The organism is Pseudomonas sp. JC1203, assembly GCF_056175065.1.
Genome location: NZ_JBWCAM010000012.1, coordinates 55821 through 112027, shown reverse-complemented (window position 1 = coordinate 112027; position 56207 = coordinate 55821). Strand labels below are relative to the sequence as shown.

Sequence of the window (56207 nt, the reverse complement as noted above, 5' to 3'; positions counted from 1 at the left end):
GCCTTCAAAGGGCATGCGGTCGGCGTTGGTGCTGCCGATGTTGATGATGCGCCCGCCGTCGCCCATGTGTTTGGCAGCAGCTTGGCTGGCGACGAACACGCTGCGCACGTTGACGGCGTAGGTGCGGTCGAAATCTTCCAGGCTGAAATCGGCCAATGGGCCGAGGGCCAGCACGCCTGCGTTGTTGACCAGGATGTCCAGGCGGCCGAAGGTTTGCACCGTCTGTTCAACGGCGCCGCGGATGGCTTCGGCGTCGCCACTGTCGGCCTTGATGGCCAGGGCCTTGCCGCCTTCGGCGGTGATGCTGTCGGCCAGTGCCTGGGCCGGGGCCTGGGAGCTGACGTAGGTGAAGGCCACTGCGGCGCCTTCGGCGGCCAGGCGCTTGACGATGGCGGCGCCGATGCCGCGGGAACCGCCTTGTACCAAGGCCACTTTGCCGCTGAATTTCGCTTGATTCGACATGAGGGTGCTCCAGTTGCCAAGGCGGGATGCCTTGGTTGATGGGTTCAGTATCGACTGCTGATTATGCTGCCGGTAGACCATGGTTGAGATAGGCTGTGTAAACCAACGGTATCGAATGGCGGCCATGGAAACCTTCAGCAGCATAGAGTGTTTTGTCCGCAGCGCCGAAGCCGGCAGTTTTGCCGAAGCGGCGCGGCGCCTGCACCTGACCCCGGCGGCAGTGGGCAAGAATGTCGCGCGGCTGGAAGCGCGCATGGGCGTGCGGCTGTTCCAGCGCAGCACCCGGCGCCTGACCCTGACCGAGGCGGGGCAGCGCTTCCTGGCGGAAGTGAGCGCCAGCTTCGGCGTGATTCAGAATGCCGTGGCCAACCTGGCCGGTGCCCAGGGGCAGCCGGCGGGCACCTTGCGGGTCAGCATGGGCACGGTGTTCGGGCGCCTGTACGTGGTGCCGTTGCTGGGTGAGTTCCTGCGCCGTTACCCGGACATTTCCCCCGACTGGCACTTCGACAACCGCCAGGTGGACCTGATTGGCCAGGGTTTCGATGCCGCCATCGGCGGCGGCTTCGAGCTGCCCCAGGGCGTGGTGGCGCGCAAGCTGGCGCCGGCCCATCGGGTGCTGGTGGCGTCAGCCGGCTATTTGGCGCAGCGCGGGCCGGTGCACACGCCCGAGGACCTGGAGCAGCAGGACGGTATCCTGATTCGTTCGCCGCAGACGGGGCGGGTGCGCAGTTGGCCGCTGACCGGGCGCCAGCAGGCCCAGGCCGAGCTGCGCCTGCCGGCGCGCATGACCCTCAGCGATTCCGACGCCGCCTGTGTGGCGGCGGGGCAGGACCTGGGCATTGCCCTGGTGAGCATGCCGTTCGCGGTGCCGTACCTGCAGGCGGGCACCTTGCAGCGGGTGCTGCCCGATTGGTACGTGGATGATGGGCATATATGGCTGTATTACGCCGAGCACAAACTGCTGCCGGGGAAGACGCGGGCGTTCATTGATTATCTGCTGGAGCAGTTTGCGGCTCAACGCCTGGCCGAGCGTTTCACCGCCTGACTGCCCGTAGCAGCTGCCGCAGGCTGCGTCCGCCCCAACCCGGTACACCTGGAAAAAACGCAGCGCCCGGGGACGCGGCCTGGTGGCCGCTGCTACGGGTCATGCGACGTGGATGACGGTGTAGGCCTGGCGCACGGCTGCCACGGTGATGTTGACCTCGTCATCCTCGCGCTTGCCCAGCAGGCTCTGCCCCAGCGGCGAGCGCGGGGTGATGACGGTGACCAGGTGGCCGGCCAGGGTAATCTTCAGGCCCGCCGCCTCAGGCCCCAGGAACAGCCATTGCAACTGGCCGTTCTCGGCTTCCAGGGTGACCAGCGCGCCCACTTCGATGCCGCGCTGCTCGTCGTATTCGCGTAGCGTCAGTTGCTGGTACAGCGCCTGCGCCTGGCGGATTTCCTCCATGCGCCGCGCCTGCCCGGTGGCCAGGTACGAGGCTTCCAGGCCCAGGGTGTCGTACTTGTTTTCAGCGACGTTTTCTTCGTGGGTAGCGGTTTCGTAGGCGGTCTGCGCGGCGCGCTGCAGCACGTCGAAGTCTTGCGCCAGGCGTTCGACGATCAGCTGCCGCAGGGCGTGCTTGTCCATTTCAGTTGCAGAACTTGAGTACATTGGTGCGGCTCTTGTCGGTCGGGGCGGTGCGGTCCTGCTGCAGCCAGAACTGGCACTTGGGGTCCTGGTTATGGTTCTGCGCGTCGCCCTGGCTTTGTTCCTGGCGGCGCAGGTTGTCCTTGTACTGGTCGAACATCGCCGAGCTGTCATCCGGGGCGCGCATGGCCGGCGGCGGTGGCGCCGGGGTGGTGATGGCCAGCGGTGCGTTGAAGAACAGCTTGTAGCCCAGCCAGGTGGTCAGGGCGATGGCCAGGAAGCCCAGCCAGATGCCCAGGGCAATACAGCCCACCAATTGCGCGGGGTTGAGGGTGACAAGCAACTGGCGGTGGTTGGGGCGGTAGGGCATGGCGGCCTCCTGGCGGCGCGGGCAGGTTTATGATTGTCTCACGAGCAATGACTTTGCCTCTACAATGCCCGATTTTGCCCGGAGGGCGTGATGGAAGCGAACATGAAAGCCTCCTGGGACATTTTCTGCTGTGTGGTCGACAACTTCGGCGACATCGGGGTGACCTGGCGCCTGGCGCGACAGTTGGCCGCCGAACATGACGTGGCCGTGCGCCTGTGGGTCGATGACCTGAAATCCTTCGAGCGCCTGTGGCCAGCGGTGCAGCCAAGCCTGGCCAGCCAGTGCCACGAAGGCGTGGAGATCTGCCAGTGGCCGCAGGAATGGCCGGCAGTGCAGGCTGCGGACGTGGTCATCGAAGCTTTCGGCTGCAAACTGCCCGCCGTCTACCGCGCGGCCATGGCGGCCAGGACCGCGCCCGCCCTGTGGCTGAATTTGGAATACCTCAGCGCCGAAGGCTGGGTGTCGGGTTGCCATGGCCTGCCGTCACCGCAGCCGGACCGCTTGCAGAAGTATTTCTTCTTTCCGGGTTTTGTCGAGAAAACCGGCGGGCTATTGCGGGAAAACACCCTGCTGGCGCGCCGCGATGCCTTCCAGGCCGACCCGCAGGCGCGGCGTGCATTTCTCGCCAGCCTGGGTGTCGACGTGGCGGCGGGCAGCCGCCTGCTGTCGTTGTTCGCCTACGAGAACGCCAGCCTGGCCGAATGGTTCGACGTGATGGCTGCCGATGCCACGCCCACCCACGTGCTGGTGCCCCAAGGCCGCGTGCTGGGTGATGTGCAGGCGTGGCTGGCGGTGGATGAGCTGGCGGTGGGCGCCGTTCATCGCCGGGGCGCGCTGACCGTGCAGGTGGTGCCGTTCGTCCGCCAGGACCAGTACGACTTGCTGTTGTGGTGCTGCGACTTCAATGCCGTGCGCGGCGAGGACTCGTTCGTGCGTGCGCAATGGGCGGGGCAGCCGCTGCTGTGGCACATCTATGAGCAGGAAGAATATGCCCATTGGGAAAAGCTGGAAGCCTTCCTGGCGCTTTACGTCGAGGCGCTGAGCCCGGCGGCGGGGCAGGCGCTGACTGACCTGTGGCGTGCCTGGAACCAGGGCCTGGCCATGGGCGACAGCTGGCGCCGGGTGCTGGAACACTGGCAGGAGCTGGCCGCCAATGCCCGCCAATGGGGCGAAAAACAGGCCGCTCAGCCTGATCTTGCGACGGCGCTGGTACAGTTTTACCGAAATTGGATATGATACGCGGCCTAGATTTTTGTAAATCCATCCAAATTCGGATATTCGCAATGAAAACTGGTAAAGAGCTTAAACCCGGTACCGTGATCCGTATCGACAACGACCCTTGGCTGGTTCAGAAAGCTGAATTCACCAAGTCGGGCCGTAACAGCGCGATCATGAAGACCAAGCTGAAGAACCTGCTGACCGGCTACAAGACTGAAACCGTCTACAGCGCCGACGACAAGCTGGACGACGTGATCCTGGATCGCAAGGAAGCCACCCTGTCCTTCATCAGCGGTGACTCCTACACGTTCATGGACACCACTGACTACACCATGTACGAGCTGAACGCCGAAGACATCGAATCGGTTCTGCCATTCGTTGAAGAAGGCATGACTGACGTCTGCGAAGCCGTGTTCTTCGAAGGCCGCCTGGTTTCCGTAGAGCTGCCGACCACCATCGTGCGTCAGGTTGACTACACCGAAGGTTCGGCTCGTGGCGACACTTCCGGCAAGGTCATGAAGCCTGCCAAACTGAAGAACGGCACCGAGCTGAGCGTTGCCGACTTCATCGAGATCGGCGACATGATCGAGATCGATACCCGCGAAGGCGGTTCGTACAAAGGTCGCGCCAAGTAATTCTGGCCCTTCCTGCGTAACAAAAAGCCCGACCATGAGTCGGGCTTTTTTGTGCCTGGGATTTGTGCCCCGTGGGCTTACACCGCTACGTGCAGGCGTACATCCACGTTGCCACGGGTGGCGTTCGAGTACGGGCACACCAGGTGGGCGGCGTCCACCAGCGCCTGGGCGTCGGCTTGTTCCAGGCCCGGCAGGCTGATGCGCAGGTCGATGTCCAGGCCGAAACCGCCAGGGATCTGGCCGATGCCCACTTCGGCGGTGATGCTGGTGTCGGCGGGCAGGGCACGCTTGGCCTGGCCGGCAACGAATTTCAGTGCGCCGATGAAGCAGGCCGAGTAACCGGCGGCGAACAGCTGTTCAGGGTTGGTGGCTTCGCCGCCGGCGCCGCCCAAAGCCTTGGGGGTGGCCAGTTTCACGTCGAGGATGTTGTCGCTGGAAACGGCACGGCCATCACGACCACCGGTTGCGGTTACGGTTGCGGTATAGAGCGTTTGCATGGTGACACCTCAAGGCTGAATGTTTGGGGGTGTTGTCTGGGTACGGGGTTAGATTAGTTCGCTAATAGTTTGCGCGCAAGATAAATAATTGAAGGGCACGACGAACGGCGTACCCGTGGGCGGGAATCAGAGGCTTTCGTGCAGGTTGCCGCGCAGCTCCAGCAGGTCGCCCTGCAGCTTTTTCAGGCGTTCCACGGTCTCGCCAGTGGCGGCCAGGATGCAGCCAGGGATGGTCTTGGCCTTCTCGCGCAGGGCGCGGCCCTGGTCGGTGAGTTGCACAATCACCACGCGCTCGTCTTCACGGCTGCGGGTGCGGCTCAGCAGGCCCTCGGCTTCCAGGCGCTTGAGCAGCGGGGTCAGCGAGCCGGGGTCGGTCAGCAGGCGGGTGCTGATTTCGCCCACGGTCAAACCGTCCTTTTCCCACAGCACCATCATGGTCAGGTACTGCGGGTAGGTCAGTTCCAAAGCCTGCAGCAGCGGTTTGTAGACCTTGGTCATCAGCAACGAAGTGGAATACAGGGCAAAGCACAATTGGCTGTCGAGCAGCAGATCGTCGCAATGGCCTTCGGCAGCGCTGGAAGTGGGGCGGTCGGCGTTCATGCTGATCCTTGATTCAATTGAAGCGGGCGAATTTAGCGTCGAGGTGTTTAACGCGCCAGCTAATTCATCATGGCCGTATGGGCGGCTTCTTGAAAGGTTTGAGCCACGGACCGCGCGCATAGTTCGTTAAATTACAACTTGAAGCCTTCGGCGATATGGTCGGCCAGGCATTCGGTGATCGCATTCTGCGTGCCCTCGTTGCGCAGCAGCATCACGCTGGCCATGGGCAACTGCGGCAGGCCCTCGGCTTCGCCCAGGATGCGCTGGTCGGGGGTGATCAGGCTTTGCAGTTGCGCGGTCACCGCCAGGCCTGCGCTGACCACCGCCATGATCGCCGCGAGGCTAGGGCTGGAATAGGCGATACGGTAGGGCTTCTGCCTTGCGTCCAGGGCGTTGCAGGCCCAGATGCGGCAGAAGCAGTCGTTGTTGAACATGGCCAGCGGGATGGGGTTCTGCTCCACGGGGTTGAAGCCGATGGCCTGGGCCCACACGAAGCGTTCGTGGCGCAGCATCTGGCCGATTTCGCTGCCCGGCTCGCGGGTGACGATGGTCAGGTCCAGGTCCTGGCGCTGCATCAGCTGTTTCGAGCTTTCGCAGTGCACCTCCACCTGCACCAGCGGGTAGGCCTGGGCGAACTGCGAGAGGATGCCCGGCAGGAAGCGCATGGCGTAGTCGTCCGGCGTGCCGATGCGCACGGTGCCGACCATGTGCGGCTCGCGCAGGGTGGTGAAGACCTCGCTGTGCAGCTTGAGGATGCGCCGCGCATAGCCCAGCAGAATCTGCCCTTCGGCGGTGAGGCGCACCTGGCGGCCGTCGCGCTCGAACAGCCGGCGTTGAAGGATGTCTTCCTCCAGGCGTTTCATCTGCATGCTCACCGCCGATTGGGTGCGGTTGACGCGCTCGCCGGCACGGGTAAAACCACCCTCGTCGGCGATGGCGACGAAGGTGCGCAGCACTTCCGAGTCGATGCTTTGGTACTGGGACATACATCAATCTCCGAGATGCGAGGCATAAGAAACATTCGTTGGATTGATCATAATCCCGGCGCGACACTGAGTCATCCCCAACTGGAGGGTCGGATGATGAAAGGTCAAAAGGGTTATGTGCTGGTCATGCGGGTGCCGTTCCACGGCGTCTCTATCCAAGGCCTGTGGCGGCGTGTGCAGCGTTGGCGCCAACTGGCGTGGGAACGCCATCAGCTGGCGGCCATGAGCGACGACATGTTGAAGGATATCGGCATGTCCCGGGCCGATGTCAGTCGCGAGACCGAGCGGCCGTTCTGGGATGATCCGCTGCAGAAATAAGCGGTGGCGAAGCGCCAGTGCCAGGGCTAGTGTAGGGCAGGTTCACAAGGAGTCGTGCATGCCCCAATCACTGAGCATCGCCCAGGCGCGGCGCCTGGTGCTGGCCGCCCAGGGCTTCGCCCCGCGGCCATTGCGCTCGGCACTGGCGCCCGGCCACGTGTTGAAAATGGTGCAGCGCCTGGGGGTGCTGCAGATCGATTCGGTGAACGCTGTGGTGCGTTCCCATTACCTGCCGTTGTTCTCGCGTTTGGGCGCCTACCCCCAGGGCATGCTCGATGACATGGCCTGGGGGCGCGGGCGCCAGCGCAAGCTGTTCGAGTATTGGGGCCATGAGGCCTCGCTGCTGCCCCTGGAGCTGTACCCGGCCATGGCCTGGCGCATGGCGCGGGCTGCGCAGGGCAAGGGTATCTACAAGCAGCTGGCGCGCTTTGGCGTGGAGCAGAAACCGGTGCTGGCGCGGGTGCTGGAGGCGGTGCGCGAGCAAGGTGCCCTGGGCGCCGGCAGCCTGTCCACGCGGCAGGAACGTGCCGGGCCGTGGTGGGACTGGAGCGCGGAAAAACATGCGCTGGAATGGCTGTTCGCTGCCGGGCAACTGACGGTGGCGGGGCGGCGTGGCTTCGAGCGTCTATATGATTTGCCCGAGCGCGTGTTGCCGGCGGCCGTGCTGGCCAGGCCGGTGCCCGACGTGGGCCAGGCCCAGCGGGCGTTGCTGCTGCATGCAGCTACCGCTTTGGGCGTGGCCACCGAGAAGGACCTGCGCGACTATTTTCGCCTCGACCCCGCCGACTCCCGTGCCCGCCTGGCCGAGCTGGTGGAAGACCGCCAACTGCAACGTTGCAGCGTGGAGGGCTGGTCGCAGCCAGCGTTCACCCCGCGTCAAATTCGTATCCCGCGGCAGGTCGCCGCCAGCGCCTTGCTGTCGCCCTTCGATTCGCTGGTGTGGGAGCGCGACCGCACCGAGCGGCTGTTCGATTTTCGCTACCGGCTGGAGATCTACACGCCTTCGCACAAGCGCGTGTACGGCTATTACGTGCTGCCGTTTCTGCACAACGAGCAGATTGTGGCGCGGGTGGATGTGCGCGCGGCACGCGCCACGGGTGAGCTGCGCGTGCTGGCGGTGCATGACGAGCAGGGGCGCCTGGACGCCGAAGGCCTGGCGGCCCTGGCTGGGCAGTTGCAGGCGATGGCAGGGTGGTTGGGCCTGGCGTCGGTCACCCTGGAGTGCCAGCGCCACGCCCCGTTCCTGTAGCCGTGGCCTAGCGGCGGACCTGCTTCAGCGTTTCGGCAATCATGAACGCCAATTCCAGCGACTGGTCGGCATTCATGCGCGGGTCGCAGTGGGTGTGGTAACGGTCTGACAGGCCGTCCTCGGTGATCGGCCGCGCGCCGCCGATGCATTCGGTGACGTTCTGCCCGGTCATCTCGATGTGAATGCCGCCGGCGTAGGTGCCCTCGGCCTCGTGCGCCTGGAAGAACTGCTTGACCTCGCTGAGGATCTGCGCGAAGTCGCGGGTCTTGTAGCCGCTGCTGGCCTTGATGGTGTTGCCGTGCATGGGGTCGGAACTCCACAGCACCTGGCGGCCCTCGGCCTTCACTGTGCGCAGCAGCTGTGGCAGGTGGTCGCCAACCTTGCCGGCGCCCATCCGCGCGATCAGGTTCAGGCGGCCGGGGTCGTTGTCGGGGTTGAGCGCGTCGATCAGGCGGATCAGGTCGTCGGGCTTCATGCTTGGCCCGACCTTGACACCGATGGGGTTGTTCACCCCGCGCAGGAACTCGACGTGGGCGCCGTCGAGCTGGCGCGTGCGGTCGCCGATCCACAGCATGTGCGCCGAGCAGTCGTAGTAGTCGTTGGTCAGGCTGTCGCGGCGCACGAAGGCTTCTTCGTAGTTGAGCAGCAGCGCCTCGTGGGCGGTGAAGAAGCTGGTCTCGCGCAGTTGCGGCGCGCTGTCCAGGCCGCAGGCGCGCATGAATGCCAGGGTTTCGTCGATGCGGTCGGCCAGCTGGTGGTACTTGTGCGCCAGCGCCGATTCGGCAATGAAGTCCAGGTTCCACTTGTGCACCTGGTGCAGGTCGGCGAAACCGCCCTGGGCGAACGCGCGCAGCAGGTTGAGGCTGGCGGTGGACTGGTGGTAGGCCTGCAGCAGGCGTTCCGGGTCGGGGGTGCGGCTTTTCTCGTCGAAGCCGATGCCGTTGACGATGTCGCCGCGGTAGGCGGGCAGGGTGACGCCGTCGATGGTTTCGTCATTGGCCGAGCGCGGCTTGGCGAACTGCCCGGCCATGCGCCCCACTTTCACCACCGGGCAGCCGGCGGCGAAGGTCATGACGATGGCCATCTGCAGCAGCACCTTGAAGGTATCGCGAATCTTCGCTGCCGAGAACTCGGCGAAGCTTTCCGCGCAGTCGCCGCCTTGCAGCAGGAATGCACGGCCCTGGGTGACCTCGGCGAATTGCCGGCGCAGCTCGCGGGCCTCGCCGGCGAACACCAGTGGCGGGTAGCTGGCCAGGGTTTGCTCCACGTGGGCCAGACGGCTGGCGTCGGGGTAGAAGGGTTGTTGCTGGATCGGCAAGGCGCGCCAGCTGTCGGGGCTCCAGGGAAGGCTCATGACAGGCTCTTATCTAATGTGTTGATAGGTGAATCGATGGTACCACCACCACGCCCTGTGGGAGCTGGCCCAATAAATGCGACAATCGCGTTTTTCCAGGCTTGATGAGCGCCCGTGGTGCAAGACAACGAACCCGAAGTAACCCGTGAGCGCGTCGAGCGTCTGCTGGCCGAAGTGCATGATCAGTTCGGCATGATCCGTGTGCTGGAAGTGGAGGATTACCGCTTCCTGGAGTTTGGCGATGCCATCGAGCAGAGCTGCGTGTTCACTGCCGACCCCAGCTGGCTGGAGTACGACTACACCCGCGCCATGCTGATTGGCGCGCTGTGCCACGAACAGCCCGAGAGCGCGCTGTTCCTGGGCCTGGGCGCCGGCACCCTGACCCAGGCGTGCCTGAAGTTCCTGCCGCTGGAAGACGTCGAGGCCATTGAGCTGCGCCCCGACGTGCCGCGCCTGGCCATCGAGTTTCTGGGCCTGGACGACGACCCGCGGCTGTACATCCGCACCGGCGATGCCATCGAGCTGCTGCCTACCGCAGAACCCGCCGACCTGATTTTCGTCGACCTGTACACCGACCATGGCCCCGGCGTGGGCCACCTGGCCTGGCGCTTCCTGGAGGACTGCCAGAAGCGCCTGAACCCGGGCGGCTGGCTGATCATCAACCAGTGGGCCGGCGATGACGGCAAGCCCTTGGGCGCGGCGTTGCTGCGCGGCCTGTACCACCGCCACTACTGGGAGCTGCCGGTGACCGAGGGCAACGTGATCCTGATCATTCCGGCCGAGCTGGACCAGGACCTCGACCTCGACGGCCTGAAGGCCCGCGCCGAAGCCCTGGCCCCGCGCCTGGGCTACTCGCTGCAGGCGCTGATCGCGCAATTGCGCCCGGCGTCCTGACTCACTGCCCGGTGAAGGTGCCCGGCCGGCGCTCGTGAAACGCCGCCAGGCCTTCGCGGGCGTCGTCGCTGCCCAACAGCAGGTGCGCCTGGGCGTGCAGGGTGGCGACGCTGGCCGCTTCGCCCTCCAGCACCGCCAGGCGCGCTGACGCCAGCGTGGCCGCCACGCCCAGCGGCGCCTGGGCGGCGATGCGCTCGGCGAGCTGCAGGGCGTTGGGCAGCAGGTCCTCGCTGGCCATTACTTCCTGCACCAGCCCCAGGCGCAGCGCCTCGTGGGCGTCGAACTCGTCGCCCGTCAGCAGCCAGCGCATGGCGTTGCCCCAGCCGGCTATCTGTTGCAGGCGCACGGTGGCGCCGCCGAAGGGAAACAGGCCGCGCTGTACTTCCATCTGCGCAAAACGCGTGTTGCTGGCGCACAGGTTGATGTCGGCCGCCAGCATCAGTTCTATGCCGATGGTCAGGCAGTAGCCCTGGGCGGCAACGATCAGCGGTTTGCTCAGCGTGGGGCCAAGGCCCACGCGCCAGGGGTCCAGGCCGCCTTCGGGCAGCTTCCAGCCCTGCACGAAGGCGGTGTTCACCGCCGCCAGGTCGAGGCCGGCGCTGAAGTGCTCGCCGTGGCCGTACAGCACGGCGGCGCGGGCGGCCGGCTCGCGCTCGTATTCGCCGTAGGCCAGGCTAAGCTGTTCCAGCAGGGGCAGGTCGAAGGCGTTGCGCTTGGCGGCGCGGTCCAGGCCGATCAGCATCACGGCACCGCGCAATTCGCGGCTGACGTTACCAGGGCAGGGTTGGCTCATATCGGCATCCTCGATGGCAAGGGGTGAAACGATTAAGCCAGGGCGCCGGGCGCGCGGGTCTCTAGCAAAATAGACGCGCGGTCGATGTTGCGCAAAGCCTGTGACAATAGTGGGTTCAGCCGTCTGATAACGATAAAAAACTCTCACGTACACGGCGTTTTCAGGTATAGTGCGCGCCGGTCTTTAATCAGGCCACGTTTAGGTAGCGCAATCCCCCGAAGACAACTTCGACTGCACGTCCGTACCGCGGACTCTCCCTAACGATTCTTTTTTTTCATTCAATCGTTTTCGCAAATCCCCGCCGACAAAGCTGCCAGGGTGACTCTCGAGTCTTACAAGGCATGCGCAGCTTTGGAGCATGGGTCTTTGCGGATGCACTTAGAGGCAGACCCATGACCCAGGAAACCGGCGGCTTCGCCGCTCTCGGACTTAACCCGAACATTGTTGCAGCCGTCATCGCGACTGGCTACGAAGAGCCGTCGGCTATTCAGCAGCAATCGATCCCAATCATCCTGGAAGGTCATGACATGATCGGCCAGGCGCAGACTGGTACCGGTAAAACCGCTGCCTTCGCACTGCCGATTCTGAATCGCATCGACCCGAGCAAGCGCGAGCCGCAAGCCCTGATCCTGGCGCCAACCCGTGAGTTGGCGCTGCAAGTAGCCACTGCATTCGAAACCTATGCCAAGCAAATGCCTGGCGTAACCGTAGTGGCCGTGTATGGCGGTGCCCCGATGGGCCCGCAACTGAAAGCAATCCGCAACGGCGCGCAAATCGTCGTGGCAACCCCTGGCCGTCTGTGCGACCACCTGCGTCGTGACGAGAAGGTCCTGGCCACCGTGAACCACCTGGTTCTCGACGAAGCCGACGAAATGCTCAAGCTGGGCTTCATGGACGACCTGGAAGTCATCTTCAAGGCCATGCCCGAGTCGCGTCAGACCGTACTGTTCTCGGCTACCCTGCCGCAGTCCATCCGTGCGATCGCCGAGCGTCACCTGAAAGACCCGAAACACGTCAAGATCCAGAGCAAGACCCAGACCGTTACCGCGATCGAGCAGGCTCACCTGCTGGTTCACGCTGACCAGAAGACTTCCGCTGTCCTGCGCCTGCTGGAAGTGGAAGAGTTCGACGCCCTGATCGCTTTCGTGCGTACCAAGCAAGCCACCCTGGACCTGGCCAGCGCCCTTGAAGCCAAAGGCTACAAGGCTGCCGCCCTGAACGGCGACATTGCCCAGAACCAGCGTGAGCGCGTCATCGACTCGCTGAAAGATGGCCGCCTGGACATCGTCGTCGCTACCGACGTCGCTGCCCGTGGCCTGGACGTACCGCGCATCACTCACGTGTTCAACGTTGACATGCCGTACGACCCGGAGTCCTACGTTCACCGTATCGGCCGTACTGGCCGTGCTGGTCGCGAAGGCCGTGCGCTGCTGCTGGTCACCCCGCGTGAGCGCCGCATGCTGCAGGTTATCGAGCGTGTAACTGGCCAGAAGGTTGCCGAAGTTCGCCTGCCGAACGCCCAGGCCGTTCTTGATGCTCGCATCAAGAAACTGACCAACAGCCTGGCACCGCTGGTTGGCGATGCAGAAGCCACCCACGGCGACCTGCTGGACCGCCTGACCGCCGACATCGGCTGCACCCCGCGTGCCCTGGCTGCCGCCCTGCTGCGCAAGGCCACCAATGGCCAGGCGCTGACCCTGGACGCTGTAGAGCGTGAGCAGCCACTGGTTCCGACCAGCGCGCCGCGCGAGCGTACTACCGGTGACCGTCCTGAGCGTGGTGACCGCGAGCGTCGCGCGCCAATGCCTCTGGGCGAAGGCCGTGCACGCTGCCGTACCGCCCTGGGCGCTCGCGACGGTATCGCCGCGAAGAACCTGCTGGGTGCCATCCTCAACGAAGGCGGCCTGGCCCGCGAAGCTATCGGCCGTATCCAGGTACGTGACAGCTTCAGCCTGGTCGAGCTGCCTGAGGAAGGCCTGGAGAAGCTGCTGGCCAAGCTCAAGGACACTCGCGTTGCCGGCAAGCAGCTGAAGCTGCGTCGTTATCGCGAAGACTGATCCTGCCTTGCGGCTGATCTGAAATGAAAAATCCCCGGCCTGGTGCCGGGGATTTTTTTTGCCTGCGTGTGGGGCGGGACGCGGCCTGCGGCCGCTGCTACAGAGGCCCGCGTAGCAGCTGCCGCAGGCTGCGTCTTGCATGCGCGGTGCATCAGGCTCACCGCGGCGCCCATGACGCGGCCTGCGGCCGCTGCTACAGAGGCCCGCGTAGCAGCTGCCGCAGGCTGCGTCTTGCATGCGCGGTGCGTCAGGCTCACCGCGGCGCCCATGACGCGGCCTGCGCGGTGCCTCAGGCTCACCGCGACGCCCATGACGCGGCCTGCGGCCGCTGCTACAGAGGCTCTGCGTAGCAGCTGCCGCCAGGCGGCGTCTGTCAATCGAAGCGGTAGATGTCCATGCCCAGCGCGCCCAGGGTCCAGCCCGCATGGGTCAGGCCGAAGGTGTCGCCGGCGCCGCGGGCAAAGTACAGCGGCAGCAGGTGCTCGTCGCTGGGGTGGTTTTTGGCTGCAAAGGGCGCTTGCTGGCGGTAGTCGAACAGCGCCTCCTGGTCGTCGGCCTGCAGTTTTTCCAGCATCCAGTCGCGGAAGGCCTTGGCCCACGGCGTGGCGCTTTCCGGGCCGGCGTGCCAGTCCAGTTCGCGCAGGTTGTGGGTGATGCTGCCAGAACCGATCAGCAGTATGCCTTCGCCGCGCAGGCCGGCCAGGGCCTGGCCCACCAGGTGCTGCAACTGCGGCCCCAGGCGGCTGGGCAGCGACACCTGCACCACCGGGATGTCGGCCGCCGGGTACATCAGCGACAAGGGCACCCAGGTGCCGTGGTCGAACGGGCGCTGCGGGTCGAGGCGGGCCGGCAGGCCGGCGTCGGTCAGGCGCTGGGCAATGTCCGCGGCCAGGGCCGGTTCGCCAGGGGCGGGGTACTGCACGGCAAATAGCTCTGGCGGGAAGCCGCCGAAGTCGTGCCAGGTTTCCGGGGCGGGGCTGCTGGATACCAGCAGCTCACGGCTTTCCCAGTGCGCCGACACCACCACGATGGCTTTCGGGCGCGGCAGTTCGGCGGCCAGCCTGGCCAATGCCGGGCCGCTGGCGCCGGGCTGCAGGGCGAGCATGGGCGAACCGTGGGAAATGAACAGGCTGGGCAGCATGATTGAAGTCCTGAGCGTTGAGATGGGATTATCATCGGCCAGTGATTGATCTAAATCTAATATAAGTTTTAGTGCCATTTGATCGAATAGATGGGGGAAAGCATGCAGGCTGATTTTTGGCAGGAGCGCTGGCAGCGCAATCAGATCGGCTTTCACCAGGCGGGCGTCAACCCCTACCTGCAGCGCCATTGGCCGAGCCTGGCGGTGGCGCTCGGCGCCCAGGTGCTGGTGCCGCTGTGCGGCAAGAGCCTGGACCTGGCGTGGCTGGCGGGGCAGGGCGTGCGGGTGCTGGGCGTGGAGCTGGCGCAGAAGGCTGTGCAGGCCTTCTTCCATGAGCAGGGCCTTGCGCCCAGCGTGCACGCCCACGGCGCGTTCACCCGCTACCAGGCCGGTGAGGTGGAGCTGTGGTGTGGTGATGTCTTCGCGCTGACCGCCGCCGACGTGGCCGGCTGCACGGCGCTGTACGACCGTGCCGCGCTGATTGCCTTGCCGCCGGACATGCGCCGCCGCTATGTGCAGCACCTGACGGCGATACTGCCCAAGGGTTGCGCGGGGTTGTTGGTGACGCTGGACTACGACCAGGATGTGCTGCCCGGGCCGCCGTTCGCGGTGCCGGATGCCGAAGTGCAGGCGTTGTGGGGTGGCCGTTGGCGGGTGGAGCAGTTGGAGTGCAGGGATATTCTGGAGGAGGGCGGCAAGTTCGTGAATGCCGGCGCCAGGCGCCTGGATGAATGCGCCTACCGCCTTACGCTGTAACCGCTGCCTGGGGCAGCGGCTACAGGTGTTGTTGCGCCTGAATCAACCGCGGCGGCGCAGGGCCTCGATGCGGTCTTCCAGCGGCGGGTGGCTCATGAACAGGCCAGCCAGGCCGTGCTTGAGGCCACCGTTGATGCCGAAGGCGGTCAGGGTGTCCGGCATGTGCACCGGCACGCCCTGTTCCGAACGCAGGCGCTGCAGGGCGCCGATCATCGCCCCGGTACCGGCCAGGCGGGCGCCGGCTTCGTCGGCACGGAATTCGCGCTTGCGCGAGAACCACATGACGATGACGCTGGCCAGGATGCCCAGCACCAACTCGGCGAAGATGGTCGCGATGTAGTAGGCCATGCCCTGGCCTTCTTCGTTCTTGAAGATGACCTTGTCGACGAAGTTGCCGATGATCCGCGCGAAGAACATCACGAAGGTGTTCACCACGCCCTGCACCAGCGCCAGGGTGACCATGTCACCGTTGGCCACGTGGCCGATCTCGTGGGCCAGCACCGCTTTCACCTCGTCGGGCGAGAAGCGTTCCAGCAGGCCTTGGCTGACGGCTACCAGGGCGTCGTTCTTGTTCCAGCCGGTGGCGAAGGCGTTGGCCTCGTAGGCCGGGAAGATACCCACCTCGGGCATCTTGATGCCGGCTTCGCGGGACAGCTGTTCAACGGTCGCCAGCAGCCACTGTTCGTGGCGGGTGCGTGGCTGGCTGATGATTTGCGTGCTGGTGCTCATCTTCGCCATCCACTTGGAGATGAACAGCGAGAACAGCGAGCCGGCAAAGCCGAACACGGCGCAGAAGACCAGCAGTTGTTGGAGGTTCAGATCCACGCCGTTGGCTGCCATGAACCCATTGAAGCCAAAAAGGCTCAGGGTGATGCTGGCAATCAGCACGACCGCAAGGTTGGTGGCTAGGAACAGCAAGATGCGCATCATGGTTGTTACGTACTCCTGACGGAAGAAATTGCAGCGTTGACCGGTATATAAGGGGCGAGCCCCGGCGATTCAACAGCGCGACTATTTCAAACTGTGTCACAACCATGATTCTAGACAGCAGGGCGCTACCGCCGTGGGGTGGCGGGATCAGTGGTTGTTCGGAGAAGTGTTACCAGATTTGTGGGAGCTGGCTTGCCCGCGCGCGTTTATGGCCCCAACAGCTCGCGGGCACCCCCCCCCCGCTCCCACAGCGCGGGGCGTTACTGCTTGTAGTTCTTCAGGAAGCCGCCGATACGGCCGATGGCCTGTTCCAGGTCGTCGACGCGCGGCAGGGTAACCACGCGGAAGTGGTCAGGCCATGGCCAGTTGAACGCGGTACCTTGCACCACCAGCAGTTTTTCCGACAGCAGCAGGTCCAGGACGAACTTCTCGTCGTTGTGGATCGGGCACACCTTGGGGTCGATGCGCGGGAACGCGTACAGCGCGCCCATGGGTTTCACGCAGCTCACGCCAGGAATGTCGTTGAGCAGTTCCCAGGTACGGTTGCGCTGCTCCAGCAGGCGGCCGTTGGGCAGTACCAGGTCGTTGATGCTCTGGTAGCCGCCCAGGGCTGTCTGAATGGCGTGCTGGCTCGGCACGTTGGCACACAGGCGCATGTTGGCCAGGATGTCGATGCCTTCGATGTAGCTCTGGGCGTTGTGCTTGGGCCCGGAGATGGCGATCCAGCCCGAACGGAAGCCGGCCACGCGGTACGACTTGGACAGGCCGTTGAAGGTCAGGCACAGCAGGTCGGGGGCCAGCGAGGCGGTGCACACGTGCACGGCGTCGTCGTAGAGGATCTTGTCGTAGATTTCGTCGGAGAACACCACCAGGTTGTGCTGGCGGGCAATTTCCAGCATGCCCAGCAGCACTTCCTTGGAATACACGGCGCCGGTGGGGTTGTTCGGGTTGATGATCACCATGGCCTTGGTGTTCGGGGTGATCTTGGCCTTGATGTCGTCCAGGTCAGGCCACCAGTTGGCCTGCTCGTCGCACAGGTAGTGCACTGCGTGGCCACCGGCCAGGCTCACCGAGGCGGTCCACAGCGGGTAGTCGGGCGCCGGCACCAGCACTTCGTCGCCGTTGTTGAGCAGGGCCTGCAGGGCCATCACGATCAGCTCGGAGACGCCGTTGCCCAGGTAGATGTCCTCGATGCCGATGCCTTCCACCTGCTTTTGCTGGTAGTACTGCATCACGGCCTTGCGGGCGCTGAACAGGCCCTTGGAGTCGCTGTAGCCTTGCGCGGTGGGCAGGTTGCGGATCACGTCCTGAAGGATTTCGTCCGGCGCTTCGAAGCCAAACGGCGCCGGGTTGCCGATGTTCAGCTTGAGGATGCGGTGGCCTTCCTCCTCCAGGCGTTTGGCGTGCTTGAGCACCGGCCCGCGAATGTCATAGCAGACGTTGGCGAGCTTGTTCGATTTGCTGACCTGCATGATGGAATCCCAAGGAAAAAAAGTGCCGCGAGATGGCGCGGTGAAAATGAAATTGAATGCGCCTGGCGTGGGTGACAGACTGGGGTCTGAACAAGGCGCAATCATACGTGCCACCCGATCCCCGGAAAAGGGACAGATCGGGGTTTTTCAGCTGCCGAGGTAACCCGATGACCAAGTTCACCAAGACCGAGGAAGAATGGAAGGCGATGCTCGACCCCGAGCAATACAACGTCTGCCGCCTCAAGGCCACCGAGCGCCCCTTCACGGGCAAGTACAACAGCACCAAGACTGACGGCGTGTACCATTGCGTGTGCTGCAACGCCGCGCTGTTCGATTCGACCACCAAGTTCGATTCCGGTTGCGGCTGGCCGAGCTTCTACGCGCCGATCGCAGACAGCGCCATGGTCGAGATTCGCGATGTCAGCCACGGCATGATCCGCACTGAAGTCACCTGCGCCGAATGCGACGCCCACCTGGGCCACGTGTTCCCCGACGGCCCGCCGCCGACCGGGCTGCGCTACTGCATCAATTCGGTGTGCCTGAACCTGGTACCCCGCGAGTAACGCAATTCCCGTAGCAGCGGCCAAAGGCCGCGTCCCCAGGCACCGCAAATCATCAGCCGGGACGCGGCCTACGGGATTTTTGTTGGCATTTAAATTGTGTGCAATTGAATTGCACGCTATGGTTATCCTTCCATCCACGGAGGACCTGCCATGAGCGACGCCCTGTTGAACATTCCCTGCGCCACCATCACCGGTGAGCAGAAAACCCTGGCCGATTTCGCCGGCAAGGCCATCCTGGTGGTCAACACCGCCAGCAAATGTGGCTTCACCCCGCAATACAAGGGCCTGGAGCAGCTGTGGCAGGACTACAAGGACCAGGGCCTGGTGGTGCTGGGCTTTCCCTGCAACCAGTTCGGCAAGCAGGAGCCTGGCAGTGAAGACGAGATCTCGCAGTTCTGCGAGCTGAACTTCGGCGTTACCTTTCCTCTATTCAAGAAGATCGACGTCAATGGCGCCCATGCCCACCCGCTGTTCGTGCAGCTGAAAAAGCGGGCGCCCGGGCTGTTGGGTTCCCAGGGTATCAAGTGGAACTTCACCAAGTTTCTGATCGGCAAGGACGGCAAGCTGGTCAAGCGCTTCGGCCCCACCACCAAGCCCCAGGAGCTGGACGGCGAGATCCAAGCGTTGCTGAAATGACCGGCCTGCTGCTGGACGACCAGCTGTGCTTCAAGTTGTACGCCGCCTCGCGCGCAGTGACCCGCGGCTACAAGCCCATGCTCGAGGCCCTGGGCCTGACCTACCCGCAGTACCTGGCCATGCTGGTGCTGTGGGAATGGCATGCCAGTGCGCCGGAGCAGCCTACGGTGAAGGCCCTGGGCGAGCGGCTGATGCTCGATTCGGGCACCCTCACGCCGTTGCTCAAGCGCATCGAGCAGTTGGGCCTGGTGGTGCGGCGCCGGGCGGTGCAGGACGAGCGTGAAGTGCACCTGGGCCTGACTGGCCAAGGCGTGGCGCTGCGCGACCAGGCCGCCACCTTGCGTGAGCGGCTGATCTGCGCCAGCGGCATTGACCTCAACCAGTTGCAGCCCTTGCAGCAAGGGTTGGAGCAACTGATGGCGCAGCTCACGGCGCGAGGTTGAGCGGTATCCAGTGGTCGATGAGGGTGATCAGCTCTTCGCGGCGGAACGGCTTGGCCAGGTAATCGCTCATGCCCGCCGCGCGGCAGCGTTCGCGCTCCTCGGGCATGGCGTTGGCGGTCAGGGCCACGATCGGTAGTTGCGGCCAGCGCCCGCTCTGGCGGATGCGTCGGCTGGCCTCGTAGCCGTCCATGACCGGCATGTTGCAGTCCATCAATACCAGGTCGTATTCCTTGTCTTCCAGCGCCGCCAGGGCCTCGCCGCCGTGGGCGGCCACTGTCACCTCGCACCCCAGCTTGCTGAGCATGCCCTTGGCTACCAGCTGGTTCACAGGGTTGTCTTCCACCAACAGGATGCGCGCGCGCCGCGGCGGTGCTTCGCCGCGTTCCAGCGCCAGTTGCTGGCTGGGCTCGTCGCCCAGCAGGGTGCGCCGCAAGGTCTGGTACAGCGCGTTGCGCGCCAGCGGCCGGGCCTGCTGTTGCAGCGGGCTGAGGGCGGTGGCCTGTTCGCTGGGCAGGAAGTTGCCGTAGGCGGTCACCAGCAGGATCGGCGCGGTAACGGCCGGGCGCAGGCCGAACAGGCAGTCCAGGCAGTCGGTAATCAGCAGGTCCGGGTTCAGGCCTTCCAGCGGCGCGTCGGTGCTCAGCCGCTGGTAATCCAGGCCCCAGCCGGGCAGCAGGCTTTGCAGCAGTTCGGCGAGGCCGCTGCTGGCCGGGCTGATGGCGATGACCTTGCCCTTCAAGGGGGCAGGGGGCACAGCGGGGGTGTGGGTCAACAGCGGCAGGTCGGCGCTGAAGCGGCTGCCAAAGCCGGCTTCGGAGCTGATGCTCAGGCGCCCCTGCATGGCTTCGCACAGGTTGTTGGTCAGCGCCAGGCCCAGGCCGGTGCCGCCGTATTGGCGGGTAATGCCGGCGCCTGCCTGGGTGAATGGCTGGAAGATCTTGACCTGGGCTTCCTGGGGGATGCCGATGCCGGTGTCGCACACCTCGATGCTGACGCCGCCAGGGTAGGTGCTCAGGCGCACGTCGACGCGGCCGAAACGGGTGAACTTCAGGGCGTTGGACAGCAGGTTGCTGACGATCTGCCGCACGCGCGTGGGGTCGCCCAGCACCATGGCGGGGAACCGGGGGTCAATCAGGCAGGCCAACTCGACGCTGGGCGCAGCGTTCTGCGACAGCAGGTTGGCGGTGTCTTCCACCAATGCACCGAGGTCGAAGGGGATGCGTTCCAGCTCCAGCTGGCCGGCGTCGAATTTCGACAGGTCGAGAATATCGTTCAGCAGCTCCACCAGCACCTTGCCCGAGTCGTGGGCGATAGACAGCTGCTGGCGCTGCTCGGCGTTCAGCGGGCTGTCCAGCGACAGCGCGATCATGCCCAGCAGGCCGTTCAACGGGGTGCGGATCTCGTGGCTCATGTTGGCCAGGAACGCGGCGCGCGCCTGGGCCATTTCCATGGCGGTGCGCCGGGCGTTTTCCAGCTCTTCGTTGGACAGGCTCAGGCGAATGTTGCTGGCCTTGAGCTCGGTGGTGCGCGCCGAGACGATGTTCTCCAGCTCCGCCAGGTAGTCGGTGAGGCGGTTCTCGGCGGTGCGCCGCTGTTGGATCTCGGTGCTCATGCTGACGAACTGCTGGTTTGCCGCGCGCACCAGCACGCCAATCTCGTCTTGCTCGTGGCCGGGCGGGTACTCAAGCTTGGTCGGCTTCGAGGCATGCGGATTGGAGTTGCTCAGGGCACTGATCACCCGCACCAGCGGCTTGGTCAGCATGGTGTAGAACAACGCTAGCATGATGCCCGCCAGCAACAGGCTGCGCAGGAAACCGGAAAACAGGGTGATCTCGGCGCGGCGCAGGAAGCGCGTGCCGAAGGCCAGGGTGTCGACGTCCAGGTGCAGGGTGCCCAGGCGTTCGCTGGGCATATGGCTGAGGAACAGAGCGTCGTCGTAATTGCGGCGCTCGCCGAAGAGGAAATCGCTGACGAAGCGGTAGCGGCTCTCGGTGCGCGGGCGGCTGACGTTGGCCAGCACGGTATTGTTGTTGTCGGACAGGCGCGCGCCCACAATCGACTCGGAATGCAGCAGCCCCGCCGCCAGTTCCTTGGCCAGCTCGGCGTCGATGTTGTAGGCAATGCGTGAAGCCGGGTTGTGGCTGATTTCCAGCAGCGACACCATCTCGCGGTTGATGGCGGTGTCGACGTTGGCATAATCGATGCCGATCTGCACAATGCTGAGCAATGTTCCGATAATGAAGCCGACCACTACTGTCAGTCGAGCCTGTTTGTATGACAGTCTGTGGGTGAACTTTATATCCATATATACCGGGCCAAGGGTTCGTTCCGTGCGCGCTGGGCAAGCATAGCTGAAGTGCCGTCGTTATCGGCGCAGTCATTTCACTATATCGACAGCGCGCCTGCGCGTTTTACTGTGAAATTGTGCAAAGGAGAAGTCATGGATTCGCGTCTGGAAGCATTCCTGCAACGCGCCGAATCGGTGTTGGCGCGCCTGGAGCCGTTGTTGCCGGCCGTGCGCCCACAACTCGACTGGGCCCAGTGCCTGGCCGCGCGCTGGCAGCGGGACGGCCGCACGGGTTATTTGCTGCCGCTGCAGGTCAGCCTGAACACGCGCCTCACCGACCTGATCGGCGTGGACCGCCAGCGCGACCAGCTGGGCGGCAACACCCGTCAGTTTCTCCAGGGCCTGCCGGCCAACCACGCATTGTTGTGGGGTTCGCGCGGCACTGGCAAGTCGTCGCTGGTGCGTGCGCTGCTGGCCGAATATGCAGGGCAGGGGTTGCGCCTGATCGAAATCGAGCGCGACCACCTGGCCGACCTGCCGCGCGTGGTGGAGCAACTGGCAGGCCTGCCGCAGCGCTTCGTGCTGTTCTGCGACGATTTGTCATTCGAGTCGGGGGAGGGCGATTACCGTATCCTGAAAAGCGTGCTCGACGGCTCGCTGGAGTCGGCGCCGGACAACGTGCTGCTGTACGCCACCTCCAACCGCCGGCACCTGGTGCCGGAGAAAGAGAGCGACAACGCCCACTGGCAAAACGTCGACGGCGAAATTCACCCCAGTGAGGCGGTGGAAGACAAGATCGCGCTGTCGGACCGTTTCGGCCTGTGGCTGTCGTTCTACCCGTTCAACCAGGAGCATTACCTGAATGTGGTCGAGCACTGGGTGGGCGTATTTGCCCGCCAGGCCGGCCTGCAGTGGCAGCGCACCGCGGAGCTGGACATCCTGGCGGCGCGCTGGGCTACCGGCCGCGGCAACCGCAACGGCCGCTGCGCCTATCAATTTGCCCGTTACTGGGTGGGTCTCAAATTACTGGAGCAACCGCAATGATCGATTTGAACAGCACCGGCCAGGGCCTCGAAGGCTACGCGATGCTGACCGCGCAACTGGAATCGCTGCTCGCCGACGAGCGTGACTTCATTGCCAATGCCTCGCAGTTCTCTGCGTTCCTCTACAACTATGTAGATGACCTGAACTGGGCCGGCTTCTATATCAACCGCAACGAAGAGCTGGTGCTGGGGCCGTTCCAGGGCCAGGTAGCCTGCGTGCGCATTCCGTTCAGCAAGGGCGTATGCGGCGCTGCGGCAGCCACCCGCCAGACCCAGCGCGTGGAAGACGTGCACGCCTTCCCGGGCCACATTGCCTGCGACAGTGCCTCGAACAGTGAGTTGGTGGTTCCGCTGGTGAAGGACGGCCGCCTGCTCGGCGTGCTGGACCTGGACAGCCCCAAGCTGGCGCGCTTCAGCGAAGCGGACCAGGCGGGGATAGAGAAGATGGTGGAGATTTTCCTGCGTTCCACCGACTGCTGATTCGGTGATGCACCCCCTGTAGCAGCAACTGTCTTGTGGGAGCTGGCTTGCCAGCGAGCTTTTATGGCCCCAAGAGCTCGCTGGCAAGCCAGCTCCCACAGGGTGTAGCAGCTGCCGAAGGCGGCGTCGGCAACGACGCGGCCCTGGGGCCGCTGCTACGGGTCAATCGTAGATGACTTTCTTCTTCCACTCGGGCTCGACTTCCTTCAGCCCTTCGGTCAATTCGTTGTGGTCGTCTTCGCTCGGTGCATTGCTGTCCAGCACCAGGGCGTTGGCCCGCGCCAGCAATTTCTCCATGTACTTGAGCTGTTCCTGGTAAACCGCCGGCTCCGGCTGCTTGCGCAGGTACTGTGCGCCGCGCTCGAACGCCAGGCGCGCCTGCCCGGGTTGTTCGGCCGCCAACGCCGCCTGCCCCAGGTTGTTGAAGAACTCGATGTGCAGCAGCACCAATATATGACGGATCTCGCGGATCCAGTGCTTGGCCTCGTTGGCCGGCAGGAAGCCGTCCTGGGCGGCGCGGGTCACCTGGGCATGCAAGGCTTCGAGCAGGAAGCGCACGTCCTTGGCCTTTACCTCGGTCTGGATGGGCACCGGCGCATTCTTCACGGTGATGCCTTCGCCCTTGCCGATCTCCGCTTCCAGTTCCACCAGCCGTGCCTTGATGGCGGCGTTGCCTTTGTCCTGGGCCAGTATGCGTTGGTTGAGGTTGAGTTCCAGGCGGGTCAGCAGCAGCTTCAATGCCGGTGTCATGAATTGCCCGGGGAAGGTCTCGGTGATCTCGCCACAGCGGCGCAAGCGGTCTGCCAGCTCATGCTTGAGCTTGGTCTTCTCCAGCTTGTTGGTCTCCACCACGTTATTCAAGTAACCGATGGCGATCAATATAACGATCCCCGCTACTATAATCAGGGTGATCATGAGTGGTGTCACCGTGTAAGCCTCGTCAGATTGTCGTCCATTTGAGTGTAGTGGCTAAGCCACAGCCCGGATAGAGGCTATCGCCCGAAGGCCGCCGCGCCGGGCTGGCAAACGCCGCTCCCGGTCAGGTTGTCGGCAGGGAAGTCATTGATTTAAATAAATTTATCATTGGGGGTTGACGACTTCCCAAACCACCCCTAGAATGCGCGCCACTTGCAGCGTAAAGCACACAGCGAAACGCAGCAGGGAGTGAATGTTGTAGCGTGTCCCCTTCGTCTAGTGGCCTAGGACACCGCCCTTTCACGGCGGTAACAGGGGTTCGAGTCCCCTAGGGGACGCCAATGCGGGAATAGCTCAGTTGGTAGAGCACGACCTTGCCAAGGTCGGGGTCGCGAGTTCGAGTCTCGTTTCCCGCTCCATTTTTAAACAGCTTCGCTTTCGGGCGGGGTTGAGTGAAACCAGAACCAAGCCTTCGGGTACGGGTCTGGGCACCGAAACACACACCATGTGTTCCGGGCAGCGTGTCCCCTTCGTCTAGTGGCCTAGGACACCGCCCTTTCACGGCGGTAACAGGGGTTCGAGTCCCCTAGGGGACGCCATTTGCGGGAATAGCTCAGTTGGTAGAGCACGACCTTGCCAAGGTCGGGGTCGCGAGTTCGAGTCTCGTTTCCCGCTCCATATTCATCAAGAACGCCGCTCACTGAGCGGCGTTTTTGTTCGTGCCGAAAAAAGTATGCCCCGTAGCAGCTGCCGCAGGCTGCGTCCGGCGTCGGTCCTGCGTTGCTCCAGGACGCGGCCTTCGGCCGCTGCTACGGGATGCGAGGTGCCTTCAGGGCCTTTGACGGGTGATTTCGGTAACCCTGTGAAAAAAAACGAAATTTTTTTAAAAAAGGGCTTGCCAAGATCTTCGAATAGCTGCAAAATCTGCCCCATCGAAACGCTGATAAACATCAACGATTTCAACAAGATAGCTGCTACACGAAGTTGTCTTCAAGCGGGAATAGCTCAGTTGGTAGAGCACGACCTTGCCAAGGTCGGGGTCGCGAGTTCGAGTCTCGTTTCCCGCTCCAAATTAAATCAAGAACGCCGCTCACTGAGCGGCGTTTTTGTTTGTGCGTCATTTGGCCCGACGGCAGGCATGGGGTGCGGCATTATCCAGCCTTCACGTCTTTCCCCCAATGTGCCATCATTCGCGCCGCAAAACCGGGTCGTCAGGCCGTTCGGCATGGTCCGAATTCGCCCTGGCACCCTCCGGGCACAGCCCCAGTCTTCGCCTTTTTCCATCTCGCGCCTCTACGTGTCACTCGTCGTGCGTCTCAGGTTTGCACAGGGCACCTGGTGGCCTTGTCTGCCGTCTATATAGTAGCCGTGGGGTTGATCACGCCGCCCAGTGATCATGCTCGCGACGATCCAAGGAATGTGTTCGTCAATGTTAAGAAAAGTTGCAATCATAGGTACCTCCTTCCGCTTCCCGGGTTCTGATCGCGAGACGTTCTGGCAGAACCTCCAGCAGGGGCGGGACCTGGTGACCCAGGCCGATGCCACACGCTGGTCTCATGAAGAGTACCTGCACCCCGACAAGGCGCACCTGGGCACGGCCTACACCTTCGCGGCAGGCTCGCTGGGGGATATCTCCCGCTTCGACGCCGGTTTCTTCAATATTTCCCCGCGCGAAGCGGCGAGCATGGATCCCCAGCAGCGGTTCCTGCTGGAGATGGGCTGGGAATTGTTCGAGAACGCCGGGGTGAAACCCTCGCGCCTGCGCGGCAGCAACTGTGGTGTGTACCTGGGCGTAGCCAGCGTCGACAACGCCTACCGCCTCACCGAGGACATGGCGGCGATCGACGCCGGCACGGCCACGGGCAACTCTTCGAGCATTACCGCCAACCGCCTGTCGTACTTCTACGACCTGCGTGGCCCGAGCATGACCGTCGACACCGCCTGCTCCTCGTCGCTGGTGGCCTTCCACCAGGCGCACAAGGCTATCCAGAGCGGCGATATCGACCAGGCGATCACCGGCGGCATCAGCCTGCACCTGCACCCGTTCGGTTTCCTGATCTTCTCCAAGGCGTCCATGCTGTCGCCTACCGGCCGCTGCCACTCGTTCGACGAGTCCGGCGATGGCTACGTGCGTTCCGAAGGCGCCGGCCTGTTCCTGCTCAAGGCCTATGACCTGGCCGTGGCCGACGGCGACAACATCCTGGCCGTGGTGGCCGGCAGCGCCGTCAACACCGACGGGCGCAAATCCAGCCTGACCCTGCCCAGCGCCGATGCCCAGGCCGACCTGATTCGCCAGGCCTACGGCAATGCCGGCATTCACCCCGACCAGCTCGACTACCTGGAAGCCCACGGCACCGGTACCGCGGTCGGCGACCCCATCGAAACCCGCGCACTGGGCGAGGCGCTGGGTGCGCAGCGCAGCCGTGTGCTGCCGATCGGCTCGGTGAAAAGCAACATGGGCCACCTGGAAGCCGCCTCCGGCGCCGCTGGCCTGATGAAAGCGCTGTACTGCCTGCAGCACCGCGAGGTGCCAGCCACCATCGGCATCACCAGGCTCAACCCCAACATCCCGTTCGCCGACCTCAACCTGCAGGTGGTCACCGACACCCTGGCGTTGAAGCCTGAAGGCGAGCTGGTGGTGGGGGTCAACTCGTTTGGCTTCGGCGGTGCCAACGCCCACGTCATCCTGCGCAGCCACGTGGCCGCGCCTGCCGCCGCGCAGCCGGTGGAAAACCGTGCGTTGCCGCTGGTGCTGTCGGCCAAGGACAGCGACGCGCTGGCGCAGGCCGCTGGGCAAATGGCCGAATTCCTCAGTGCCGGCACCACGCCGGCGCTGTACGACGTCGCCTACCAGGCGCTGTACCGCCGCGACCTGCATGCCCACCGCCTGGTGGTCATCGATGCTGACCGTAAGGCCATGGCCCAGGCGCTGGTGGACTTCGCCGCCGACCCGTCGGTGAGCGAGCTGAGTTCGCTGGTGGAAAGCGGCCGCGCGGCCGACCAGGCCAGCGGCCCGGTGCTGGTGTTCTCCGGCAACGGCTCGCAGTGGCAAGGCATGGGCAAGGCCCTGCTCGACGACCCCGATTTCAGCGAAGCCGTGGCCCAGATCGACGCCATCTTCCAGCCCATGGCCGGCTATTCGCTGCGCGCCGAGCTTGCCGGTGACAACGGTGACGGCCGCTATGCGCTGACCGAAATCGCCCAGCCCGCGTTGTTTGCCCTGCAGGTCGGGGTTACCCGCATGCTGCAGCGCCGTGGCGTACAGCCCGTGGCAGTAGTGGGCCACAGCGTCGGCGAAGTCGCCGCCGGCTGGGCCTGTGGCGCCCTGAGCCTGGCCGACGCCACGCACATCATCTACCAGCGCAGCCGCCTGCAGGGCCTGACCCGTGGCACCGGGCAGATGTCGGCGGTTGGCCTGTCGGCCGACGCCACCCGAGCGTTGATCGAGGAACTGGGCCTGCACGGCCGCGTACATATTGCCGGTGAAAACAGCGCCAAGGGCGCTACCGTGGCCGGCGCCGACGCCGACCTGAGCCAGTTCGAGGCCGTGCTCAACGAACGCCAGATCTTCGTCCGCCGCCTGGCGCTGGACTACGCCTTCCACTCGCCGGCCATGGACTGCATCGCCGAGCAGGTGGTGGCGGCACTGGCCGACATCAAACCGTCGGCCGGCGCCATTCCGTTCTATTCCACCGTGACTGGCCAGCGCCTGTCCGGCGAGGGCCTTGGCGCCGAATACTGGTGGCACAACATCCGCAAGCCGGTGCTGTTCCAGCAGGCGGTGCAAGGCCTGGTGGCCGAAGGCCTGAACGTGTTCGTGGAAGTGGGCCCGCACCCCATCCTGCGCAGCTACGTCAACGATGCGCTGCTGGCCGAGGGCGTCGAAGGCGCCGTGGTCGCCACCCTGCAGCGCAACAATCACAGCACCCAGTTGGTGGACCGCAGCCTGGCGCGCCTGCTGATCGCCGGGGTCGAGCCGCAACTGGCGCACACCTTCCCGGTGGCCGGGCGCTTCGTGCACCTGCCTGCCTACCCATGGCAGGGCGAGCGCTTCGTGCTGCCGGTCACCAGCGAGACCGCCGAGCTGCTGCAGCGCAAGCGCGTGCACCCTTACCTGGGCCACGGCCTGCCGCACACCCCGCTGGTGTGGGAGAACCGCCTGGACACCCGGCTGTTCCCCACCCTGGCTGACCACAAGGTTGGCGAAGCGGTGCTGTTCCCGGGCGCTGGCTTCACCGAACTGGCCCTGGCCGCGGCGCTGCAATTGCAGCCGGGCGAGTTCGTCGACATCGAAGAGCTGGAAATTCACAACCCGCTGATCCTCGGCGCCGAAGGCAGCCGCAAGACCCGCGTGCGCATCGACGACAGCGACGGCACCCTGCACATCAGCTCGCGCCACCACGGCGAGAACGAAGCCTGGGTGCACCACGTGGTCGCCCGTTCCCCGGGCGAGGCGCGCGGTGTGATGCTGGACGTGCGTGCCCCCCAGTTGCCGGCGCGCGAAGCAGACTTCGACCGCCAGGCGCACTTGCGCCTGACCAGCGCCGTGGGCCTGAACTACGGCCCCGCCTACCAGGCCGTGGAAGAAGGTTGGCTCGACGGCCAGCGGGTGCTGGCGCGCCTCAGCGTGCCGGCTGCCATCGCCGCCGAACTGAATACCCTGCACCTGCACCCGGCGCTGCTGGACAGCGCCTTCCAGCTGATCACCCAGCTGCTGGCCGGCGAAGGCCGCAAGAGTGGTGCGCTGGCGTTCGTGCCGGTGAAGCTGGGGCGCATCGCCTTCAGCCGCCAGGCGGGCACCCCGTGCCTGGCCGAAGTGCGCCTGGTGCGCCGTTCCGAGCACTCGCTGCTGGCCGACTTCGTGCTGTACGACAGCACCGGTGCCGCCGTCATCAGCATCAGCAACGCGCGTTTCCGTGGCGTGCGCCTGCACCGTGACCGCTCCGAAGACGTCAAGCAGGTCGCTACCGTGGCGGTGGCCAAGCCGCTGCCGGGCATGCCGGCGCCGGCGCTGGCGGCCGACAGCCTGAGCCCTGCGTTGCAGGCGCGCCTGGGCGCGGTGGCCAACGACGCCGTGGCCCAACGCTACGTGGATGAAGTGGAGCCGCTGCTGGACAGCCTGTGCAGCAGTTTCGTGCAAGACCTGCTCGACAGCCACGGCGGCGCCCTGCATGTGCCGACCCTGCTGGCCCAGGCCCCCCAGGCCGAGGCCTTGCTGGCCTCGCTGCTGGCGTACGGCCGCGACGACGGCAGCCTGCTGGCCGACGGCGACACCTGGCGCCTGGCCGAGCCGGGCCCGCGCCCTGGCAGCCAGGCCATCTGGCAGGCGCTGTTCCATGGCTACCCGGAACACTTCCAACTAATTCACTCGGTAGGCCAGGTGGGCCTGCACCTGCCGGCGCTGCTGCGTGGCGAGCGTGAGGTGCAGCAACTGCTGCCGCGCGAAACCTCGCGCGCCGGCCTGGCGCGCCAGGTGCTGGGCGCCGCCGGCCAGCAGGCATTGCTGCAGTCGCTGCTCGACACCCTGGCGCAGCGCCTCGCCGGCCTGGCTGCCGGCCAGCGCCTGCGGGTACTGGAAATCGGCCTGCAGGGCCAGCCGCTGGCCCAGGGCCTGTGCCCGCTGCTGGACTTCGACCGCATCGACTATCACTACCGCAGCGCCGACGCCGAAGCCGGCGAGCTGCTGAAAGGCGAATTCGCCCAGGTGCAGGTCAGCACCCCAGCCGATGCGCTGGACGCAGTCTTCGACCTGGTGCTGGTGCCCAGCGACCTCGCGGCCCTGGACAGCATCAGCCAGGGCCTGCGCCAGGCCGCAGCCGTGCTGGCCGATGGCGGCCAACTGGTGCTGATGGCGCAGCACCCGGCGCGTTGGGCCGACTTCCTGTTCGGCGCCTGCGCCGACTGGTGGCTGGCGCTGCCCGAGCAGGGCAACCTGGGCGCGCAACAACGCCCGGCGTTCTGGCAGCAAGAGCTGCAACGCCACGGCCTGAGCTGCGCTGCTCCCATCGAGCTGGCCCCGGGCATGGCTGCGGGCAGCTACGTGTTGGTGGCCCAGGCCGCCCAGCCGCGTGCCGCCCAACAAGCTGCGCCGGCACCGGCCCAGCAATGGCTGCTGGTGGCCGACCCGCAAGGGCCGGAAGCGGCCCTGAGCCAGGCCCTGCAAGCCGTGTTGCAAGGCGCGGGGCAGGGCGTGACGCTGCTGCCGGCCGACGCCGTGCAGGCGGGCACGCTGCAGCCGGGCACCGATCACATTCTGTTGCTGGCCGGCCTGTTCGGCGGCCAGGGCCTGCCGGGCCAGGCCGACCGCTGCATGCTGGCGGCGCGCCTGGTGCAGGGCTGCGAGGCGGCGGGCATCACCCCGACGTGCTGGCTGCTGACCAACAACGCCTGGCACCCGCAGGCAGGCGAGCAGCCCCTGGGCGCTATCGCCGACGCTGCCCTGTGGGGCTTCGGCCGCACCCTGGCCAACGAAAGCGGCGCCTGCCGCGTGCGCCTGCTGGACCTGGCCGCCGATACCCCGGCTGCCGCGCTGCTGCCGGTGCTGCTGGCCGCCGACGCCGAGACCGAAATGGCCGTCGACGCCCAAGGCTATCGCTTCGTACCGCGCCTGCGCGTGCAGGCCCGCGTGCGCCCAGCGCAGGCTGGCGGCGAACAGCCGGTGGTCAGCCTTGGCTTCGACCAGCCGGGGCAGCTGCGTAACCTGCGCTGGCAAGTGCAGGCGCCGCTGAGCGCCGCCAGCGACCAGCTGGATATCGACGTGCAGGCCACCGGCCTGAACTTCCGCGACGTGATGTACGCGCTGGGCCTGCTATCCGATGAAGCCATCGAAAACGGCTTCTCCGGGCCTACCCTGGGCTTCGAGTTCGCCGGCGTGGTGCGTGGCAAGGGCAGCGACGTGCAGGGCGACTTCCAGCCCGGCGACCGCGTCGTCGGCTTCGGCCCGCGCAGCTTTGCCAACCGCCTGGTCACCCAGGCCAACGCCGTGGCGCGCATCCCCGAGGGCATGTCGTTCGAAGCCGCGGCCACTATCCCCAGCACCTTCTTTACCGTGTTCTACGCCTTGCAGCACCTGGCGCGACTGGAGCCGGGCGAGAAGATCCTGATCCACGGCGCCGCCGGCGGCGTGGGCATCGCTGCCGTGCAAATCGCCAAATGGTGTGGCGCGCAGATCTACGCCACCGCCGGCAGCGACGAAAAACGCGACTTCCTGCGCCTGCTGGGCGTGGAGCACGTGTTTGACTCGCGCTCGCTGGCCTACGCCGACGAAGTGCTGGCCATCACTGGCGGCCGTGGCGTCGACGTGGTGCTCAACTCCCTGGCCGGTGAAGCCATCAACCGCAACTTCCAGGTGCTCAAGCCGTTCGGCCGCTTCCTGGAGCTGGGCAAGCGTGACTTCTACCAGAACACCAAGATCGGCCTGCGGCCGTTCCGCAACAACATCAGCTACTTCGGCATCGACGCCGACCAGCTGATGAGCGAGCGCCCCGAGCTGACCCGTCGCCTGTTCGCGCAGATGATGGACCTGTTCAACGACGGCACCCTGACGCCGCTGCCCTACCGCGAGTTCGATGCCAACGACGTGGTCGAAGCCTTCCGCTACATGCAGCAGGCCCGCCAGATCGGCAAGATCGTGGTCACCTACCGCACGCCGCTGCAGCACGTGGCCGAACGTGCGGCCGAGGTGCCCGCCTGCCTGCAACTGGATGCCCAGGGTACCTACCTGGTCACCGGCGGCCTGGGCGGCTTTGGCCTGCGCACGGCGCAGTGGCTGGTGAGCAAGGGCGCCCGCCACCTCGTGCTGCTGGGCCGCCGCGGCCCGGCTACCGAAGAGGCGCAACCGGCCCTGCGCGCCTGGCGCGAACAAGGGATCGACGTGCGCGCCGTGGCCTGTGACATCACCGACCGCGCGCAGTTGGCCAGCGTGTTCGCCGACATTGCTGGCCGTGCCCAACCGCTGCGCGGCGTGGTGCACGCGGCCACCGTCATTGACGACGGCCTGATCCGCAACCTGCAGCGCGAGCAGCTGGAGCGGGTGCTGGAACCCAAGGCCATGGGCGCGCAGTTGCTGCATGAACTGACCTGCGACCTGGCGCTGGAATTCTTCGTGATGTTCTCGTCGGCCACCACCCTGTTCGGCAACCCCGGCCAGGCCAACTACGTGGCCGCCAACCACTGGCTTGAAGCCCTGGCCCGCCACCGCCACGCCCTCGGCTTGCCGGCCACCAGCGTGCTGTGGGGCGCCATCGACGACGCCGGTTTCCTGGCCCGCAACCAGGACATCAAGGAAGCCCTGCAAGGGCGCATGGGCGGCGCCGCGCTGCGGGCCGCCGAGGCGTTGGACAACCTCGAAGGCATGCTGCTGGAAGGGCGTTCGGGCCTGGGCGTGCTGGAGCTGGACTGGAAAGCGCTGTCGCGCTTCCTGCCTTCCGCCGGCGCGCCGAAGTTCGCCGAGCTGGCACGCCTGCAAGGCGGCGAGCAGGACGACGACAGCGACGCCGACGACGTGCAACGCCTGCTGGCCGAGCTGGATGACGAGGCGCTGACGGAAGTCTTCGCGCAAATGCTCAAGCAGGAAATCAGCGAGATCCTGCGCCTGCCGGTGGCCCGCCTGGACGCCAGCCGCCCACTGCAGGAGCTGGGCCTGGACTCGCTGATGAGCGTGGAACTGGTGGTAGCGGTGGAAGAGCGCTTCGGCATTCGCCTGCCGGTGATGGAACTGAGCGACAGCTCGTCCATCGACAAGCTCACCCGCCGCATCATCGAACTGCTGCGCGGCACCCAGGCGGTGTCCGACGGCGACGAGCAGCAGGCCCTGGCCAAGAACACCCTGGCCCGCCACGGCGTCGAGCTGAGCGCGCAGGACCTGGCGCAACTCGACGGCGGTGCCTCCACCCGGTTGATCAATTGAGATGGCTACCATGAACCGCAATCCCCCGGCCGGCCTGGCCGGCTCCGCCAAGGATCAACTGATTCAGCAGGCGCGCGAACGCCGCCTGCGCCAGGCCGGTGGCGAGCCGGCACCGTCGCTGGAAGCTGCGCAACAGGCAGCGGCCAAGGTGCCGGAGCAGTTCTACCGCTTCGCCCTGCACCCCGGTTACCAGCAGCTGCGCGTGATGATGCAGAGCGCCGCGCAGATGGGCCTGAGCAACCCGTTCTTCAAGCTGCACGAAGGGCGCGCCGAGGCCAGCACCACCATCGGTGGCCAGGCCTACGTGAACTTCGCCAGCTACAACTACCTGGGCTACGCCAACCACCCGCAGGTGGTGGACGCGGCCAAGCAGGCCATCGACCAGTACGGCACCTCGGTGTCGGCCAGCCGGCCGGTGTCCGGCGACCGCCCGCTGCACCGTGAGCTGGAGCGCGAACTGGCCGAGCTGTATGACGTCGAGGACGCCATCACCTTCGTCAGTGGCCACGCCACCAACGTCACTACCCTGGGCTACCTGTTCGGCCCGCGTGACCTGATTGTGCACGACGAGCTGATCCACAACAGCGTGCTGCAGGGCATTCAGTTGTCCGGTGCCCGGCGCCTGAGCTTCGCGCACAACGACTGGCAAGCGCTGGACCGCCTGCTGGGCGAGCAGCGCCAGCACTTCGAGCGCGTGCTGGTGGTGCTGGAAGGTATCTACAGCATGGACGGCGACTACCCCGACCTGCCGCGTTTCGTCGAGCTCAAGCAGCGCCACAGGGTGTTCCTGATGGTCGACGAGGCGCATTCGCTGGGCGTGATGGGTGCCACCGGCAAGGGCATCCGCGAGCACTTCGGCCTGCCGGGCAATGCCGTCGACCTGTGGATGGGCACCCTCAGCAAGACGCTGTCCAGCTGCGGTGGCTACATCGCCGGTGAGGCGGCGCTGGTGGAACACTTGAAGTTCCTGGCGCCGGGCTTCCTCTACAGCGTCGGCATGCCGCCACCGGTGGCGGCCGCGGCGCTGGCGGCGTTGCGCTGCATGAAGGCTGATCCGTCGCCGGTGGCGGCGGTGCAGGCGCGTGGCAAGCAGTTCTTGCAACTAGCACGCGCGGCCGGCCTGGACGTGGCCACCAGCACCGGGCTTGCGGTGATTCCGGTGATCACCGGCAGTTCGCTGAAGGCCACGCAGCTGTCGGCGGCGCTGTTCCAGCACGGCGTCAACGCGCAACCGATCCTGTACCCGGCAGTGCCGGAGAAGGCGGCGCGGGTGCGTTTCTTCGTGTCTTGCCTGCATTCCGAGCAGCAGATCGCCGACACGGTGGCCCTGGTGGCCCGGGAGCTGGCGCGCCTGTAACGGCGCGCCCGCCCGGCGTCACAGGTTGGAAGGGTCGTAGGCGTTGAGCCGGTCGAGGAACTTCCAATGGCTGCGCTGGGCAAAGCCCATCCACTGTTTCAGGCGGATGTCCCAGCGCATGTGGTGGTCGGCGATCAGCGGCAGGCCGAACAGGTGCGCGCCGCGCCATGGCAGGAACGGGTTGCGCCGTAGGCTGGCGTAGATCTCCACCCGGTGGCTGGACTGCACGCTGGCGCAGCGGGCATGGAAGCCCGAGGTGTCGGCCACCACCAGGGTGTTGGCCGGTACCGCGAAGCGCCGTGGCGCGGGCAGGCCCAGGCTGGCCAGTTCCGCTTCGCTGATGCGGAACGAGCCTTCGCGGTGCATCTGCTCGCTGGACGTCGCCGCACCCAGGCTCTTCTGGTATTCCCAGGCCAGGCGCTCGGGCGTCAGGCGGTGCGAACCGGGCACGTAGCAGAACGGCCCCTGGTCATCTTCCACGTCATCCAGGAACAGCCAGGCCTTGGCCGTGGGGTGGAACGTGTCCGCGTGCAGGCAGGTCTGCGGGTCCATGGGCGCCGCCACGGCGTCCACCAGAATGGCCTGCAGCTGGTAGGTGATGCCGCCGGTGTTGGACGAGGCGTAGCTGATCAGGTCGCGCATGCCCGCATCGCGTACCACCGAGGCGCAACCGGGGTTGGCGGCCAGCACATCGCTGTCCAGGCTCAGGCGGCGGGTCACGGCCTTGCCCTGGCGCATCTCCCAGCCCAGCGTGCGCAGTTCGCGCACCTCATCGCGCAGCGCCTTGAAGCGTTCGGGCGGCAGGAAGTTCTCGCGCAGGAAAAAACCGTCGCGCTCGAAGTTGGCCAGGTCTTGCGGGGCCAGGCGGCTGGCCAGCTGGCGGCGGCGCAGCTGCGCCATGTGCATCGCCAGTTGCCGGCGTTTCACGTGCAGGCCCATGGCGTTCAGCCGCGCGCTGCCCAGTACGGGGTTGTCCTGGAAGGATTTGGCGTGGGTGGCCAGTTGCAGGCAGTGCCAGGGCAGGCTGGCGTAGCGGCCCAGGGCCTTGAGTAATTCAGGCATGTGTCGGGTCCTTTGACTGTGGGGCGGCCAGGCGGTGACGCACGCCCAGCATTATCCGGAAGTAATGACCTAAAGAGGGTGGCAGCACGCGCGGCGCCAGGGCGTTGCGCGGCTGTTGTTGCAGTTGCGCCAGGGCATGCCAGGCGTCGCACGGCAGGTGGTGCTGGCAGTCGGCGTAGCGCGCGTAGTCGAGCAGGGTGGCGGCCACCAGCTCGTCCAGGTGCAGCCTGCGGGTGCGTTGCGCCAGGTGCAGACGGTCGTGGGTCAGGCCCCAGCCGGCATAGAACGGCTGGCCGTAGGTGTGCACGGTAATGCCGCGCAGCAGCGCCTCGAAGCCTGCGGTGGAGCTGAACGTGTGCAGTTCGTCGACCTGCGGGTACAGCGCGCCGATGTCGCCGTACTCGATGATCTGGTTGGCGAACCCCAGCACCTGGTCGCGGGCCAGGGCGCCGACGCGCTTGCCGGCCTCCACGTCCGGGTGCGGCTTGTAGACGATGAAGGCGTCCGGCGCGCGCTGGCGCACTGCCTCCAGCAGTTGCAGGTTGCCCCATGGCTGCGGGCAGCTGCGCAGCACGGCGGCGTCATCCTCGACCTGCCCGGGCACCAGGATGCAGCGCTGGCCGGGGGCCGCGCCAAGGCGTGGGGTAGGCCCCTTGAGGTTGTACTTGCTGACGCCGCTGGCAACGATGCGCTCGCGCAGCTGCGCGGCTTCGGCCAGCACCTGGGGCGAGTATTCGCGGCCCTGCAGGCAGCGGAACAGGTCGCTGTCGCTGGCGGGGTCGAAATGAATGCCGTGGCGGTCCAGCACCAGCGACATGGCCGGGGCATTCAGTGCCCCCAGCCCGCTGGAGCGCAGGAAACCGTCCTCGATGCGCCACAGCGGCACGCCGTAGGCCTGCGCCCGCACGGCAAGGCCCGGCGGCTCGCGCCCGGCCCACACCACCAGGCGTGCACCTTCCTCGGCCAGGCGGCCGAGCAGCTCGGGGCTGTCTTCGGCAAAGCGCAACCGGCCCCAGCGGCTGCCGAGAAAGCGCCGCACGTTGTGCTGCTTGTGGCGCTTCACGCCCAGCACCACCAGGGGCCCGGCGAACTCGCTGTCCTGGGCTTTCTGCCGCGCCAGTTGGCGCGCCACCGTCAGCACATCGGTGAGCTGGCCGGTGAGTGGGTCCACATAGCGGCAGTAGCGAATATACGCCGCTGCCACCAGTTGGCGCAGCGTGGGCCGGGCCTGGCGGCGGGGGATGGGCATGCGGTCGTCGGTCAGGCCCCAGCCGGCATAGAACGGCAGGCCGAAGCAGGTCACCGGCACGCCCAGAATCAGTGCTTCCAGGCCGGCCTGGCTGGTGCCCACGTAAACCCGGCGGGCCTGGCGGGCCAGCGACGCCCACGACACCGAGCGGGTTTCCAGGGCCACGCCACGGGCGCGGGCGGCGTCCAGCAGGCAGCTTTTCTTGTGCCCGCGCAGGCAGTCGGGGTGGATGCGCACGCGCACGTCGGCGTCGGGGTTCTCCGCCAGCGCGCAGTCGAGCATGCGCACGAAATCAGCCTCGCACAGGCCGCCGCCGGGAATCGAGAAATCGCCGTAGGTCTGGTCCACCACCAGCACCAGCGGGCGCTCGCGGCCGGGCGCCTGCTGCGGCGGCAGGTCGGGGGCGTTGTTGTACTTGCCGATGCCGGTCTGGCGCATCAGCTGAATCAGCGCCTGGGCGGTGGCCAGTTCCTGCGCATCGAACTGCTCGGGCGCCTGCAGCAGGTTCTCCAGTAGCGAAGGGCGGTCGGCCAGGTAGTGAATGCCGATCGGGTCCACCACCATCGACATCGGCGTGTCGCCTTCCACGCCCAGCGACGAGGAACGCAGGAAGCCGTCTTCCAGGGCAATGTAGGGCAGGTTCCAGCGCGCGCACAGCACCCGGGCCTGGGCCGAAGAGCGCTTGTAGCCGATGCCGGCGATGGCCTTCAGGCCCTTGGGCGCACGCGCGCCGCGGCGCCACAGCCAGAACGGCTGGCCCTCGGGTTCGAGGAAGCGCGGCAGGTGCAGCACCTTCCACGCCACCCACTGGGACATGATGCCCACCCAGCCGTCGCCGGGCACCAGGCTTTCGAGTTGCATCACCGCAGGCTTCATGGCGCCAGCCTGCGGCGCATGCCCAGCACGTGCAGGCCGGGCAGGCGCAGGCGGCTGGCCTGGCTGAAGCCGTTGCGCAGGTACAGTTGCCGCGCGCCCTTATTGCGGCCCAGCACTTCCAGGGCCACGCTGTCGGCGCCCAGCGCGCGGGCCTTGGCGCACACGGCGTCGATCAGCGCCGTGGCGATGCCCTGGCGGCGGTGCTCCTTGCTCACGCGCAAGCCATACAGGAAGAACGCGTGGTGGCGTTCGCGGTGCTCGGTGAAGCGGTACAGGGCGAAGCGCAACCAGCCGCGCCAGCGCCCGAATTCGTTGACGAACGCCTGGCCCGAGGGTGCAAACGGGCCGCGCCCGCCGTGCTTGAAACTGGCATGGCCGACCGCCTCGGTGCCCTGGAACGCGAACAGCAGGCGGTCCCAGTTGATGCTCTGGTGCAACAGCCGGTAGCGGCAGGCGTCGTTGCCCAGGAGCATGCGCAGCGAACCGCGCCCGCGCGCCACCATGCGGGCCAGGTGCTCGTCGGGCAAGTCCAGCTCGTTACCCGCGACGATTCGCAACGCGTCAGCCGGCGTTGGCATAGTCGGCCTTGCTCTGGGCAGCGGCCTGGCCGCGCTCGACGAACAGCTTGGCGAGGTCTTGCACCGGCAGCGGGCTGGCCTGCGCCGTGGCCGGGCCGCGGTTGCTCCAGATGAAGTATTCGGTGTCGCCCACTGGCGCGCCCAGCGCCTTGTACACATCCGGCAGGATAGGCACGTGGTCGCCGTAGAAGCACAGCGCGGTGGCGCGTGGCAGCGTCAGCAGGTGGCTGCGCAGCATGCCCAGCATGCGGTCGGCGTTGCCGATGTGGCGCAGGTACGGGCCCAGGTCACGCATGCCGTCGCCCAGTGGCTGGTCGAACCAGGCGCCCAGTTCGGCCGCTTCCACCTGTTCCAGGTGCAGCGGGCCGTGGTTTTCCATGGTCACCGCGTGGATGAACAGCGGTTGGGTGCGGCCCGGCTCGCTGAGCAGCTGGTTGATCTTTTCGGCCACCGCGCAGTCGCCAATGAAAGGCCCGGCTTTCTGGCTGTCGTCGAAGCTGCGCACATCAATGAACTCATCGAAGCCCAGCGCCGGCAGCACCTTGTCGCGGCCATAGAACGAGCCGTCGTAAGGGTGGATGCACACGGTGCGGTAACCCTGGCGCTTGAGGTGCATGGCAATGCTCGGCACGCCCTTGCGCGCCAGCAGGCGGTAGGGGTTGAAACGGTGCACGCCCAGGCGGTCACCGGCGATGCCGCTGAGGAAGGCGAACTCGGTGCGCACGGTGTTGGCGCCCCAGGCAGCCACTTGCAGCGGGCCGTGGGCCACGGCTTCGTCGCGCAGCTGGTCGAAGGTGTTCAGCACCTCGGGGCGAATGCCTGGCCACAGGGTGCGCACGTCGAAGAACGATTCGCTCTGCACCGACACCAGGTCTGGCAGCACGGTGGGGGTAGCGGCCGGGCTGGCGGTGAACGGCGAGCCCAGGGCGTCGAGGTCTACCGGCCGGCGCGCGGCGCCGTAGTAGTTCCACAGGCAGCTGACCAGGCCGAACCGCTGCAGGTCAGCCGAGGCGTCGAAGCTGGGCACCGGCAGGCGGCGACGGCCACCGGCCAGCAGCGCGGCGCCGATCAGCAGGGTCTGCCCGGCGTCGTACAGGGCAAACGGCGCACGTGGCTCGAAGTACAGGCCGCAGCCCAGGTAGGCAACAAACGCCAGCGCCAGGACGATGGCCTTGCCGATGCCGAAGAAGGGCAGGTACAGGCGCGGGAAGCGCACGGCGTCGCTGAAGTATTCAAAGTCGGCGCACACGAAGGGCTCGCGCAGCGAGTGGTACTTGGCGTTGCTGACCAGCACCACCAGCAGCCACACGCACAGCGCGTTGACGGTGCTGAACCACGGCCGCCCGGTGAGCGCGTACAGCACGCCCAGCGAAACCAGCCAGCTGCCCACATGCAGCAACCAGCTGCTCAGCGGGCGGCGCAGGCCGGGGCGGGGTACCAGCAAGGCTTCGAAGCCCAGGGTCAGCAACAGCCCGGCCAGCGCCAGGACGAAAAGGGGAGACGCGAACAAATCAGGCACCGTAATCCAGCCAACGCAAAATGACAGAAGAAAGACGCTGGGGGATCACCCCCAGCAGCCAGCAACCCAGGTCCAGCGGGAACGGGAAGCTGATGCGCCCCTGGTTGGCCGCCAGGCCACGGCGGATGCGCGCGGCGGCGCGCTCGCCGGTCCACAGGAACGGCTTGGGCCCGGGCATCTCGAAGCACATCTTCGATTCCACGTAACCCGGCACGATCACGTTGACGCGCACGCCTTCGGGCGCCAGCCAGTCGCGGATCGCTTCGCCGTAGGCCTTCATCGCCGCCTTGCTGGCGCTGTAGCTGGGCGTGGTCGGCAAGCCGCGCCAGCCCGCCAGGGAACTGAACAACGCGATCTGCCCGCTGCGCCGCGCGCGCATGGCCGGCAGCGCTGCTTCCACCGTGGCCATGGCGGCCACCACGTTCACTTCCACCAACGCCTGGGTGTTGCTCCACACCTCACCTTCGCCCTGGGGGCCGATGTCGGTATTGAGGCCGGCACCCACCACCACCAGGTCCGGTTGCTCGGCGGCGCTGACTTCGGCCACCCAGGCGCGCAGGGCCTCGATGTCACGCACGTCCAGCGCCTTGAGCAGCACGCGGGCGCCGGCGGCGCGGCATTGCGCGGCCATTTCTTCCAGGCGGTCGGTGCGCCGGCCCTGCAGGATCAGGGTCACGCCGGGGGCGGCATAGGCCGGCGCCAGGGCGCCGCCGATGCCGCCCGTGGCGCCGGTGATGAGGATGCAGCGGGGGGATTGCGTCATAGGAAAAGTTCGATTCGTGAAGTTTTTGCCATCAGCACTTCCAGTGAGTTGCTGACCGCCATGTCGATGCCGCAGCGGGTGTAGAAGCCGCCGTTGACCTGGGTGGTATGGATCACTGTGTTGCGGAAGCGCTGGAACAGGGTGTTGTCCGGCACCTGCGGGTAGCGCCAGAAATCGTCGAGGCCGCCCTGGTGGGTCAGGCCTTCGAGGTTGTAGATCGGGTCGGCCAGGGTGAACGTCGGGCGGTGGTGCAGCAGCGACGAGCCGCCCACGGTGCTGTTGATGGTCACCACGCCAGCCACGTGCGACAGCAGCGTGGGCATGTGCCCGGTTTCCAGGAAGTGCACGCGGTCGGCCATGCCGTAGTGGGCGGCACGCTCGCGGGTAATGCGGTGGTAGTCCACCAGGCCCGGGGTAAGCGGGTGGTTCTTCACCACCAGGCGCGCGTCGCCCGGTGCGTGGCGGGCGAACGACGTCATCACGTGGTCCAGCACTTCCGTCATGTTGGCGAACGGCGAGTGGTCGCGGATCTGCGAGTCGCTGTCCAGCTGCAACGGCAACAGGAAGGTGGGGTAGCGCTCGGTCGCCACCTGGTCGATTACCGCGGCGTCACGCTGGCTGGCCTGGAACAGCCGCAGCCCGTGGCGAATGAAGCCGGCGTATTCCACCGCTGCATTGAACGGCGCGTGGGTGCGGTAGTGCGGGAAGGTCAATTTGTTCAGTGCCCCGCCCACGTGGTACATCACGTCATGGAACGCGCGCGCGGCGAACGACAGCTTGAACTCGTTGCCGTTCTTGTAGCGCGGAATGTGCTTGCCCACTTCCAGGTACCACTGCGGGTCGCGGGGCAGCCGCGAGTGGTTGTTCACCCCATCGCGTTCCAGGGTGATCCAGTAAGGGCGGAAATAGCCTTCCTCGAACACATGCACGCGAATGCCGCGCTGGCGCGCCAGGCGCACCGCAGGCTGGTGCACCGGGCGGCAGTCGCCGAACAGCACCACGTCGGTCACGTCATGGGCGGCGAAACACTGGGCGTAGTAGTCCTCCAGCTGCTGCGGCGGCACCGCGCAGAAACTGCGCGTGCCACGGCCGTACAGCAGGTCGCCCATGTTGAAGGTCACACTGCGCACGCGCTGGCCCTCGGCACGCAGCGCCTGGCCCAGCCTGGCGAAGAACGGCGAGCTCACGCCCTGCAGCAGCAGGAACGAGCGCTGGGGCGTGGTGACATTGAGGCGTGAACTGCGCGGGGGCTTCAGCTCTGCGGCAACGGCCGTCTCGAAATACTCCGGAGCCAACGGAGAAGTGCTTGCGGCCATGCGGGTTTTGCTCCTTTTTGCGCGGGTAGTTCATGCCAGTGTTGTAATTCGAGCAGCGTCTGTTCCGGGGTGGTGAAGCGCTCGGTGATACGGCTCACGTACGTGGGGTAGCGAATCAACGTCGCCGCTACCAGCTCGTCCAGGCTCAGGCGCCGCTGGCGCCGTGCCTGGACGTCGGGGTGCATATCGACATCCTCTGTCAGCCCCCAGCCGGCGTAGAACGGCTGCCCGTAAGTGGTCACCGGCACGCCGCGCATCAGCGCCTCGAAGCCCGATTGCGAGGTCAGCACATGCACCTCGTCCACGGCCTCCAGCAGCTGATGGAACGGCGTGTCGCCCACCACCTCGTCACACCAGGCGCCGGTTTGATCTTCATCCGGCCCCCGCGGCCGCGTGCCCGCCAGCACCTCGGGGTGCGGCTTGTACAGCAGCCAGGCACCCGGGTGCCGGGCACGCACCGCCTTGAGCAACTGCAAATTGCTGCGAATGCGGTACGCGCCAAAGCGAATGGAGGCATCCGACTCCACCTGCCCCGTCACCAGAATCACCTGGGCCTTGCCCTCCGGGCGCTGCCACTGGCTGCCAGGCAGGTTGTACTTGGTAACCCCGGCGGCGCAGATAGCCTCGCGCAGCGCGGCGGCGCGCTGCACCAGGTCTTCGGGGCAACCGCTTTGCAACAACTGTTCCAGCCGCGAAGGGCGGGTGGCGTCGTAGTAAATGCCCAGGTCGTCGATAACCCAGGACAGCGGGCGATTCTTCGACGCGCCCAGGCCCACGGAGCGCAGGAAACCGTCTTCGACGCGGGTGATGGGGGCGCGGTGGGTGGCCAGGTGTTCGTCGTGCTTGCAGCCCCAGCTCACGGTATGCACGCCCGTGCTCAGGTCGTCGTGGTCCTTGGCGAAGCGAATGCTGCTGCCGTCGAAGAACTGATGCACCAGCGGCACCTTCCAGCGCGTGAAGCCCAGCATCTGGATGGCGGCCGGCAGGCTGCTGCGCTTGCGCCGCTGCAGCCCCAGCCAGGCCATCAGCACCTCCGGGGTGCAGGCACGCCCGGTTTCAGGGCTGATGTAGCGCGGGTAGGCCACCAGCGCGGCATGCACCAGCTGCTCCAGGCTGGCCGGCTGGCGGCGCTGTGGCGCAGGCCGGGCATCGTGGGTCAGGCCCCAGCCGGCATAGAACGGCATGCCGAAGGTGTACACGGGCACGTTCCACAACAACGCGTCGAAGCCCAGTTGCGAGGTCATCACGTACACGGCGCGCATGTGCGGCAGCAGGTCGGCGGGGTGAATGTCGGCGCTCAGCACCTGCACGCGTGGCTGCTGCGCCAGGCGTGCCAGGTCAAAGTGGCCTTGCTTGCGCCCTGCCACCACATCGGGGTGCACCTTCAGCAGCACGGTGCAATCAGGGTGGCCGGCCAATGCCGCGTCCAGCATGTGCTGGAACTCGGCGGCCCCGGCGCCCTGCAGCGAGGCGTCACCGAAGGTCTGGTCGGCCACCAGCACGCACGGGCCGGGCAGGTCGAGGGCAGTGAAGCGTGCGGCGTTGTACTTGGAGACCCGCTCGCGCTGCCAGGCGCCTTGCAGCGCCTGTGCACGGGCAAATTGCTGGTCGTCCAGCGGCTGGCCAATCAGTTGCTCCAGGCGCGAAGGCCCCTGGGCGTCGTAATAAATACCCAGGTCATCCACCACCAGCGACAGCGGTGGCTCATCGGCCCCCAGGCCTACCGAGCGCAGGAAACCGTCCTCTACCCGCAGTACCGGCAGGCCGGCTTTCGTTGCCACGCGTTCGGCCACCAGCGCGCTGGGCTTGCGGCCCCAGGCCAACAGCGCGTCGGCCTGGGCGGCATCCACGGCGCGGCCGTTGACCAGCCGGTAGTCGTCGAGAAGCGCAGGAAGGGTGCTGATCTGCTGCGCGCCCTTGGACAAAACCAGCAGGCAGGCGCGAGACGGAGACTCTATATCCATAAAAAAGGTTGCTGAACATTCCGATTGCAGAAGACGAAAAACAGGCAGGGCTCGATGAATGAGCCCTGGAAACCATGCCCAGGAAGGGCGCGGCGGCGAGTTTAATACAGAATTATGAACAGGATGGCGATTTGGCTGAACTTTCCTACACAAAAAGTAGGTTTGTCCGATATTTTCCTACGAGCGGTATGTGCTAGGCGTGCGCCCCAGTTCAATCAGGTAATCCAGCTTTTCCCGCAGCAGCGGCATCTGGCCACGGGCAAGGTGGGCCTGGGCGGTTTCCGGGCGCAGGAAATGCCACAGTGAGTTGAGCAGCAACACGTAGCGCATGTTCTCAAGGGCGGCGGCGCGCTGCGGGCCGTCCGGCAACTGCGCGCGGTAGGCCGCCACGAATTCATCGTGTGCTTTCGCGTAGCTGGCCATGTCCCGTCGGCGCAGCAGGCCGCTCAGGTAGGAACCTGCATCAAAACCGATGCGCCCGACCTTCACCTCGCTCCAGTCGATCAGTTGCAAGCCCTGGGGCGAGACGAACAGGTTCTTGCGCAGGTAATCCATGTGGCTGAAGCAGCGCGGGCTCGCCTGGGCCGCGCGGGCCAGGCGCCGCAGCACCGGCGTCAGCGCCGCCAGCGGCTGTTGCAGGCCATTGAAGCGCGCGTCGCCCGCCGCCAGTGCCCGCAGGTCGCGAAAATGCCGTGCGTAGTTGAAGCGGGGCCGCAGCAGGTACCACGGCCGGAAGAAATCCATCTGCCAATACTTGAACCGCTGCCCGCAGGGCACGGCCGCCAGGTGGGCAGCCGAGCGCTGCTCAAGCTCGGCGATGCCTTGCGCCACCCGGGTAGCGATAGCGTGCATGCGCGGCGCGCGGCCCTGCACGAAACGGGTGAAGATAATGCTCTCCCACGGCGTCTCTATCAGCCCGTAGCAGGCCGGGTGCTGGAAATGGACGCTGCCCTCCAGCACCTGCCGCTCGCGGTAGAAGCGCGCTTCCAGGCTGGAAATGAACGCCACCTTGCGGATGGACTTCTCCACCACGTCCAGCACCGCGCCCGTGGCCGGGTCTTCCAGGTGGTGGTGACGCACATAGTTGACGAACGACGCGTTGCCCGACAGTTCGGTGGTGGTGATGCGCAGCGCGGCAACGTCCACCCCCGGCAGCAACAGGCCCAGGCGCTGCCCTAGCGTTCCTTGCGCAAGCCGGTAAAGGGGCGTACTGGCCTGCAGCGGTTTGAATTCGAAACTCATCTTCCCAACATGATCAGGTGAACCGGGTCCTTCATGGACCGGCGATAGTACGGGCATTGCCCGGCCAATTCCACGCCGGGGCGTACCGTTCAGCAGGGCAGGGCCAGGGCGGGACTTTAAAGATTTCCTCAGGTTTGGCAAATCGCTACTATACGGCCCCCGAAAATCAAGGAACGATCGCTTCCCCATGAATCATCTCGCAATTGCCAAAGACGCTCTGAACGCACAGGCCCAGGCCATCAGCCAATTGGCCGACCGAATCGACGGCGAATTCCAGCGCGCCGTGGAACTGATCCTGAGCTGCAAGGGGCGCGCGGCGGTGTGCGGCATGGGCAAATCCGGGTTGATTGGCCAGAAAATGGTGGCAACCTTCGCCTCCACCGGCACACCCAGCCTGTTCCTGCACCCAGCCGAAGCCTTCCACGGCGACCTGGGCATGCTCAAGCCTATCGATGTGGTCATCCTCATCTCCTACAGCGGCGAGACCGAAGAAGTGGTCAAGCTGATCCCCAGCCTGAAATCCTTCGGCAACCCCATCATCGCCATGACCGGCAACGGCCAGTCCACCCTGGCACGCCACGCCGACATCTGGCTGGACATCTCGGTAGAGCGCGAGGTGTGCCCCAACAACCTGGCGCCCACCACCTCCACCCTGGCCACCATGGCCATGGGCGACGCCCTGGCCGTGGCCCTCATCGAAGCCCTGGACTTCAAGCCCATGGACTTCGCCCGCTACCACCCCGGCGGCAGCCTAGGCCGCAAACTGCTGACCCGCGTGCGCGACGTCATGCACGCGCCGGCCCCGGTCGTCACCCCGGCCACCAGCTTCCATGACTGCCTGCTGGTCATGACCCAAAGCCGGCTGGGCATGGCGGTTGTCATGGACGGCGACAACCTGGTGGGCATCGTCACCGACGGTGACCTACGCCGCGCGTTGCTGGGCAACGAGAACGTAGTTCGCGAGCAGGTGGCCAGCTTCATGACGGCTAACCCGCACACCATCAGCGCGGATGCGCAGCTGTCGGAGGCTGAGGCTTACATGCTGGATAACAAGATCCGGGCGTTGGCGGTGCGGGCTGAGGATGGTGGGGCTGTGGTGGGGGTTGTTGAGATTTTTGATTGAGTGTTTTTAGACCTTAATCCGTCGTATGTATGCGGGAGCCCCTCAAAGGGCTCCCGTTTTTTTTCTCAATGATTTTTGTCCCAGCTTGTGGAGTTACACCTTCCGTTCCGCACAAAATTGTGATGTAAATTTGACTATCTTGCCCGCCGGGTATAGCCCAAATACTGCAGGAAGGCCAGCGGGACAGGGATGCTCGGAAGGGGCCGAAAGAAACTGATTCTGGCCAGCTTCGATGGTTGAGGTACAACCGACTAATCACGGAGAATTATCTGGTGCGACTAGCTAAGCGACCAAAACTTATTTTTGAAATCACTGGGGCGGAGGGGCGGCTTTGAAACGCAGGGAATTTGTGAGATGGGGTGCTTTAGCGGGGGCCTCGATCGGAGCGCCTGCGGCCTATGCCGCTGGTGAGGTGTCGATGACATACGGCGCCAATATTTTCATCCAGCGTGGTAGTGGAGCGGTAAAAAGAAGCCTTGATGATAAGCTGGCCGACGCGCTATCCATCAAAGATTTCGGTGCGGTTGGTGACGGTGTCGCCAATGACACAGAACACTTTAAAAATCTTGAACAAACTCACAGTGGTCGCCCCGTAGACCTGGCGGGCTCTACCTATCTTGTAGATGTGTTGCCCGAAGGTAATATTTACGTAAATGGCTTTTTTCTAGTCGGGGGGGATAAGTTGGATGCGCTGCAAGATGCGGCGACACTTTCTTCGTCGACTTCGACCGGTGATTACGGCCCCCCCTATAAGGATGGGCGAGGTATAGGACCTTCAGTTGCAGGGCGTACAACGCCGCACCAGTGCGTGAACATCGCAAGCCAAAATTGTAAGGCGAATTTTAAGCGTTCAGGGAATTTTGTTTCCATTTATTCGCTGGCAAGTGGAAACGCATCGGGGAACTTCGCTGCAAGACAGTGTTTGGCAGGCGCCCCACAGACTGCGAACCTCGCATCGGAAGAGTGCGAGTCAATAGGGTTCAGCGGCGCCAACATGGCCTCAGCTTTTTCAAAAGCTGAGGGCGCTCGAGGTGTTAATTTGGGGACGAGGTTAAGCCATACAAGCGCCCAATATAACGCGAACATTGCCTCCAACACCTGCGATGCGGGCGGGGGGTGGGGGTTTCGCGGAACATTACGATTCGATAGTGCCGGCAGGGTTGTTAATGTTGAAATCAACCAGCCGGGTAGGGATTACACCGTCGACGACAAGATGGTAATACAGGCGCGAGAAGGACTCCCGCAAGCGCCAGCCTCCTTAAAGTTTACAGTGAATTCCTCAGGTGGCATTAGCGGCGTAGTGGTAGTGGATGGCGGGCGTGGCTACAGTGGTGTGGTGGATGTGGGTGTTATAACTCGAGGGGATCAATCGGCAAATATAGCGTCGAGCATCTCTAAAGCTCGGGGAGCTAATTCGGCAAACATAGCATCCGTTAAGTCTGTAACAGAAGGCGTCGAAAGCTTAAATGCGGCATCTGCAAACTGTACTGTTTCTGGCGAGCGGTCGGTGACGTTGGGGAGTTCCGGTTCCACGGTGGATGGCGTTGGAAGTATTGTGATTGGTGGTAATGAATCAGCGGCTGCTCACGATGGCTGTGTTGTTTTTGGTCGTAGAGTCGCTACTGCTGAAGCTCGATCGATAGTATTTGGTGATGCTTCTGATGGTAGTGCATCTAGCTCAAATAGGAAGTTTGAGGTGGGGGCCAATGGTGTGGTTAAAGCCTCTGGCAATATTGTAGGCTCTGCCAATTTTACGGATTACGCGGAGTATTTCGAAAACAAGAGCTCTGGGGTTTTGCCGCTGGGGACAATAGTGTCACTGGATGGGCGAAAGGTTCGCCCTTCGCGCCAAGGTGATACGATTCTTGGAGTGATATCTGCGACTGCGGTTGTCATTGCCGGTGATAGCCCTTTTCAATGGGCGGGTCGTTATCTTTTAGGGGAGTTCGATGAGCCTCTGTATGAAGATGTGGCGATGATAAAGTGGAAAGCTTTAGAGGGGCGCAAGGGTTTTGAAGGGCGAAAAGCTTTAGCGTTCGAAGAGAAATTGGATATTCCTGCGGATGCCATTAGTTATGTGGAGCGTTTGCCGGTTTTGAATCCGGAATATGACGACTCAATGCCAAATAAACCTCGCTCAGAGCGTCCGCTTGAATGGAGTTGTGTTGGCTTGCTTGGGCAGGTTCGGGTGAGGGTAGATGCTAGTGTGAAGCAGGGCGGCTTCGTCTCTGCTGATGAGGGTGTGGGCCGTATTTCAGAAGCCCCTACAAACTTAGTGTGTATGGAGATTCGGCATGAGTTTGATTCCCGGAAAGGATATGCGGTAGCACTTTGTTTCCTGCGATGAACCCTCCCCAAGGCCTAGCGTTACTAAGAATCGAAGTCAGGCGTGGCACCGAAATTGCTTGCGAGGTTGCGTGAGTGTCGATAATTTGGCGTCAGCTGCTGGGCTTTCGGCCGAGCGATTTGGGCGTTCGGCAGAGAAAAATAAAAATTTGAGGAGATGAACGTTGAAAGACGTCGGTTTTGAACACCCTGGTTTGGTGGATGAAGGTGTAGGTAATGTTGTTGAGGTGCACCCTTTAGCCAAGTTGGACCCTTCGGTCAAGATAACGATTAAGGGTGACGGCCATTTCTTGCGGATCGGCCCAGGAGCAGTCCTGCGGAATATTACTATTTCGTTTTCTGGCTCCATGAACCGAGTTGAAATTGGCGAAAATTGCAACTTGAGAGGTGCGATTTACGTACGCCAGAAAGGCTCGGTGGTACTGGTCGGGGATGAGACAACATTTGTAAATGCGAATATTTTTGCTATGGAAGGTCGCAAGATCGAGATTGGCAAGGATTGCATGTTTTCTAGTGGCATATATGTCCGCACTTCTGACGAGCACCCGATTTTTGATCTGGAAACGGACCTCAGAATAAACGAAGCGGCAGACATAACGATCTTCGATTCTGTGTGGCTGGGTGAGGGTGTGACCGTCTCAAAAGGGGTCAGCGTTGCCAAAGGCTGTGTAGTGGGAGCACGATCGTATGTCAATAAGGCTCTGAAACGTCAGAACGCAATCTATGCAGGGTCTCCTGCAAGATTGATCCGTGAGGGAGTCAGATGGAGCCGTAAGCTGTAACGCGGTACTGATAGAGCGGGGCCCTAATGGGCCCCCTCACTTGCATTTAAATTTCAGGATTCGTGTACGCGTACCACCGAATGGCAAGTGTATCCTTGGAATCCTGGAAGAAGGCGTTTCGATCGCGCTTGTACTTTTCGTATTTCTTCTTGTTCACAGAAAGGCGAATAAACGTCCGCTCGATAGGGCGTATAACGATACCAGCGATTCCAGAAATTTTGCTTGGTCGCATTTCTCCAATGTGAGGTTGTTTGATGACCTCTTTGGCTACAGGTTTTGCAACTGGTTTTGCCGCAGCAACAACTGGTTTGGTTTCGGGGAACGCCGCAAGGGCTCCTTTTTGCCAAACTGATTTCGCCTGATCGCTTTGGCTAATGATGAATTTTTTGTCTACGCCGCCAAACGAATCTTCAAACGCATAATTGGCCAGCAGTAGCGCGTCTGCGTTGGTAGGACTTTCCATGTAATATCGGAATAGTCGCTCGCCTAGCACAGGATCGATAACTAGGTTGTCGATCGATAGTTTGAAGCGATGGGCCAAGTCTTCAGCAAATTCTATGGCGCCTCTGTGGATTTCCCGAATCAACAGGTTTCTGGCAGCTTGTCCATCGTCATGGCGGAAGTTTGGTTTCGGAGCTTTATCCTTATCAAAGCTAAAATTGATTAGGCTGCCGTCAGCCTTGCAAGTTAAAAATTCGCAGAGGTGACGGTTGTTGATCGCAGCGCTGTTATGATCGATGCTGACGGAATCACCAGCGAAGCCTGCAACGGTGTGACCATCCAGCTCCCAGCGCTCGACGCCTTGCAGGGTGGCGTAGTAGTAGCCTTTTAGTGGGCGTTTGATCAGGGCGCCTAACGACCCTTGCATGTTCGCCTTCCAGCCGATGTCTACGACTGCAGGTGATTTTTCTGTAGTAATGTTCGTCTGCTCAAGATATTCGAGGTATGCCTCGCGCTCTTGAGCCGCTTGAATCAATATCTGCTTCGCTAGCGACACGCAAATTTGTGAGAATTCGATGCGTGCGGCGCTGTCCGAGGCTAATGTAGCGTTGCTCGATTTCAAAGCGCTCTGAGCGATAATCGATTCAATCTCAGCGTCAATTTCCAAGCCGAATCGTTGATTCAAAAGTCGGCCTAACGTGACACCAGCCTCATAGGGTTGGGACGCTACTGCGGTAATATCACTTGTGTGTTTTATTGCAGCTACCCTGGCTGCGCGGCGCGAACAGTACAAATAGGTACTGGGCACGGCGTTAGTGCGGTTCTTATTTACACGGTCATAAATTTCTTTGAGGATCCAGCCTTCCCTCGAAAGGAAATACAGGCGCGAAACTCCATCCGCTTTGGCGCGGCGCGATAACCAAAGCATGTAGGCAGTCAGCATTGGTCCGATCGACCCATAGCCAAGTCGTTGGCTGCTCCCCATGAACAATGAGTCTTGTTCAAGTTTGCCTGAAGGCAAGTCAAAAAACCGATGGGAAATCAAGCCAGCAATAACGCTTCTGGATCGTTGGCCAACACCTGAGCGAGGGTTGAAGAGTTTTTTGTAGTGGGGGTTGCTGCGCATGCGGTCAATGGCTCGAGGGATGCGGAATGCGTGCATGCCACGTTCTTGGGCCATATCTACGTCAGCGACCTTGTTGTCGCCAATATGTAAGTGTTTCGTCGGTTCAATTGATTGGTCTTTAATGACCACATCAAACAGCTGTCCTTCTTTTTTGCGGACGCCGTAGTCGCTCGAAACGTAAAGCTTCTCGAAACCCGTGTAACCGGTTTTTTCTAGCATGCGCGCCACTACATCGTGTGGAAGGTACATGTCAGAAATAATGGTTATTGGTTTTTGCGAGGCCTTTGCGATGTTCCAGAGTTTGCGGCCCAAGCAGCGAACTTCAATCAGATCGATTTCAAGTTCAATTTCCCGCTGTTTGATTTTTTCAATAAGGTCGCGAGGCGCTTGGTAGTGATTCTGGATGTGATCGTAAATTTCGTCGAGCGTGATTTCGCCCTTGGAGGATGCATTCCTTGTCTCAACTTCTGCAACCAGGCGAACGCGAGCAAAATCCTCAGTCGTACCTTTCGAGATTTTGAGGGCCTCAATTTCCAAGAATTGGTAGGCGTCAGCAGGAACTTCGACAGGGCGTGATATCAGAGTGTCAAAAACATCGAACGATATCGTGTCGATCTTGTTGTTTTTGATCGATCTCTTGAATTTCGCCGTGGTTTGGATTTCTGCTTCTAAAGTCGAGTCCGCTGCTTGGAAAATACCAACCAGTCTTTCTCCGTTGATTCGGCTGAGCACCTTGTCTTCGTAGGTGCTATCAATATCGCTGAACTTAACAAAACTATCTAGAGACTGTTTGTTTTCTTTCTTCTTGGTAATCAAGCTTTCCAGCAAGTTGATCAGGAAGTCATCATTGTGCACGATGTTGGTCGACAGCACTTGTTGGCGCTCAAAAATAAATTTAAGCAAGCTGTCGTGGGCGCGATTAATGTCTGCGCCTTGAGCGATAATACTTTTAGTATTATATGATTTTAGGAATGTGTCTCCGTATACCTCAAGGTCTTTTGACCAGAGCATTGCCTGGATCCCGACTGACGAGGAACAGGTAATAACTTTGTTTACGTGGGGTAGCAAATGTTGGGAGATATTGGGTGTTCTGTCGAATTTCTCATGATGAATGAGATTTGACCAGTTCGACTTCAGTGACAAATACGATTCAGGTGTCAAAACTGTATCGCTGATCTTTGGCGATACGTATTGGGTTGCAATGATGCCTGTGCTGGCGGGTGTGCTCGTTAGAACGTCTAGCAGGTAATCGGTTTGAGTAAGGTACGAGGTGTCGGCTTGGAACGCGTAATGATTGCTTACCTGCAGCGGAAGCAACGCAAGCTGGTCGTAAGCGCTCTGCTCGAACATACCTTCAAGAAGAGACGGTAGGGCGCTATAAGTGTCCTTGATTTCCGACTTTAAAGAAGCGACTAGCGTCGACTCAGTCAGAGAGGCATGGATAATCTCGTTGTTGAATTTGTGGATCGCCCCGTCTTTGTACAGTCCGTGCACATCAAATGTTGTTGTTGGAGGGAACGGAGCTCTGCTCAATGCCCCAGGCATCTGATGAACGATCAGAGATTCTGGGTACATCTGCTCTAGAAATGGAACCGGGTTTTCCCACAGAAGCACGGCGTCGTAGTGCTTAGCCAGCTTGGGCGTAAGTAGATTCTTGATGCGATCGACAAAAGCGATATCATCTTGTTTGTACAAGGATATCATCGGTGCAGGCACACCGCGGGTTAATGCAAATATTTCGCCAGCAGTGATGTTGATGATGTTTATGTTGCTGTTGATAACTGCTTGACCGTCATTGATATAGTCATTGACGACCAAGTCCACTTCAATGCCGCGGCCCGCTAGAAGGTTGGCTTGAAGCAGGAGGTGTTTAAGGTAGCAGTTTCGGAAAAAAAGGAGATCGCCTTGAACGGCCCAAGGTGCGTTCCAAACTAAGATTTTCATCTGGTGTCCGTAATCCAAAAGTTGGCAACGTCCCGACGAGCTACTTCGGTCGGAACAGTTTAGAAATAAAAAATGGGGGAGGAGCGCGCAGTGCTCTGCGCAGCTTCTTGCCCCCATCGAGTCTCAGTTATTTATAGGCGCCGACTGCGCGCCCCAGAACCATCGTCTGAACAACCGGGGTGATAACTTTCTGCCATTCGTAGACAGCGGCATTAGTTACGTAAATAGTGTCATCTGGTTTGATCATGATCTGACGCGCATAGAAGATCGCCGCCGGATCACGCATGTCCAGACGCAGTACTGTCGGCTTGGCGCGCGTATCGTCGCTCATGCGGAAGATGAACACGCCTTCGGGATTGGCGCTGGCTTCACGCAGGCCGCCTACGGAGCCCAAGGCGTCCAGCAGGCTAGTGTTTTGCGCAGGTAGGTCCTTCAGCCCTGGTTGCTCCACGGCACCCATGGCTACGAAGCGCTGGCGAGCGCGGTCCACGATCACTTCCGAGCTAGGACGCAGCACAGCGTTTTTGCCTCCCAGCACTTCTTCGTAGCTGAGTTGCTGAACCTGACTGCCATTGCGTACGGTGATGTTCACCAGATGCGGCTCAAGTACCGGACCACCGGCCTGGTTGATGGCATCCAGCAGGGTCAGCGGGCCTTGCAGAGTTGAGAAGCGGCCAGGGGTCTTCACCGCACCGGCAACCAACACTGAGCCCGACAGGTCGCCCACCAGTTCAACGTGGGTCTGCACGTCGGTAGTGATGCCCTTCAGCTGCTTGCGAATCAGGTTTTCAACATCGTTGATGGTCATGCCGGCTACGAACTGACGACCCACGTACGGCAGAGAGATCATGCCCTGATCGTCAATCCGTGCCTTGAGTTGCGTACCACCGGTGGCTAGCGGGGCGAACAGCGCCGAGCCCTCCGGTGCGGTGTCGGCGATCAGGACGCTCAGCACGTCACCTGCCATGAGCCGCGCGGAGGGGCCAACAGGCTTGGTGACGCTGGCAACCAGCGGTCGCTCCGCACCCTTCATGTAAGGCGCGATAGTGTTGGCGTTGATTTCGACCAGGTTGTAAAGATCGTTCTTGTCTTCGATAGCGCCCTTGTAAGGGCCTGCACCCGATAAGGTGCCCCCGCAACCGGCCAAGCTCAGGATGGCCAAGGTTGCGGCAGCGAGGTTCAGGGTGCGCTTGTTGGAAACAACTAGGGATTTAATCACGATGATCCTCGATCGAAGCAAGAATGAAGCGGGTGATGCCGTACAGCATGAGCAGGCCCAGCAGGACGGTCGCCAAGTTGTACAAGCGCTCTGGGTAGAGGGCGAGTTGCGGTGTGTTCGGGCTGACTACGGTTACCAGGGTGCGAATCTTTTTGCTGGCTTCAATACGCGCGGTGTCCAAGGCGGCAACCGCCGTTTTATAGCCGTCTTCAGCAATACCGGCATCCAGAGTCAACTGGCGGTATTGCGAGGCGACGACGTTGAGTTGGTCGCCGTCAGGAGCGGATACCAGCAGGCGCTTTTCCTTGGCCAGCTGTTGGGCAATGGCGCTTACCTTTTGCTTCTGCTGCTTGACCTGTGGAGCGTCGGCGCGAAGCTTGAAGTTCATTTCGGTAGCCACCGCTTGCGCGCGGGTGTACTGGCTCTCAAGGTCGGCAATGATGGTGGCGCGGTTTTCGGCCGAGCTGCTGCCATCCAGCACGTTGTTATCATTCTGGAACGACATCAGCGCGGTCTTGCGCTCGGTGTAATTGACGCGGGCTTTGGTCAGTTCGCCTTGCGCAAATGCCATTTGTTCGCGGGCAATACTGTGGCTCACTTCGTTAACGAAGTGCTCACTGGCCGCAAGGATAGTGCGCACCATCAACTCCGACATTTCTGGAGTAAATGCTTGCACTTCTACGCGCAGCAGGCCGGTAGTCTCATCATACGAGGCCGAAACCATGCGCTGGTAATACTTGAGCAGGTCTTCGCGCTGGGCATCCTTGGGCAGCGAGAAGAAGATGTCGCTGCGCTGTTCGGAGTATTTCTCCACCCAGTGCAGGCGGTCTTCCAGCAGCAGCATCATGTCGGTGGACATGATGTATTCGCGCAGGTACAGGGTTTCTTCCCGGGACGCGGGGTTGTTGCCGGTCAGCAGGGTAGCCAGGCCAGGCAGTTGGGCGCCCTGGTTGCTACCTTCCTGGCGCACGACCACTTGGGCCGAGCTGACGAAACGGTCCACGGCGAACACGCCGAAATACAGTGCCGCCACGGTCAGCGGTAGTACCACCAGCCCCATTGCCAGGCGCCAGCCCTTGAATTTACCCGTACTGCTCATAAGTGATGCATCCTTGAAAATGGAACGGTGTTGCAATGAAAGGGGGAGGAATCAGCTGTTGTAGGCCTTGATGCCTTCGGCGACGTCTTCGTACACCTGGATGCCGCCGTCGCGGACCAGCAGCACGATGTCGCAGAGTTTTTCGATTTCCGGCATGGAGTGGGAAACCAGCACGACCTTCGAGCGTTGCAGCTTCTGCTCGAAGACTTCGGCGCACTTGCGCTTGAACTGGGCGTCACCCACCGACATCACTTCGTCAATCAGGTAGTAGTCGAAATCAAATGCCATGCTCAGGCCAAAGGCCAGGCGTGAGCGCATGCCCGATGAGTAGGTCTTGATGGGTTCGTCGATCCAGTCGCCGATTTCGGCGAACTCCTGCACGTAGCGAATCTTTTCGCGCATGGCTTCGCCTTGGGCACCGTAGACGCGGCAGACGAACTTGATGTTCTCGCGGCCGGTCATGCTGCCCTGGAAGCCACCGGACAGGCCCACCGGCCAGGAGATGCTCTGGTCGGTGGCAATGGTGCCGGAGTCGGGGATGTCGGCACCGCCCAGCAGGCGCATGAGGGTGGACTTGCCGGCGCCGTTACGGCCGATCAGGCCGATGTTCTTGCCCGGGGGAATGGCCAGGGAAAGGTCGCGGAACACATAGCGGCGGCCCTTGGGGGTCAGGTACGACTTGGTAACGTTTCTAAGCTCGAACACGTGGGGCCTGTAATCAACCGTTTTTCGTGGAAATGAGATGCAGTCGGCGGGCCCGGTACGTGCCCAGGGCAACGAACAGCAACACCAGGGTGACGGCGATCACGTAATTCGCGGACACACCGGCCACCGGCGCGTAGTGCGGCAGGGCTTCGGCGCGGATCAGCTCGACGATGTGCAGGAAAGGGTTGAGCAACAACATCGGCAGCATTGCCTGCGGCAGATAGGACGCAGGCATCAGCACGCCGGAGATGAAGTACAGGGGGAAGAACGCCATGCGGAAGACGATCTTGGCACCTGGAATGGCATGGGTAATCAGGGCAATTACCATGCCCAGGCTGAAGGCGAACAGCAGGCCCAGTGCCAGTGTGGCAACCCACTGAAGCGGGTGCCCCACGGCCATGTCAAAACCGAACCAGGCGAACCCGAATACCAGGATCACGTACACCGTGGCGCTGATACAGGCTTCTACCAGCACCCGGGCGAGATAGGTATCCAGCGGCTTGATTTGCTTGTAGGCGAATAGCGAACGGTTTTCCCGCAGGCTGTCCATCAACCGCATGGCGGTGTTGCGGTACAGCAGGAAAGGGGCCATGCCGACAAGCACGAACACTGGGTATTCGATGCCGGTGAGGGTGCGGCCACGCAGCAGCGCGAACAACAGGCTGAAGATCAGCAGGTGACAGATCGGTTCGATCAGGGTCCAGGCGGCCCCCATCCGGCGGGTACCGAAGCGCGAGCGAGCCTCGCGAAGAATCAGGGCGAAAATGACGGATTTCTGAATCTGGAACGAGGAGCGAGGCTTCAAGAGTGATTACCGCACAGCGTTGCCGCCTGATCGTTATCGGGCGGCTGGAATTCATTT

The 56207-nt window shown here is 63.4% G+C and carries 45 protein-coding genes and 5 tRNA genes (1 of these 50 only partly in view); 23 read left to right on the top strand and 27 right to left on the bottom strand.

The window, feature by feature from the left end; genetic code table 11:
* Nucleotides 1–462 carry the 5' portion of a 3-oxoacyl-ACP reductase family protein gene (locus tag AC0SZ7_RS18730; protein ID WP_475505774.1) on the bottom strand. The gene continues 288 nt to the left of window position 1, outside the view, so the window shows 462 of its 750 coding nt (coding positions 1–462); the start codon lies at nucleotides 460–462; its stop codon lies beyond the left edge, outside the window.
* Nucleotides 463–586: 124 nt separating this feature from the next.
* On the opposite strand from AC0SZ7_RS18730, the gene AC0SZ7_RS18725 reads away from it, so the two are divergent.
* Nucleotides 587–1507, top strand: coding sequence for a LysR family transcriptional regulator (locus AC0SZ7_RS18725; protein ID WP_475505773.1), 921 nt, complete (start codon nucleotides 587–589; stop codon nucleotides 1505–1507).
* A gap of 99 nt (nucleotides 1508–1606) precedes the next feature.
* Here AC0SZ7_RS18725 and AC0SZ7_RS18720 read toward each other — a convergent pair whose 3' ends face one another.
* Entirely contained in the window at nucleotides 1607–2089 is a 483-nt protein-coding gene (locus AC0SZ7_RS18720) for a GreA/GreB family elongation factor (protein WP_475505772.1), read from the bottom strand.
* A gap of 1 nt (nucleotide 2090) precedes the next feature.
* Complete coding sequence (locus AC0SZ7_RS18715; RefSeq protein ID WP_475505771.1) at nucleotides 2091–2459, bottom strand: hypothetical protein; 369 nt, start codon at nucleotides 2457–2459, stop codon at nucleotides 2091–2093.
* Between the two features lie 102 nt (nucleotides 2460–2561).
* Between AC0SZ7_RS18715 and earP the strand changes: the two genes are divergently transcribed.
* Nucleotides 2562–3695 carry an elongation factor P maturation arginine rhamnosyltransferase EarP gene (gene earP, locus AC0SZ7_RS18710; RefSeq protein WP_475505770.1) on the top strand — a complete coding sequence of 378 codons (1134 nt, stop codon included), beginning with the start codon at nucleotides 2562–2564 and terminating at the stop codon, nucleotides 3693–3695.
* Between the two features lie 47 nt (nucleotides 3696–3742).
* Nucleotides 3743–4312 carry an elongation factor P gene (locus AC0SZ7_RS18705; RefSeq protein WP_027977430.1) on the top strand — a complete coding sequence of 190 codons (570 nt, stop codon included), beginning with the start codon at nucleotides 3743–3745 and terminating at the stop codon, nucleotides 4310–4312.
* 77 nt (nucleotides 4313–4389) lie between these two features.
* Here AC0SZ7_RS18705 and AC0SZ7_RS18700 read toward each other — a convergent pair whose 3' ends face one another.
* From AC0SZ7_RS18700 to AC0SZ7_RS18690, 3 genes are all read right to left on the bottom strand, one after another.
* Nucleotides 4390–4809: an organic hydroperoxide resistance protein gene (locus AC0SZ7_RS18700; protein ID WP_475505769.1), complete on the bottom strand. Its 420-nt coding sequence runs from the start codon at nucleotides 4807–4809 to the stop codon at nucleotides 4390–4392.
* Between the two features lie 126 nt (nucleotides 4810–4935).
* The gene (locus AC0SZ7_RS18695; RefSeq protein WP_416423109.1) at nucleotides 4936–5409 is read right to left on the bottom strand and encodes a MarR family winged helix-turn-helix transcriptional regulator; all 474 of its coding nucleotides are present in this window, start codon (nucleotides 5407–5409) and stop codon (nucleotides 4936–4938) included.
* A 131-nt stretch (nucleotides 5410–5540) separates the two neighbouring features.
* Nucleotides 5541–6395 carry a LysR family transcriptional regulator gene (locus AC0SZ7_RS18690; RefSeq protein ID WP_475505768.1) on the bottom strand — a complete coding sequence of 285 codons (855 nt, stop codon included), beginning with the start codon at nucleotides 6393–6395 and terminating at the stop codon, nucleotides 5541–5543.
* 96 nt (nucleotides 6396–6491) lie between these two features.
* Here AC0SZ7_RS18690 and AC0SZ7_RS18685 point away from each other — a divergent pair, with 96 nt between their 5' ends.
* Together AC0SZ7_RS18685 and AC0SZ7_RS18680 are read left to right on the top strand one after the other, a co-directional pair.
* Nucleotides 6492–6713 carry a DUF1127 domain-containing protein gene (locus AC0SZ7_RS18685; protein WP_475505874.1) on the top strand — a complete coding sequence of 74 codons (222 nt, stop codon included), beginning with the start codon at nucleotides 6492–6494 and terminating at the stop codon, nucleotides 6711–6713.
* Between the two features lie 58 nt (nucleotides 6714–6771).
* On the top strand, nucleotides 6772–7962 hold the full coding sequence (locus tag AC0SZ7_RS18680) for a winged helix-turn-helix domain-containing protein (RefSeq protein WP_475505767.1): 1191 nt from the start codon (nucleotides 6772–6774) through the stop codon (nucleotides 7960–7962).
* A 7-nt stretch (nucleotides 7963–7969) separates the two neighbouring features.
* Here the strand turns inward: AC0SZ7_RS18680 and AC0SZ7_RS18675 are convergent, their stop codons facing one another.
* Nucleotides 7970–9316, bottom strand: a complete 1347-nt coding sequence (locus tag AC0SZ7_RS18675; RefSeq protein WP_475505766.1) for a class II 3-deoxy-7-phosphoheptulonate synthase — start codon at nucleotides 9314–9316, stop codon at nucleotides 7970–7972.
* Between the two features lie 192 nt (nucleotides 9317–9508).
* Here AC0SZ7_RS18675 and AC0SZ7_RS18670 point away from each other — a divergent pair, with 192 nt between their 5' ends.
* On the top strand, nucleotides 9509–10210 hold the full coding sequence (locus AC0SZ7_RS18670; protein ID WP_475505873.1) for a spermidine synthase: 702 nt from the start codon (nucleotides 9509–9511) through the stop codon (nucleotides 10208–10210).
* Between the two features lies 1 nt (nucleotide 10211).
* Here the strand turns inward: AC0SZ7_RS18670 and AC0SZ7_RS18665 are convergent, their stop codons facing one another.
* Complete coding sequence (locus AC0SZ7_RS18665; protein ID WP_475505765.1) at nucleotides 10212–11003, bottom strand: crotonase/enoyl-CoA hydratase family protein; 792 nt, start codon at nucleotides 11001–11003, stop codon at nucleotides 10212–10214.
* 392 nt (nucleotides 11004–11395) lie between these two features.
* On the opposite strand from AC0SZ7_RS18665, the gene AC0SZ7_RS18660 reads away from it, so the two are divergent.
* Nucleotides 11396–13060, top strand: coding sequence for a DEAD/DEAH box helicase (locus AC0SZ7_RS18660; RefSeq protein ID WP_475505764.1), 1665 nt, complete (start codon nucleotides 11396–11398; stop codon nucleotides 13058–13060).
* Between the two features lie 373 nt (nucleotides 13061–13433).
* Here AC0SZ7_RS18660 and AC0SZ7_RS18655 read toward each other — a convergent pair whose 3' ends face one another.
* Nucleotides 13434–14201 (bottom strand): DODA-type extradiol aromatic ring-opening family dioxygenase, encoded by a 768-nt coding sequence (locus AC0SZ7_RS18655; RefSeq protein ID WP_475505763.1) that lies wholly within the window; start codon nucleotides 14199–14201, stop codon nucleotides 13434–13436.
* Between the two features lie 102 nt (nucleotides 14202–14303).
* On the opposite strand from AC0SZ7_RS18655, the gene AC0SZ7_RS18650 reads away from it, so the two are divergent.
* The gene (locus AC0SZ7_RS18650; protein WP_475505762.1) at nucleotides 14304–14957 is read left to right on the top strand and encodes a thiopurine S-methyltransferase; all 654 of its coding nucleotides are present in this window, start codon (nucleotides 14304–14306) and stop codon (nucleotides 14955–14957) included.
* A gap of 42 nt (nucleotides 14958–14999) precedes the next feature.
* Here the strand turns inward: AC0SZ7_RS18650 and htpX are convergent, their stop codons facing one another.
* Both htpX and AC0SZ7_RS18640 read right to left on the bottom strand, forming a co-directional pair.
* The gene (gene htpX / locus AC0SZ7_RS18645; RefSeq protein WP_475505761.1) at nucleotides 15000–15887 is read right to left on the bottom strand and encodes a protease HtpX; all 888 of its coding nucleotides are present in this window, start codon (nucleotides 15885–15887) and stop codon (nucleotides 15000–15002) included.
* 260 nt (nucleotides 15888–16147) lie between these two features.
* The gene (locus tag AC0SZ7_RS18640) at nucleotides 16148–17359 is read right to left on the bottom strand and encodes a pyridoxal phosphate-dependent aminotransferase (RefSeq protein ID WP_416423117.1); all 1212 of its coding nucleotides are present in this window, start codon (nucleotides 17357–17359) and stop codon (nucleotides 16148–16150) included.
* A 167-nt stretch (nucleotides 17360–17526) separates the two neighbouring features.
* On the opposite strand from AC0SZ7_RS18640, the gene msrB reads away from it, so the two are divergent.
* The 3 genes from msrB to AC0SZ7_RS18625 all read left to right on the top strand — a co-directional run bounded on the left by msrB (nucleotide 17527) and on the right by AC0SZ7_RS18625 (nucleotide 19001).
* On the top strand, nucleotides 17527–17922 hold the full coding sequence (gene msrB, locus AC0SZ7_RS18635; RefSeq protein ID WP_475505760.1) for a peptide-methionine (R)-S-oxide reductase MsrB: 396 nt from the start codon (nucleotides 17527–17529) through the stop codon (nucleotides 17920–17922).
* A gap of 150 nt (nucleotides 17923–18072) precedes the next feature.
* Nucleotides 18073–18558, top strand: a complete 486-nt coding sequence (locus tag AC0SZ7_RS18630) for a glutathione peroxidase (protein WP_475505759.1) — start codon at nucleotides 18073–18075, stop codon at nucleotides 18556–18558.
* On the top strand, nucleotides 18555–19001 hold the full coding sequence (locus AC0SZ7_RS18625) for a MarR family winged helix-turn-helix transcriptional regulator (protein WP_475505758.1): 447 nt from the start codon (nucleotides 18555–18557) through the stop codon (nucleotides 18999–19001). The genes AC0SZ7_RS18630 and AC0SZ7_RS18625 overlap by 4 nt, the downstream gene beginning before the upstream one ends.
* Here AC0SZ7_RS18625 and AC0SZ7_RS18620 read toward each other — a convergent pair.
* Nucleotides 18985–21306, bottom strand: a complete 2322-nt coding sequence (locus AC0SZ7_RS18620; protein ID WP_475505757.1) for a hybrid sensor histidine kinase/response regulator — start codon at nucleotides 21304–21306, stop codon at nucleotides 18985–18987. The genes AC0SZ7_RS18625 and AC0SZ7_RS18620 overlap by 17 nt on opposite strands.
* Nucleotides 21307–21441: 135 nt before the next feature.
* On the opposite strand from AC0SZ7_RS18620, the gene AC0SZ7_RS18615 reads away from it, so the two are divergent.
* Together AC0SZ7_RS18615 and AC0SZ7_RS18610 are read left to right on the top strand one after the other, a co-directional pair.
* A complete protein-coding gene (locus AC0SZ7_RS18615) occupies nucleotides 21442–22332 on the top strand; it encodes an ATP-binding protein (protein WP_475505756.1) in 891 nt (296 codons plus the stop codon).
* Nucleotides 22329–22811 (top strand): GAF domain-containing protein, encoded by a 483-nt coding sequence (locus AC0SZ7_RS18610; protein WP_475505755.1) that lies wholly within the window; start codon nucleotides 22329–22331, stop codon nucleotides 22809–22811. Before AC0SZ7_RS18615 ends, AC0SZ7_RS18610 begins: the two co-directional genes overlap by 4 nt.
* Nucleotides 22812–22973: 162 nt before the next feature.
* On the opposite strand, the gene AC0SZ7_RS18605 is transcribed toward AC0SZ7_RS18610, so the two are convergent.
* On the bottom strand, nucleotides 22974–23738 hold the full coding sequence (locus tag AC0SZ7_RS18605; RefSeq protein WP_475505754.1) for a hypothetical protein: 765 nt from the start codon (nucleotides 23736–23738) through the stop codon (nucleotides 22974–22976).
* A gap of 253 nt (nucleotides 23739–23991) precedes the next feature.
* On the opposite strand from AC0SZ7_RS18605, the gene AC0SZ7_RS18600 reads away from it, so the two are divergent.
* The 4 genes from AC0SZ7_RS18600 to AC0SZ7_RS18585 all read left to right on the top strand — a co-directional run bounded on the left by AC0SZ7_RS18600 (nucleotide 23992) and on the right by AC0SZ7_RS18585 (nucleotide 24404).
* Nucleotides 23992–24067, top strand: a tRNA-Glu gene (locus AC0SZ7_RS18600).
* 2 nt (nucleotides 24068–24069) lie between these two features.
* Nucleotides 24070–24145 (top strand) — tRNA-Gly (locus tag AC0SZ7_RS18595).
* Nucleotides 24146–24249: 104 nt separating this feature from the next.
* Nucleotides 24250–24325: transfer RNA gene (locus AC0SZ7_RS18590), tRNA-Glu, on the top strand.
* Between the two features lie 3 nt (nucleotides 24326–24328).
* A tRNA-Gly gene (locus tag AC0SZ7_RS18585) sits at nucleotides 24329–24404 on the top strand.
* Nucleotides 24405–24410: 6 nt separating this feature from the next.
* Here the strand turns inward: AC0SZ7_RS18585 and AC0SZ7_RS18580 are convergent.
* Entirely contained in the window at nucleotides 24411–24677 is a 267-nt protein-coding gene (locus tag AC0SZ7_RS18580; protein WP_475505753.1) for a hypothetical protein, read from the bottom strand.
* Between the two features lie 43 nt (nucleotides 24678–24720).
* On the opposite strand from AC0SZ7_RS18580, the gene AC0SZ7_RS18575 reads away from it, so the two are divergent.
* The 3 genes from AC0SZ7_RS18575 (at nucleotide 24721) to AC0SZ7_RS18565 (ending at nucleotide 33991) form a co-directional block, all read left to right on the top strand.
* Nucleotides 24721–24796 (top strand) — tRNA-Gly (locus AC0SZ7_RS18575).
* A 359-nt stretch (nucleotides 24797–25155) separates the two neighbouring features.
* Complete coding sequence (locus AC0SZ7_RS18570) at nucleotides 25156–32634, top strand: SDR family NAD(P)-dependent oxidoreductase (RefSeq protein WP_475505752.1); 7479 nt, start codon at nucleotides 25156–25158, stop codon at nucleotides 32632–32634.
* A gap of 10 nt (nucleotides 32635–32644) precedes the next feature.
* Complete coding sequence (locus tag AC0SZ7_RS18565; protein ID WP_475505751.1) at nucleotides 32645–33991, top strand: aminotransferase class I/II-fold pyridoxal phosphate-dependent enzyme; 1347 nt, start codon at nucleotides 32645–32647, stop codon at nucleotides 33989–33991.
* 18 nt (nucleotides 33992–34009) lie between these two features.
* On the opposite strand, the gene AC0SZ7_RS18560 is transcribed toward AC0SZ7_RS18565, so the two are convergent.
* The 8 genes from AC0SZ7_RS18560 to AC0SZ7_RS18525 form a co-directional block, all read right to left on the bottom strand.
* Entirely contained in the window at nucleotides 34010–35053 is a 1044-nt protein-coding gene (locus tag AC0SZ7_RS18560; RefSeq protein ID WP_475505750.1) for a phytanoyl-CoA dioxygenase family protein, read from the bottom strand.
* Nucleotides 35046–37178: a capsular polysaccharide biosynthesis protein gene (locus AC0SZ7_RS18555; protein WP_475505749.1), complete on the bottom strand. Its 2133-nt coding sequence runs from the start codon at nucleotides 37176–37178 to the stop codon at nucleotides 35046–35048. The genes AC0SZ7_RS18560 and AC0SZ7_RS18555 overlap by 8 nt, the downstream gene beginning before the upstream one ends.
* Complete coding sequence (locus AC0SZ7_RS18550) at nucleotides 37175–37756, bottom strand: GNAT family N-acetyltransferase (protein ID WP_475505748.1); 582 nt, start codon at nucleotides 37754–37756, stop codon at nucleotides 37175–37177. The genes AC0SZ7_RS18555 and AC0SZ7_RS18550 overlap by 4 nt, the downstream gene beginning before the upstream one ends.
* Nucleotides 37740–39266: an LTA synthase family protein gene (locus AC0SZ7_RS18545; RefSeq protein WP_475505747.1), complete on the bottom strand. Its 1527-nt coding sequence runs from the start codon at nucleotides 39264–39266 to the stop codon at nucleotides 37740–37742. Before AC0SZ7_RS18545 ends, AC0SZ7_RS18550 begins: the two co-directional genes overlap by 17 nt.
* Nucleotide 39267: 1 nt before the next feature.
* Entirely contained in the window at nucleotides 39268–40038 is a 771-nt protein-coding gene (locus AC0SZ7_RS18540; protein WP_475505746.1) for an SDR family NAD(P)-dependent oxidoreductase, read from the bottom strand.
* The gene (locus tag AC0SZ7_RS18535; protein ID WP_475505745.1) at nucleotides 40035–41354 is read right to left on the bottom strand and encodes a capsule biosynthesis protein; all 1320 of its coding nucleotides are present in this window, start codon (nucleotides 41352–41354) and stop codon (nucleotides 40035–40037) included. Before AC0SZ7_RS18535 ends, AC0SZ7_RS18540 begins: the two co-directional genes overlap by 4 nt.
* Complete coding sequence (locus tag AC0SZ7_RS18530) at nucleotides 41291–43318, bottom strand: capsular polysaccharide biosynthesis protein (protein ID WP_475505744.1); 2028 nt, start codon at nucleotides 43316–43318, stop codon at nucleotides 41291–41293. The genes AC0SZ7_RS18535 and AC0SZ7_RS18530 overlap by 64 nt, the downstream gene beginning before the upstream one ends.
* Before the next feature lie 177 nt (nucleotides 43319–43495).
* Nucleotides 43496–44560, bottom strand: a complete 1065-nt coding sequence (locus AC0SZ7_RS18525; RefSeq protein ID WP_475505743.1) for a phosphotransferase family protein — start codon at nucleotides 44558–44560, stop codon at nucleotides 43496–43498.
* 187 nt (nucleotides 44561–44747) lie between these two features.
* Between AC0SZ7_RS18525 and AC0SZ7_RS18520 the strand changes: the two genes are divergently transcribed.
* From AC0SZ7_RS18520 to AC0SZ7_RS18510, 3 genes are all read left to right on the top strand, one after another.
* Complete coding sequence (locus AC0SZ7_RS18520) at nucleotides 44748–45683, top strand: KpsF/GutQ family sugar-phosphate isomerase (RefSeq protein ID WP_475505742.1); 936 nt, start codon at nucleotides 44748–44750, stop codon at nucleotides 45681–45683.
* Between the two features lie 418 nt (nucleotides 45684–46101).
* Nucleotides 46102–48030: a peptidase G2 autoproteolytic cleavage domain-containing protein gene (locus tag AC0SZ7_RS18515; protein WP_475505741.1), complete on the top strand. Its 1929-nt coding sequence runs from the start codon at nucleotides 46102–46104 to the stop codon at nucleotides 48028–48030.
* 163 nt (nucleotides 48031–48193) lie between these two features.
* Nucleotides 48194–48811 carry an acyltransferase gene (locus AC0SZ7_RS18510; RefSeq protein ID WP_475505740.1) on the top strand — a complete coding sequence of 206 codons (618 nt, stop codon included), beginning with the start codon at nucleotides 48194–48196 and terminating at the stop codon, nucleotides 48809–48811.
* Nucleotides 48812–48857: 46 nt separating this feature from the next.
* On the opposite strand, the gene AC0SZ7_RS18505 is transcribed toward AC0SZ7_RS18510, so the two are convergent.
* The 5 genes from AC0SZ7_RS18505 to AC0SZ7_RS18485 form a co-directional block, all read right to left on the bottom strand.
* Entirely contained in the window at nucleotides 48858–52322 is a 3465-nt protein-coding gene (locus AC0SZ7_RS18505) for an HAD family hydrolase (protein ID WP_475505739.1), read from the bottom strand.
* Between the two features lie 127 nt (nucleotides 52323–52449).
* Nucleotides 52450–53541, bottom strand: a complete 1092-nt coding sequence (locus AC0SZ7_RS18500) for a polysaccharide biosynthesis/export family protein (RefSeq protein WP_475505738.1) — start codon at nucleotides 53539–53541, stop codon at nucleotides 52450–52452.
* Nucleotides 53534–54640, bottom strand: coding sequence for a KpsE/RkpR family capsule polysaccharide export protein (locus AC0SZ7_RS18495; RefSeq protein ID WP_475505737.1), 1107 nt, complete (start codon nucleotides 54638–54640; stop codon nucleotides 53534–53536). The genes AC0SZ7_RS18500 and AC0SZ7_RS18495 overlap by 8 nt, the downstream gene beginning before the upstream one ends.
* 51 nt (nucleotides 54641–54691) lie before the next feature.
* The gene (locus tag AC0SZ7_RS18490; protein ID WP_475505736.1) at nucleotides 54692–55345 is read right to left on the bottom strand and encodes an ABC transporter ATP-binding protein; all 654 of its coding nucleotides are present in this window, start codon (nucleotides 55343–55345) and stop codon (nucleotides 54692–54694) included.
* A gap of 13 nt (nucleotides 55346–55358) precedes the next feature.
* Nucleotides 55359–56150: an ABC transporter permease gene (locus AC0SZ7_RS18485; RefSeq protein WP_475505735.1), complete on the bottom strand. Its 792-nt coding sequence runs from the start codon at nucleotides 56148–56150 to the stop codon at nucleotides 55359–55361.
* Nucleotides 56151–56207 lie beyond the last annotated feature (57 nt).

What these genes read in the sequence shown, in the direction of transcription:
- AC0SZ7_RS18725 (WP_475505773.1), top strand. Translation starts at nt 587, where the DNA reads ATGGAAACCTTCAGCAGCATAGAGTGTTTTGTCCGCAGCGCCGAAGCC.
- AC0SZ7_RS18720 (WP_475505772.1), bottom strand. Translation starts at nt 2,089, where the DNA reads ATGGACAAGCACGCCCTGCGGCAGCTGATCGTCGAACGCCTGGCGCAA.
- AC0SZ7_RS18715 (WP_475505771.1), bottom strand. Translation starts at nt 2,459, where the DNA reads ATGCCCTACCGCCCCAACCACCGCCAGTTGCTTGTCACCCTCAACCCC.
- earP (WP_475505770.1), top strand. Translation starts at nt 2,562, where the DNA reads ATGAAAGCCTCCTGGGACATTTTCTGCTGTGTGGTCGACAACTTCGGC.
- AC0SZ7_RS18705 (WP_027977430.1), top strand. Translation starts at nt 3,743, where the DNA reads ATGAAAACTGGTAAAGAGCTTAAACCCGGTACCGTGATCCGTATCGAC.
- AC0SZ7_RS18700 (WP_475505769.1), bottom strand. Translation starts at nt 4,809, where the DNA reads ATGCAAACGCTCTATACCGCAACCGTAACCGCAACCGGTGGTCGTGAT.
- AC0SZ7_RS18695 (WP_416423109.1), bottom strand. Translation starts at nt 5,409, where the DNA reads ATGAACGCCGACCGCCCCACTTCCAGCGCTGCCGAAGGCCATTGCGAC.
- AC0SZ7_RS18690 (WP_475505768.1), bottom strand. Translation starts at nt 6,395, where the DNA reads ATGTCCCAGTACCAAAGCATCGACTCGGAAGTGCTGCGCACCTTCGTC.
- AC0SZ7_RS18685 (WP_475505874.1), top strand. Translation starts at nt 6,492, where the DNA reads ATGAAAGGTCAAAAGGGTTATGTGCTGGTCATGCGGGTGCCGTTCCAC.
- AC0SZ7_RS18680 (WP_475505767.1), top strand. Translation starts at nt 6,772, where the DNA reads ATGCCCCAATCACTGAGCATCGCCCAGGCGCGGCGCCTGGTGCTGGCC.
- AC0SZ7_RS18675 (WP_475505766.1), bottom strand. Translation starts at nt 9,316, where the DNA reads ATGAGCCTTCCCTGGAGCCCCGACAGCTGGCGCGCCTTGCCGATCCAG.
- AC0SZ7_RS18670 (WP_475505873.1), top strand. Translation starts at nt 9,509, where the DNA reads ATGATCCGTGTGCTGGAAGTGGAGGATTACCGCTTCCTGGAGTTTGGC.
- AC0SZ7_RS18665 (WP_475505765.1), bottom strand. Translation starts at nt 11,003, where the DNA reads ATGAGCCAACCCTGCCCTGGTAACGTCAGCCGCGAATTGCGCGGTGCC.
- AC0SZ7_RS18660 (WP_475505764.1), top strand. Translation starts at nt 11,396, where the DNA reads ATGACCCAGGAAACCGGCGGCTTCGCCGCTCTCGGACTTAACCCGAAC.
- AC0SZ7_RS18655 (WP_475505763.1), bottom strand. Translation starts at nt 14,201, where the DNA reads ATGCTGCCCAGCCTGTTCATTTCCCACGGTTCGCCCATGCTCGCCCTG.
- AC0SZ7_RS18650 (WP_475505762.1), top strand. Translation starts at nt 14,304, where the DNA reads ATGCAGGCTGATTTTTGGCAGGAGCGCTGGCAGCGCAATCAGATCGGC.
- htpX (WP_475505761.1), bottom strand. Translation starts at nt 15,887, where the DNA reads ATGATGCGCATCTTGCTGTTCCTAGCCACCAACCTTGCGGTCGTGCTG.
- AC0SZ7_RS18640 (WP_416423117.1), bottom strand. Translation starts at nt 17,359, where the DNA reads ATGCAGGTCAGCAAATCGAACAAGCTCGCCAACGTCTGCTATGACATT.
- msrB (WP_475505760.1), top strand. Translation starts at nt 17,527, where the DNA reads ATGACCAAGTTCACCAAGACCGAGGAAGAATGGAAGGCGATGCTCGAC.
- AC0SZ7_RS18630 (WP_475505759.1), top strand. Translation starts at nt 18,073, where the DNA reads ATGAGCGACGCCCTGTTGAACATTCCCTGCGCCACCATCACCGGTGAG.
- AC0SZ7_RS18625 (WP_475505758.1), top strand. Translation starts at nt 18,555, where the DNA reads ATGACCGGCCTGCTGCTGGACGACCAGCTGTGCTTCAAGTTGTACGCC.
- AC0SZ7_RS18620 (WP_475505757.1), bottom strand. Translation starts at nt 21,306, where the DNA reads ATGGATATAAAGTTCACCCACAGACTGTCATACAAACAGGCTCGACTG.
- AC0SZ7_RS18615 (WP_475505756.1), top strand. Translation starts at nt 21,442, where the DNA reads ATGGATTCGCGTCTGGAAGCATTCCTGCAACGCGCCGAATCGGTGTTG.
- AC0SZ7_RS18610 (WP_475505755.1), top strand. Translation starts at nt 22,329, where the DNA reads ATGATCGATTTGAACAGCACCGGCCAGGGCCTCGAAGGCTACGCGATG.
- AC0SZ7_RS18580 (WP_475505753.1), bottom strand. Translation starts at nt 24,677, where the DNA reads ATGTTTATCAGCGTTTCGATGGGGCAGATTTTGCAGCTATTCGAAGAT.
- AC0SZ7_RS18570 (WP_475505752.1), top strand. Translation starts at nt 25,156, where the DNA reads ATGTTAAGAAAAGTTGCAATCATAGGTACCTCCTTCCGCTTCCCGGGT.
- AC0SZ7_RS18565 (WP_475505751.1), top strand. Translation starts at nt 32,645, where the DNA reads ATGAACCGCAATCCCCCGGCCGGCCTGGCCGGCTCCGCCAAGGATCAA.
- AC0SZ7_RS18560 (WP_475505750.1), bottom strand. Translation starts at nt 35,053, where the DNA reads ATGCCTGAATTACTCAAGGCCCTGGGCCGCTACGCCAGCCTGCCCTGG.
- AC0SZ7_RS18555 (WP_475505749.1), bottom strand. Translation starts at nt 37,178, where the DNA reads ATGAAGCCTGCGGTGATGCAACTCGAAAGCCTGGTGCCCGGCGACGGC.
- AC0SZ7_RS18550 (WP_475505748.1), bottom strand. Translation starts at nt 37,756, where the DNA reads ATGCCAACGCCGGCTGACGCGTTGCGAATCGTCGCGGGTAACGAGCTG.
- AC0SZ7_RS18540 (WP_475505746.1), bottom strand. Translation starts at nt 40,038, where the DNA reads ATGACGCAATCCCCCCGCTGCATCCTCATCACCGGCGCCACGGGCGGC.
- AC0SZ7_RS18535 (WP_475505745.1), bottom strand. Translation starts at nt 41,354, where the DNA reads ATGGCCGCAAGCACTTCTCCGTTGGCTCCGGAGTATTTCGAGACGGCC.
- AC0SZ7_RS18530 (WP_475505744.1), bottom strand. Translation starts at nt 43,318, where the DNA reads ATGGATATAGAGTCTCCGTCTCGCGCCTGCCTGCTGGTTTTGTCCAAG.
- AC0SZ7_RS18525 (WP_475505743.1), bottom strand. Translation starts at nt 44,560, where the DNA reads ATGAGTTTCGAATTCAAACCGCTGCAGGCCAGTACGCCCCTTTACCGG.
- AC0SZ7_RS18520 (WP_475505742.1), top strand. Translation starts at nt 44,748, where the DNA reads ATGAATCATCTCGCAATTGCCAAAGACGCTCTGAACGCACAGGCCCAG.
- AC0SZ7_RS18515 (WP_475505741.1), top strand. Translation starts at nt 46,102, where the DNA reads ATGACATACGGCGCCAATATTTTCATCCAGCGTGGTAGTGGAGCGGTA.
- AC0SZ7_RS18505 (WP_475505739.1), bottom strand. Translation starts at nt 52,322, where the DNA reads ATGAAAATCTTAGTTTGGAACGCACCTTGGGCCGTTCAAGGCGATCTC.
- AC0SZ7_RS18495 (WP_475505737.1), bottom strand. Translation starts at nt 54,640, where the DNA reads ATGAGCAGTACGGGTAAATTCAAGGGCTGGCGCCTGGCAATGGGGCTG.